Annotated in this window: 57 protein-coding genes, 2 pseudogenes and 1 riboswitch (1 of these 60 running past the window's edge); of the genes and pseudogenes, 45 read left to right on the top strand and 14 right to left on the bottom strand. The window is 42.2% G+C overall.

The genetic code is table 11. The features are described 5' to 3' along the window. Window positions 1-136: the 3' end of a sugar O-acetyltransferase gene (locus BLP57_RS08800; RefSeq protein ID WP_059086558.1), read on the top strand. Its footprint begins 482 nt before the window's first position; 136 of the gene's 618 nt are visible here — the last part of the coding sequence; its start codon lies beyond the left edge, outside the window; its stop codon occupies window positions 134-136. 129 nt (window positions 137-265) lie between these two features. On the opposite strand, the gene BLP57_RS08795 is transcribed toward BLP57_RS08800, so the two are convergent. Then, complete coding sequence (locus BLP57_RS08795) at window positions 266-1,102, bottom strand: AIM24 family protein (protein WP_059086559.1); 837 nt, start codon at window positions 1,100-1,102, stop codon at window positions 266-268. Window positions 1,103-1,329: 227 nt separating this feature from the next. Here BLP57_RS08795 and BLP57_RS18450 point away from each other — a divergent pair, with 227 nt between their 5' ends. From BLP57_RS18450 to BLP57_RS08785, 3 genes are read left to right on the top strand one after another with little or no spacing between them, the layout of a single operon-like run. Then, a complete protein-coding gene (locus BLP57_RS18450) occupies window positions 1,330-1,458 on the top strand; it encodes a hypothetical protein (protein WP_015526470.1) in 129 nt (42 codons plus the stop codon). 39 nt (window positions 1,459-1,497) lie between these two features. After that, entirely contained in the window at window positions 1,498-1,713 is a 216-nt protein-coding gene (locus BLP57_RS08790) for a hypothetical protein (protein WP_015526469.1), read from the top strand. 21 nt (window positions 1,714-1,734) lie between these two features. Beyond that, window positions 1,735-2,151, top strand: a complete 417-nt coding sequence (locus BLP57_RS08785; protein WP_092071042.1) for a hypothetical protein — start codon at window positions 1,735-1,737, stop codon at window positions 2,149-2,151. 78 nt (window positions 2,152-2,229) lie between these two features. On the opposite strand, the gene BLP57_RS18015 is transcribed toward BLP57_RS08785, so the two are convergent. Further along, entirely contained in the window at window positions 2,230-2,394 is a 165-nt protein-coding gene (locus BLP57_RS18015; RefSeq protein WP_021650101.1) for a hypothetical protein, read from the bottom strand. 724 nt (window positions 2,395-3,118) lie between these two features. On the opposite strand from BLP57_RS18015, the gene BLP57_RS08780 reads away from it, so the two are divergent. From BLP57_RS08780 to BLP57_RS08750, 7 genes are all read left to right on the top strand, one after another. Further along, on the top strand, window positions 3,119-3,529 hold the full coding sequence (locus BLP57_RS08780) for a peptide deformylase (RefSeq protein WP_015526465.1): 411 nt from the start codon (window positions 3,119-3,121) through the stop codon (window positions 3,527-3,529). Between the two features lie 56 nt (window positions 3,530-3,585). Continuing rightward, window positions 3,586-3,954: a VOC family protein gene (locus BLP57_RS08775; RefSeq protein WP_092071039.1), complete on the top strand. Its 369-nt coding sequence runs from the start codon at window positions 3,586-3,588 to the stop codon at window positions 3,952-3,954. Window positions 3,955-3,964: 10 nt separating this feature from the next. Then, entirely contained in the window at window positions 3,965-4,420 is a 456-nt protein-coding gene (locus tag BLP57_RS08770; RefSeq protein ID WP_092071036.1) for a YaiI/YqxD family protein, read from the top strand. A 1-nt stretch (window position 4,421) separates the two neighbouring features. Further along, window positions 4,422-4,763, top strand: coding sequence for an arsenate reductase family protein (locus BLP57_RS08765; protein ID WP_092071033.1), 342 nt, complete (start codon window positions 4,422-4,424; stop codon window positions 4,761-4,763). 18 nt (window positions 4,764-4,781) lie between these two features. Further along, window positions 4,782-4,937, top strand: coding sequence for a DHHA1 domain-containing protein (locus tag BLP57_RS08760; protein ID WP_092071030.1), 156 nt, complete (start codon window positions 4,782-4,784; stop codon window positions 4,935-4,937). Window positions 4,938-5,033: 96 nt separating this feature from the next. Further along, window positions 5,034-6,560 (top strand): Y-family DNA polymerase, encoded by a 1,527-nt coding sequence (locus BLP57_RS08755; RefSeq protein ID WP_092071133.1) that lies wholly within the window; start codon window positions 5,034-5,036, stop codon window positions 6,558-6,560. A gap of 15 nt (window positions 6,561-6,575) precedes the next feature. Then, window positions 6,576-6,989, top strand: coding sequence for a hypothetical protein (locus tag BLP57_RS08750; RefSeq protein ID WP_059086564.1), 414 nt, complete (start codon window positions 6,576-6,578; stop codon window positions 6,987-6,989). Between the two features lie 28 nt (window positions 6,990-7,017). Here the strand turns inward: BLP57_RS08750 and BLP57_RS08745 are convergent, their stop codons facing one another. From BLP57_RS08745 to BLP57_RS08735, 3 genes are all read right to left on the bottom strand, one after another. Then, the gene (locus BLP57_RS08745) at window positions 7,018-7,422 is read right to left on the bottom strand and encodes an HI0074 family nucleotidyltransferase substrate-binding subunit (RefSeq protein WP_092071027.1); all 405 of its coding nucleotides are present in this window, start codon (window positions 7,420-7,422) and stop codon (window positions 7,018-7,020) included. Continuing rightward, the gene (locus BLP57_RS08740) at window positions 7,403-7,684 is read right to left on the bottom strand and encodes a nucleotidyltransferase family protein (RefSeq protein WP_092071024.1); all 282 of its coding nucleotides are present in this window, start codon (window positions 7,682-7,684) and stop codon (window positions 7,403-7,405) included. Before BLP57_RS08740 ends, BLP57_RS08745 begins: the two co-directional genes overlap by 20 nt. Before the next feature lie 137 nt (window positions 7,685-7,821). Continuing rightward, window positions 7,822-8,337, bottom strand: coding sequence for a helix-turn-helix domain-containing protein (locus BLP57_RS08735; protein ID WP_092071021.1), 516 nt, complete (start codon window positions 8,335-8,337; stop codon window positions 7,822-7,824). A gap of 421 nt (window positions 8,338-8,758) precedes the next feature. Between BLP57_RS08735 and BLP57_RS08730 the strand changes: the two genes are divergently transcribed. From BLP57_RS08730 to recD2, 8 genes are all read left to right on the top strand, one after another. Beyond that, window positions 8,759-11,731, top strand: coding sequence for a DUF3427 domain-containing protein (locus BLP57_RS08730; protein ID WP_092071018.1), 2,973 nt, complete (start codon window positions 8,759-8,761; stop codon window positions 11,729-11,731). A gap of 21 nt (window positions 11,732-11,752) precedes the next feature. Beyond that, the gene (locus BLP57_RS08725) at window positions 11,753-12,154 is read left to right on the top strand and encodes a (deoxy)nucleoside triphosphate pyrophosphohydrolase (RefSeq protein WP_092071015.1); all 402 of its coding nucleotides are present in this window, start codon (window positions 11,753-11,755) and stop codon (window positions 12,152-12,154) included. Window positions 12,155-12,387: 233 nt separating this feature from the next. Continuing rightward, window positions 12,388-12,813: a GNAT family N-acetyltransferase gene (locus BLP57_RS08720; RefSeq protein ID WP_092071130.1), complete on the top strand. Its 426-nt coding sequence runs from the start codon at window positions 12,388-12,390 to the stop codon at window positions 12,811-12,813. 160 nt (window positions 12,814-12,973) lie between these two features. Then, a complete protein-coding gene (locus BLP57_RS08715; RefSeq protein WP_022427082.1) occupies window positions 12,974-13,786 on the top strand; it encodes a purine-nucleoside phosphorylase in 813 nt (270 codons plus the stop codon). 37 nt (window positions 13,787-13,823) lie between these two features. Continuing rightward, a complete protein-coding gene (locus tag BLP57_RS08710; RefSeq protein ID WP_092071012.1) occupies window positions 13,824-15,014 on the top strand; it encodes a phosphopentomutase in 1,191 nt (396 codons plus the stop codon). Between the two features lie 12 nt (window positions 15,015-15,026). Beyond that, a complete protein-coding gene (gene deoC / locus BLP57_RS08705; RefSeq protein ID WP_092071010.1) occupies window positions 15,027-15,695 on the top strand; it encodes a deoxyribose-phosphate aldolase in 669 nt (222 codons plus the stop codon). 258 nt (window positions 15,696-15,953) lie between these two features. Beyond that, on the top strand, window positions 15,954-16,646 hold the full coding sequence (locus tag BLP57_RS08700) for an MBL fold metallo-hydrolase (protein WP_092071007.1): 693 nt from the start codon (window positions 15,954-15,956) through the stop codon (window positions 16,644-16,646). Between the two features lie 121 nt (window positions 16,647-16,767). Further along, window positions 16,768-19,398, top strand: a complete 2,631-nt coding sequence (gene recD2, locus BLP57_RS08695; RefSeq protein ID WP_092071004.1) for an SF1B family DNA helicase RecD2 — start codon at window positions 16,768-16,770, stop codon at window positions 19,396-19,398. 29 nt (window positions 19,399-19,427) lie between these two features. Here the strand turns inward: recD2 and BLP57_RS18870 are convergent. Further along, window positions 19,428-19,505, bottom strand: a pseudogene (locus tag BLP57_RS18870) (AsnC family transcriptional regulator); the annotation flags it as partial. A gap of 35 nt (window positions 19,506-19,540) precedes the next feature. On the opposite strand from BLP57_RS18870, the gene BLP57_RS08690 reads away from it, so the two are divergent. Together BLP57_RS08690 and BLP57_RS18010 are read left to right on the top strand one after the other, a co-directional pair. Further along, window positions 19,541-20,896 carry an MATE family efflux transporter gene (locus BLP57_RS08690; protein WP_092071000.1) on the top strand — a complete coding sequence of 452 codons (1,356 nt, stop codon included), beginning with the start codon at window positions 19,541-19,543 and terminating at the stop codon, window positions 20,894-20,896. Window positions 20,897-20,921: 25 nt separating this feature from the next. Further along, window positions 20,922-21,059, top strand: a complete 138-nt coding sequence (locus tag BLP57_RS18010) for a hypothetical protein (protein WP_330389396.1) — start codon at window positions 20,922-20,924, stop codon at window positions 21,057-21,059. A 70-nt stretch (window positions 21,060-21,129) separates the two neighbouring features. Here BLP57_RS18010 and BLP57_RS08680 read toward each other — a convergent pair whose 3' ends face one another. Together BLP57_RS08680 and BLP57_RS17615 are read right to left on the bottom strand one after the other, a co-directional pair. Next, entirely contained in the window at window positions 21,130-22,326 is a 1,197-nt protein-coding gene (locus BLP57_RS08680; protein ID WP_092070997.1) for an MFS transporter, read from the bottom strand. Window positions 22,327-22,329: 3 nt separating this feature from the next. Beyond that, window positions 22,330-22,482 (bottom strand): hypothetical protein, encoded by a 153-nt coding sequence (locus BLP57_RS17615; RefSeq protein WP_015526448.1) that lies wholly within the window; start codon window positions 22,480-22,482, stop codon window positions 22,330-22,332. 150 nt (window positions 22,483-22,632) lie between these two features. Here BLP57_RS17615 and BLP57_RS08675 point away from each other — a divergent pair, with 150 nt between their 5' ends. Beyond that, the gene (locus BLP57_RS08675; RefSeq protein ID WP_242872583.1) at window positions 22,633-23,520 is read left to right on the top strand and encodes an AraC family transcriptional regulator; all 888 of its coding nucleotides are present in this window, start codon (window positions 22,633-22,635) and stop codon (window positions 23,518-23,520) included. 69 nt (window positions 23,521-23,589) lie between these two features. Here the strand turns inward: BLP57_RS08675 and hcp are convergent, their stop codons facing one another. Then, window positions 23,590-25,164, bottom strand: a complete 1,575-nt coding sequence (hcp, locus tag BLP57_RS08670) for a hydroxylamine reductase (protein ID WP_092070991.1) — start codon at window positions 25,162-25,164, stop codon at window positions 23,590-23,592. Window positions 25,165-25,313: 149 nt separating this feature from the next. Here hcp and BLP57_RS08665 point away from each other — a divergent pair, with 149 nt between their 5' ends. Both BLP57_RS08665 and BLP57_RS08660 read left to right on the top strand, forming a co-directional pair. Further along, window positions 25,314-26,006 carry a Crp/Fnr family transcriptional regulator gene (locus BLP57_RS08665; protein WP_092070988.1) on the top strand — a complete coding sequence of 231 codons (693 nt, stop codon included), beginning with the start codon at window positions 25,314-25,316 and terminating at the stop codon, window positions 26,004-26,006. Window positions 26,007-26,163: 157 nt separating this feature from the next. Beyond that, window positions 26,164-26,634: a GNAT family N-acetyltransferase gene (locus BLP57_RS08660; RefSeq protein WP_022427007.1), complete on the top strand. Its 471-nt coding sequence runs from the start codon at window positions 26,164-26,166 to the stop codon at window positions 26,632-26,634. 60 nt (window positions 26,635-26,694) lie between these two features. On the opposite strand, the gene BLP57_RS08655 is transcribed toward BLP57_RS08660, so the two are convergent. Further along, window positions 26,695-28,455, bottom strand: a complete 1,761-nt coding sequence (locus BLP57_RS08655) for a diguanylate cyclase domain-containing protein (protein ID WP_092070984.1) — start codon at window positions 28,453-28,455, stop codon at window positions 26,695-26,697. Window positions 28,456-28,708: 253 nt separating this feature from the next. Here BLP57_RS08655 and BLP57_RS08650 point away from each other — a divergent pair, with 253 nt between their 5' ends. Beyond that, the gene (locus BLP57_RS08650; protein ID WP_015526443.1) at window positions 28,709-30,064 is read left to right on the top strand and encodes an MATE family efflux transporter; all 1,356 of its coding nucleotides are present in this window, start codon (window positions 28,709-28,711) and stop codon (window positions 30,062-30,064) included. Window positions 30,065-30,095: 31 nt separating this feature from the next. Next, window positions 30,096-31,433 (top strand): MATE family efflux transporter, encoded by a 1,338-nt coding sequence (locus tag BLP57_RS08645; RefSeq protein ID WP_158526439.1) that lies wholly within the window; start codon window positions 30,096-30,098, stop codon window positions 31,431-31,433. Between the two features lie 84 nt (window positions 31,434-31,517). On the opposite strand, the gene BLP57_RS08640 is transcribed toward BLP57_RS08645, so the two are convergent. Next, window positions 31,518-34,337, bottom strand: coding sequence for a bifunctional diguanylate cyclase/phosphohydrolase (locus tag BLP57_RS08640; protein WP_092070979.1), 2,820 nt, complete (start codon window positions 34,335-34,337; stop codon window positions 31,518-31,520). Window positions 34,338-34,643: 306 nt separating this feature from the next. Here BLP57_RS08640 and BLP57_RS08635 point away from each other — a divergent pair, with 306 nt between their 5' ends. From BLP57_RS08635 to BLP57_RS08615, 5 genes and pseudogenes are all read left to right on the top strand, one after another. Beyond that, the gene (locus BLP57_RS08635) at window positions 34,644-34,865 is read left to right on the top strand and encodes a hypothetical protein (protein WP_015526439.1); all 222 of its coding nucleotides are present in this window, start codon (window positions 34,644-34,646) and stop codon (window positions 34,863-34,865) included. 2 nt (window positions 34,866-34,867) lie between these two features. Then, window positions 34,868-35,080 carry a hypothetical protein gene (locus BLP57_RS08630; RefSeq protein WP_015526438.1) on the top strand — a complete coding sequence of 71 codons (213 nt, stop codon included), beginning with the start codon at window positions 34,868-34,870 and terminating at the stop codon, window positions 35,078-35,080. After that, entirely contained in the window at window positions 35,068-35,343 is a 276-nt protein-coding gene (locus tag BLP57_RS08625) for a hypothetical protein (protein WP_092070976.1), read from the top strand. Before BLP57_RS08630 ends, BLP57_RS08625 begins: the two co-directional genes overlap by 13 nt. A 26-nt stretch (window positions 35,344-35,369) precedes the next feature. Then, window positions 35,370-35,501: pseudogene (locus BLP57_RS18675) on the top strand (AzlD domain-containing protein); the annotation flags it as partial. Window positions 35,502-36,164: 663 nt separating this feature from the next. Then, a complete protein-coding gene (locus BLP57_RS08615) occupies window positions 36,165-37,682 on the top strand; it encodes a CoA-acylating methylmalonate-semialdehyde dehydrogenase (protein ID WP_092070973.1) in 1,518 nt (505 codons plus the stop codon). Between the two features lie 152 nt (window positions 37,683-37,834). Here BLP57_RS08615 and BLP57_RS08610 read toward each other — a convergent pair whose 3' ends face one another. Beyond that, window positions 37,835-38,599 carry a DeoR/GlpR family DNA-binding transcription regulator gene (locus BLP57_RS08610; protein WP_015526435.1) on the bottom strand — a complete coding sequence of 255 codons (765 nt, stop codon included), beginning with the start codon at window positions 38,597-38,599 and terminating at the stop codon, window positions 37,835-37,837. Window positions 38,600-38,809: 210 nt separating this feature from the next. Here BLP57_RS08610 and BLP57_RS08605 point away from each other — a divergent pair, with 210 nt between their 5' ends. From BLP57_RS08605 to BLP57_RS08570, 8 genes are all read left to right on the top strand, one after another. Beyond that, window positions 38,810-39,226 carry a Fur family transcriptional regulator gene (locus tag BLP57_RS08605; RefSeq protein WP_015526434.1) on the top strand — a complete coding sequence of 139 codons (417 nt, stop codon included), beginning with the start codon at window positions 38,810-38,812 and terminating at the stop codon, window positions 39,224-39,226. A gap of 17 nt (window positions 39,227-39,243) precedes the next feature. Next, window positions 39,244-40,173 (top strand): metal ABC transporter substrate-binding protein, encoded by a 930-nt coding sequence (locus tag BLP57_RS08600; protein ID WP_412187328.1) that lies wholly within the window; start codon window positions 39,244-39,246, stop codon window positions 40,171-40,173. Window positions 40,174-40,211: 38 nt separating this feature from the next. Continuing rightward, window positions 40,212-40,874 carry a metal ABC transporter ATP-binding protein gene (locus BLP57_RS08595; RefSeq protein WP_015526432.1) on the top strand — a complete coding sequence of 221 codons (663 nt, stop codon included), beginning with the start codon at window positions 40,212-40,214 and terminating at the stop codon, window positions 40,872-40,874. Continuing rightward, complete coding sequence (locus BLP57_RS08590; protein ID WP_015526431.1) at window positions 40,871-41,668, top strand: metal ABC transporter permease; 798 nt, start codon at window positions 40,871-40,873, stop codon at window positions 41,666-41,668. The genes BLP57_RS08595 and BLP57_RS08590 overlap by 4 nt, the downstream gene beginning before the upstream one ends. A gap of 96 nt (window positions 41,669-41,764) precedes the next feature. After that, window positions 41,765-43,234, top strand: a complete 1,470-nt coding sequence (locus BLP57_RS08585; RefSeq protein WP_092070968.1) for a S1C family serine protease — start codon at window positions 41,765-41,767, stop codon at window positions 43,232-43,234. A 269-nt stretch (window positions 43,235-43,503) separates the two neighbouring features. Then, window positions 43,504-43,710, top strand: coding sequence for a hypothetical protein (locus BLP57_RS18005; protein WP_015526429.1), 207 nt, complete (start codon window positions 43,504-43,506; stop codon window positions 43,708-43,710). Next, the gene (locus BLP57_RS08575; RefSeq protein WP_015526428.1) at window positions 43,707-44,264 is read left to right on the top strand and encodes an LOG family protein; all 558 of its coding nucleotides are present in this window, start codon (window positions 43,707-43,709) and stop codon (window positions 44,262-44,264) included. The genes BLP57_RS18005 and BLP57_RS08575 overlap by 4 nt, the downstream gene beginning before the upstream one ends. Window positions 44,265-44,344: 80 nt before the next feature. After that, window positions 44,345-46,864, top strand: a complete 2,520-nt coding sequence (locus tag BLP57_RS08570) for a beta-mannosidase (RefSeq protein WP_092070965.1) — start codon at window positions 44,345-44,347, stop codon at window positions 46,862-46,864. A 126-nt stretch (window positions 46,865-46,990) separates the two neighbouring features. On the opposite strand, the gene BLP57_RS08565 is transcribed toward BLP57_RS08570, so the two are convergent. Beyond that, complete coding sequence (locus BLP57_RS08565) at window positions 46,991-48,403, bottom strand: alanine/glycine:cation symporter family protein (RefSeq protein ID WP_173733168.1); 1,413 nt, start codon at window positions 48,401-48,403, stop codon at window positions 46,991-46,993. A 1-nt stretch (window position 48,404) separates the two neighbouring features. Beyond that, window positions 48,405-48,512: riboswitch (glycine riboswitch) on the bottom strand. 170 nt (window positions 48,513-48,682) lie between these two features. Next, entirely contained in the window at window positions 48,683-49,582 is a 900-nt protein-coding gene (locus BLP57_RS08560; protein ID WP_022427019.1) for a LysR family transcriptional regulator, read from the bottom strand. A 331-nt stretch (window positions 49,583-49,913) separates the two neighbouring features. Here BLP57_RS08560 and BLP57_RS08555 point away from each other — a divergent pair, with 331 nt between their 5' ends. The 6 genes from BLP57_RS08555 (at window position 49,914) to BLP57_RS08525 (ending at window position 57,545) form a co-directional block, all read left to right on the top strand. After that, the gene (locus BLP57_RS08555) at window positions 49,914-51,179 is read left to right on the top strand and encodes an SLC13 family permease (protein ID WP_015526424.1); all 1,266 of its coding nucleotides are present in this window, start codon (window positions 49,914-49,916) and stop codon (window positions 51,177-51,179) included. Between the two features lie 217 nt (window positions 51,180-51,396). Continuing rightward, complete coding sequence (gene ttdA, locus BLP57_RS08550) at window positions 51,397-52,302, top strand: L(+)-tartrate dehydratase subunit alpha (protein ID WP_021651209.1); 906 nt, start codon at window positions 51,397-51,399, stop codon at window positions 52,300-52,302. Window positions 52,303-52,322: 20 nt separating this feature from the next. Beyond that, the gene (gene ttdB / locus BLP57_RS08545) at window positions 52,323-52,955 is read left to right on the top strand and encodes a L(+)-tartrate dehydratase subunit beta (protein WP_015526421.1); all 633 of its coding nucleotides are present in this window, start codon (window positions 52,323-52,325) and stop codon (window positions 52,953-52,955) included. A gap of 354 nt (window positions 52,956-53,309) precedes the next feature. Further along, window positions 53,310-53,939 (top strand): YczE/YyaS/YitT family protein, encoded by a 630-nt coding sequence (locus tag BLP57_RS08540; protein ID WP_306557266.1) that lies wholly within the window; start codon window positions 53,310-53,312, stop codon window positions 53,937-53,939. Between the two features lie 334 nt (window positions 53,940-54,273). Next, window positions 54,274-56,274: a CHAP domain-containing protein gene (locus BLP57_RS17830; RefSeq protein WP_158526440.1), complete on the top strand. Its 2,001-nt coding sequence runs from the start codon at window positions 54,274-54,276 to the stop codon at window positions 56,272-56,274. A 302-nt stretch (window positions 56,275-56,576) separates the two neighbouring features. Then, window positions 56,577-57,545, top strand: coding sequence for a PD-(D/E)XK nuclease family transposase (locus BLP57_RS08525; protein ID WP_022427030.1), 969 nt, complete (start codon window positions 56,577-56,579; stop codon window positions 57,543-57,545). Window positions 57,546-57,671: the final 126 nt, after the last annotated feature.

The following is a 57,671-nucleotide window of genomic DNA, read 5'->3' as shown; positions in this document are numbered from 1 at the left end:
AGGGTGTGTAATTGGTGCAGGGAGTGTTGTAACAAAAGATATTCCGCCGTATAGTTTGGCAGTTGGAAATCCATGCCGGGTCATTCGAAAAATAACTGAGAAAGATCATATGCCGGATGGAATTGAAAAGAATTAAAAATTTGCATTGATGATAAGCAGTTCATCTGAATAAAGAAAATAAAATGATCACAATTAATAACGCCGATGCAGGATTTTTATAATCCTATATCGGCGTTTGTTGGTTACAAGAGAATGTATTTTACACTTATTTTCCAAATGTATTGCTGGATTTAGCAGCAGCTTTAGCTGCCATGGTGTTAGTGGACTCAAACAAGGAAGTTGTCGGTGCGACCGGACACATCAGTACCCGTCCTGTTCCACGATAAACATTTACCAGACCCTCTCCGCTAACTGCAGATCCGACAAGTGTTTTTGTAGATCTTTCTACGGTAAATTCAAGATTTGATGACCAGCATACAGCAAGGTTTCCATCAATTTTCAGTTCATCATTTTCCAATATGACTTCAATCAATTCATCTTCGGGAACATTAGACTCCAGTGCAGCTACACCATTTCCCTGCAAACTCAGATTAAACAGACCTTCGCTACCTAATACTGCTGATGAAAGGTTCTTTCTGGCTACAACTTTACTTTTTACATTTGCATCACAAGCCAGGAACATGCCATCTTCAATTGTCATTCCGGCTGGTCCCCATTTGCCAATGTCTGCAAGGATAATATATTTGTATGTCGGTTCTAATACCAGACAGCCTTCACCAACATATTCCGGTTTAACTGCGGTTTCTTTTGTAACCGCACCCTTGAGTGCCTTTCCAAGGAAATCTCCGATACCTTTTACACCAGATGTGGCTTGTACATTACCACCCATCCATTGCATGGCACCAGCCTGGATAACAGCTGAATGGTCTTTATCAATATCAATAACAACCTGTCTTCTTCTGACATTCATTTTACTCATGAAATACTCATTCATTGCATTCATAGGTGAAACGCTGGCATCCTGCACATATTCAAGCACATGGAAGTTTTCGATACTTTTCGCATATTTTCTGTTTTCATTTTGCAAGTTTTCAATTCGCATAGCATAATCTCCCTTTTAATAATAATTTATGATGTTGCTCGGATATGCTTATTATAAAAGAGGCAGCATAGATAGGAAACAATTCGTGCAGAGAAATATAAAGACAGAATTCTCAAAATTCGAGAAATATAAAGATGCAATTCCTCATGGTGGATGTGTATTATGAAAAATAAATTTGTTATAGTGACAATATCAACAAAAAAACAGAATATAAATGGGGTGATCAGATGGAAGCGGCACAGAGAATTCGATTAATCCGGATAATAGAAAAGATGGAGAAAAATCCGGCATTCAGTAATAAGCTTGGCATAAAGAACACATCTGAATATTTAGCAGAAAAAGAACAGAAAAAATGAAAGACACATATCAGAATGAGTTTCAGAAGGAGTAAAAAAATGTTATCGTTATTATTTGCAATTTGTATGATTTGGTTTGTTGGAAAATTTTTTGTTTTTGGGTTAAGAGCATCCTGGGGAATTATGAAATTACTTTGCACAGTTATTTTCTTCCCGGTGATATTGATTGGTATGGTTGTAGGTGGACTGATGTACATTGCTTTTCCATTGTTGATTGTCGGTGGCATTATAGCATTGGTGACGTCACATTCATAATCGATCAGGAGGAGAAAACGAATGGGATATGATATTGAAAAAGAAAAAAGAGAAGCAATTGAAGCTGGACGTAGAGCTTTGAACAGTCTTCAGGCAGCAAAAGAAAATTTAAACAGTGCAAAGAACTGGGGACTGGTAGATATGTTTGGCGGTGGTTTTTTCACTACGATGCTAAAACATTCTAGAATTGATCAGGCTAAACGGAATATGGAACAGGCAAAGTATGATCTTCGTAATTTCAGTAGAGAATTAAATGATGTAAATATGGTATGTAACTTGAATATCGATACTGGAGATTTTCTTTCTTTTGCGGATTATTTCTTTGATGGTTTTGTTGTGGACTGGGTGGTCCAGGATCGAATCAATAATGCACAAAGACAGGTAGAAGAAGCTATTCGAAGAACAGAAAGTATCGTCAATCAATTACAGCGTATGTAAAGGAAAAGGTAATGAGTCAGAAATGGTTCATTGCCTTTCGTCGCGTTATGGCTTATTTTAATTTTTCTTTTTTGGCATTTAAGAGCTCAAGATTCTTGGTGAAGGCGCTTTCTCCGGAACCTTGATACCAGCTTTGCGGATCATAGCATCAAAATTTTTTTCAATTATATGCAGGGTATTCTGTTGCTTCTGGAGATCCTGCTTTTCTTTTTTTGCTGAGGACAGTTCTTCTTCTAGTTCCATCTGTTGTCGCTGCAGTTTTTCAGTCGACGGAAGTTTGTGAATACCAAATTCTGAGCACGTATGATGTCACGACAGGCCCGATAGACTTCAAAGTGTTTCTGAATTACTTGTTGATTTTGAATTGCCAGCCTCGTTTGCTGAATCTTATTATCGGTAGCGTGAATGGAAGCCTCCAAATCTGCAACATGATTTTTGAATTCTTCGTAGTTTAGTTGGCAATTAAAGGCCTTTAATCAGCGTTTAATCTGTCATAGGACCCAATTATCTCCGCCATAGAACCAGTTGGTTGTCGGGATTTTCGCACAGCCATTTATTGTAAGATGATAACATCAAAAAAGAAGAAAAATCCAAGGAGGACTGGCAGATGAAAGGTTATAACACAAGGTCAGTATGGATAATATCAGCAGAAATAAGGTATCTGCTGTCGGAACAGAAAAAGTTTCAAAATAAATCAAAAAATATTGATGAAGTCTACCAATCAGTGTTTTTTCGTTGTATAATGTTTTTGTCGTACAAGGTCACTTTCCTTTGTAATGTTTTGGGTCAAATTCATTATACATCAGAAAGTCCTGTACGATATTTTTTTATGAAAAAGTTGTAAAGTGGTGTTAGATAATAAAATATTGGAACAATGAAAGAGGAACAGGAAATATTTGAGCGAATTGTTATGACGAGAAAGATTTCTGGTCAAGATAGATAAGAATTAGAGTACAGGAGAAAGTAAATGGTAAAACAAATAGTAAGAGATGTTTTCTTCTTAGGCCAGCCATCTGAACCGGCCACGAAAGCTGACATCCAGGTTGGAAAGGATCTGCAGGATACGCTGCAGGCGAACAGAGAACGTTGTGTTGGTATGGCGGCGAACATGATTGGTGTAAAGAAGAATATCATCATTGTGAATATGGGATTCATAAATGTTGTGATGTTCAATCCGGTGATTGTTTCAAAACGTGACATGTATGAGACAGAAGAAGGCTGTCTGTCGCTGGATGGTGTTCGTAAGACGACCAGATACCAGGAAATAGAAGTAGAGTATTATGACTTCAAATGGAAAAAACAGCGCCAGAAATTGTCAGGATGGACAGCACAGATTTGCCAGCATGAAATTGATCATTTGTCTGGAAAGATTATTTAACCGCATGCGGATTGCGAATATTCGCTTGACTCAAAGCGGATTGTGAGGTGACGGATATGCTGAAAAACGTACTGATCGTGGTGGATGATATAGAAAAATCCATAGAGTTTTATAAAGACTTATTTGGACTGCAAGTGATTCTTAAGAATGAAGGTAATGTGATCTTATCGGAGGGACTTGTTTTGCAGGATGCCGACATATGGAGGAGAACATTGAATGAAACTTCTACACCATTCAATAACAGGATGGAATTGTATTTCGAGGATTTTGATATAGATGGATTGCTTGCAAAATATGAATCTGGTAAGTATTTCGTCCGATATGCCACTGAACTAACAGAACTTGCAGGTGGGCAGAAGCTTGTAAGGCTGTATGATCCGAGTGGTAATCTCATCGAGGTTCGTACGCCATTTATGTGTAATTAAAGGAGAAGATATGCAGATTTTTGTTGATGCAGATGCCTGTCCGGTAGTCGGTATTGTTGAAAAAGTTGCAAAAGAGAACAGTATTCCGGTAACGTTGTTGTGTGATACCAATCATGTGTTATCTTCTGATTACAGTGAAGTGATCGTAGTTGGAGCCGGAGCAGATGCCGTGGATTATAAACTGATCAGCATTTGCCATAAAGGTGATATTGTTGTATCACAGGACTACGGTGTGGCTGCAATGGCATTAGGAAAAAATGCGTATGCGATTCATCAATCTGGGAAATGGTATACGAATGAGAATATTGACCAGATGCTTATGGAACGGCATCTGAATAAGAAAGCACGAAGGGCATCCGGAAAGAAGCACTTAAGAGGCCCAAGAAAACGAACATCGGAGGATGATGAGCATTTTAGAGAATCCTTTGAGAAAATGATACATATGGCAATGGATAAGGAGAATTGATTTGAACGTACAGATTTTTGGAACAAAGAAGTGCAATGATACAAAGAAAGCAGAACGTTTCTTTAAGGAACGTGGGATCAAGTTTCAGTTTATTGATATGAAAGAAAAGGGCATGAGTAAGGGTGAATTCAATTCGGTTGCCCAGGTAAATGGTGGACTGGAAAATATGATCAACTGGGAGGGCAAGGACAAGGATCTGCTTGCGCTCATTAAGTACATTGCAGAGGAAGATAAACTTAAGAAGGTGCTGGAAAACCCGCAGGTGATTAAGACACCGGTGGTTCGTAATGGAAAACAATCCACTCTTGGATATCAGCCGGATATCTGGAAGGCGTGGAAGTAAGAAACAGGATGTTTTACCATGTATGAGGAAGAAGAAAATCGCTGGCGTTGTTCCTTCCGGTCTGATGGAAAATGGATCAATGTAAACGAACTTCTGCAGACGTTTGGCGGAGGTGGACATGCTGCAGCAGCTGGTGTGCGCAAACGGACGAATGATGTTGAAAAATTCAGGTAGGAAATCCTTGAGCGGATTGTTATGATGAGAAAGTTTTCCGGGCAGGATAAATAAGAATTAGAAACAGAACACAGGAGAATCGGGAGGTGTAGAATGATGGAAAAGGAAAGAACCTATATTGCAATCGATCTTAAGTCATTCTATGCGTCTGTGGAATGTAAAGAACGAAATCGGGATCCTTTGACGACCAATCTTGTGGTTGCAGATAAAAGCAGAACAGAAAAGACAATCTGTCTTGCGGTATCGCCAGCATTAAAGTGTTATGGGATACCAGGAAGGGCTCGTTTATTTGAGGTTGTTCAAAAAGTAAAAGAAGCCAACAGCGCCCGCAGATGGAAAGTGCCGAACAGAATTTTTATCGGAGCCTCTGATGACAGCACAGAATTAGATACCAATCCGGAACTGGAGATTGATTATATTGTTGCTCCTCCCCGGATGGCTCTCTATCTGGAATACAGCACCAGAATTTACAGTATTTATCTGAAATATATTGCGCCGGAAGATATTTTCCCGTATTCGATCGACGAAGTATTTATGGATGTAACGGATTATCTGCATACTTATAATATGACAGCAAGAGAACTTGCAATGACCATGATACAGGATGTGCTGAAAACGACAGGTATAACGGCAACTGCTGGAATCGGAACGAATATGTATCTGTGTAAGATTGCGATGGATATCGTGGCGAAGCACATTAAAGCAGATAAAGATGGTGTACGAATTGCAGAACTGGATGAAATGTCATACCGAAGGAAACTCTGGGGTCACAGACCACTTACTGATTTTTGGAGAGTAGGAAAAGGATATGCAAAGAAGCTGGAAGAATACGGGCTTTATACAATGGGAGATATTGCCAGATGTTCCATCGGAAAAGAAAATGAGTTATATAATGAAGACCTGTTATATAGGTTGTTTGGTGTTAATGCAGAGCTGCTGATCGACCATGCCTGGGGATATGAGCCCTGTACCATGGAAATGGTCAAGGCTTATAAGCCGGAAACGAACAGTGTTTGTTCCGGGCAGGTACTTCATTGCCCTTATGATTTTGAAAAAGCAAAATTAGTCGTCAAAGAGATGACGGACCAGATGGTTTTGGATTTGGTGGATAAGAAGCTTGTAACGGATCAGATCGTGTTGACGGTTGGTTATGATATTGAGAATCTGAACAATGCCGACAGGAGAAAGCAGTATCATGGAGAGGTTACGATCGACCGTTATGGAAGAAGAATTCCGAAACATGCACATGGAACGACCAATCTGAAACGACAGACTGCCTCAACCAAGATGATAACGGATGCAGTAATAGAGTTATATGACAGGATCGTTGACAGAAACCTGCTTGTCAGAAGAATCAATATCACAGCGAACAGGCTTGTGGATGAAAGTTCTGTCAAGAAAGAAGAAGTATATGAGCAGCTGGATCTTTTTACGGATTATGAGGCGCAAAGGAAAAAGCAGGAAGAGGAGGAGGCTGCGCTGGATCGCGAAAAACGTATGCAGGAAGCAATGCTCAGTATCAAAAAGAAATTTGGAAAAAACGCTGTACTGAAGGGGATGAATCTTCAGGAAGGTGCAACCGCCAGGGACAGAAATGAACAGATTGGCGGTCATAAGGCGTAAAGGAGTTGAAAGAGGATGAAAAATAATTCTTATGACGATATCATTAATTTACCGCATCCGGTCTCTAAGAATCATCCGCAAATGCCACTTCGGGATCGGGCAGCGCAATTTGCTCCTTTTGCAGCCCTGACCGGACATGATGCTGCGATAAAGGAAACGGCAAGATTGACCGATGAAAGATTGGAACTGAGCGAGGAAGCGATTGCTCAGCTGAATGAAAGAATCAATATAATCAGAAATAATATCGGTATAGAACAGAAAGTATCGATAACTTATTTTATTCCCGATGCAAAAAAAGCAGGCGGCTCCTATGTTACGTGCTCTGGTATTGTAAAAAAGATAGACGAATACGAGCATACCATCATTATGACGGATCAAACGGTTATTCCAATCGAGCAGATAAGTGATATTAAATGTGAAGAGTGGTAAATGTGAAAAATGTTTCACTGGTGTTGATTTACTGTTTATAGTATTTCGCAACATCGTTTTTGAATTTTTCAAAAAGAGGATAATAAATATTTATAATGTCCTGAAATTTCTCTGCGGCGAAAGTACCATCGTAATCATGAGACAAATGATTTCTGGATTTCAGCATTTGTAGCCAGGTGTCATCATCAATAATACCATTGGTAAATGCCTGCTGCAGAGTTTCGCGTGGAGAGCCAACTGCAAAATCAAGAATTCCCATTTTTTTGATCAGAATATCTTTCATAACTTTCCAGGAGATGTCGAAAGTAAGACTGAAATTGAGAATAGTTCCTTCGAGAACAAAATCGGTCTTGGGGTCGGCTGTTTTGCTTTTTGCAAGATTGGAGAGACTTTTACAGAAAGTGTTATAGCGGTTAATAAATTTGTTTTCCATATTTTTTTATATCCTCCAATAAATACTCATTTTTTATACTGTCAAAGTCAAAAATATCAATTTTCCTTAGCGTTTCAATCTGCTGAAGATCATCTTCTAACTGCATTAGATTATCACAGCCGTATACTACAAAATCAATATCACTGGTAGGGGTCGCAGTGCCTGTGGCGAAGGAACCGAATAAATCAAGGCGCTTTACGTTATTTTTTTTGCAAATCATGGTTACTTTTTCGATGATTTCGGAAATTGGCATTACGTTCATGATTCACTCATGTCCTCCTTTACTTGGAAAATTCTGATAAAAATATGATAGCAGTTTCTATAGATTAATTCAACTTTAAAGACACTGATTGCGGTTGGTGTTATTCTATAGTCGTAATCCTTTCGTGGTGTTATGGATTATTTTAATTTTTCTTTTTCGGCATTTAAGAGTTCAAGATTGAGCCCTTGTTCTCCAGCTGTTTTATCTACCCAAAGATTCAAAGAGTCTATGGCTAAAGAAATTTCATCAAGTTTTTTACTGATATAAGCAAAATCTTTCATTTCATCATCGCTGATCTTACCGTCACGGGCAATCTGGATCAGACGACCGGTAAGAGGATTGATTTCATTTAAACTGGCAATTGTCTCCAAAATGATATTTGACAGATCGGTCATTTCTATTTCTGGAACATAACGATAGCCGATTTCGCATTTGTGAGAGCAATAATAATTGCAAAGATCTGGTCTTTTATAGGCATCTGCCATCTGGAGGATATCATAAGGCGTAGGTTCTTGTGTTTCATATTCAAATTTTTCAATTTTTGAATCAGAGACAGCATCCATTCTTTCACTGGCTTCTGCTCTTGTAAGTCCTGCCGCTTCGCGGCAAAGCTGGTAAATTGTTTTGTTTTCCCTGGTGGATTGTTTACCCATGAGAATTTCCTCCTCGTATATCGCTAAACTTGCGGATTATTTATGTTCCAGGCCGCATGCTGAGCGTGTATTTCTTATATTAATTTTATTATACATAAATTATGAATTAACAACAAGTAATAGACTTTGTAAAATTACCTATTTTATAAATCATTTCACGGGAATTTTTTACAATTAAATAATCCATTCCAAGGAAAAGCCAGCGCAGTTATTCATTGGAAAGACCATAGAAAAGCCAGGTTCAGATACACTGATTAACCTCAGTATGTCCGGAACTGTTTTTTTGTTGCTATCGTTACTTTCGGGTGTCTTTGCCACGCTTGCTTCCTGGAGATTTCAATGACAAACCCTCTCCCATAAGGTATAATAAAGCAGAGTATTTTGTTTTGCTCACCACGAAACGAGAGGGAGATCTACATTAATGGATGCGAATGTGATCAATGAATTGAAAAGAGGCTTAAATGCCGCTTATATAAATGGTTCTGTGGCAGCAAATCTGGCGTATAAGCCAGCATTTGTGTCGAATAATCCGGAAGATGGGAAGAAAGTTATTTCATCTGTGGAGGATGAATTGCTGCGCTGTGATCAGTTTCAGATTAGTGTTGCATTTATCACGATGGGTGGTGTGACACCGCTCCTGCAGACGTTAAAAGGGCTTGAGGAAAAGGGCATTAAAGGACAGATTCTTACGACCAATTATCTGAATTTCAGCGAACCGAGAGCACTTGAGAAACTCAATGGATTGAAAAACATTACGTTGAAAATGTACGATGTGGAAGCTGCTGGAAATGGTTTCCACACGAAGGGATACATTTTTAAGAAGAAAGAGATTTATCGAATCATCATCGGAAGTTCCAATATGACAAGTGCGGCGCTTACGGTTAATAAAGAGTGGAATACGAAACTGATATCCACAGAAAACGGAGAAGTCGCAGAAGAAATTGTAGAAGAATTTCATAATCTCTGGAACAGTGAGTATGCATTGCCGTACGATGATTTTTATGAAGTCTACAAAAAACGCTACAATATCATAAAACATCAGCGGGAAATCGCGAAAAGTGAAAAAATCCCGTCGCTGGAAAAATATAGATTAAAGCCAAACTCTATGCAGGAGAGATTTATTGCGAATTTGCGAAAGATTCTGGAGCAGGGAGAAGAGCGGGCATTGCTGATCTCCGCGACTGGAACTGGAAAGACATATGCATCCGCATTTGCTATGCGTGAGCTTGGTTTCAAAAGAGTGTTATTTTTGGTTCACCGTGTAACACTTGCGAAGCAGGCTAAAAAATCTTTTGAAAAAGTTTTTGATAAGAAGGTGACAATGGGATTGGTGGGAGCAGGGTCTTATGAATATGAGAAAGATTATGTTTTTGCCACAGTAGAAACCTTGAATAGGGATACTCATTTGTTTCAGTACCAGCCGGATGCTTTTGACTGCATCATTTTGGATGAGGCTCACCATAGTTCCAACAATATTTATACAAAGGTCATTGATTATTTCAACCCGAAGTTGTTTCTAGGGATGACTGCGACACCGGATAAAAGAGATGATAATCAGGAAGGTAAAAATATATATGAGATTTTCCATTATCAGATCGCTCATGAAATCCGTTTGCAGCAGGCAATGGAAGACAATCTGCTTTGTCCATTTCATTATTTTGGCATCAGTGAGGTTGTTTCTCTGGATGACAAAACATTGCAGGCTACGAAGCTGACAGATGATGAGTTCAATCAGCTTACCAGTGATGAGAGAGTGAGGCATGTGATTGAACAGTCGGAATATTATGGCTATAGCGGTGATCGTGTAAGAGGACTTATTTTCTGTAGTCGTGTTAAGGAGTGTGAAGAATTATCGAGAAAGTTTAATGCTCTGGGATATCGTACAATTGCTCTTAGTGGTTCTGATAGCGAAGAAAAACGACAGAAGGCATTTGAGAGACTGGCAATGGATGAAGCGGATACAACGGAAGAGATGCAGCCTTTGGATTATATTTTTTTACGAGATATATTAAATGAAGGTGTGGATATTGTTGAGGTAAATCAGGTCATTATGCTTAGACCGACGCAGTCTCCGATTGTATTTATTCAGCAGTTGGGACGAGGTCTTAGAAAGGCGCCCGGAAAAGAATATGTTGTTATTTTGGATTTTATTGGAAACTATAATAATAACTTTATGATTCCGGTAGCTTTATCAGGAGATCGTTCTTATAACGCTGATGTGATCCGCAAATATGTAATCAGTGGAAATAGTACAATACCAGGTGCTTCAACGGTTCATTTTGATGAGATTTCCAAGGATAAGATATTTAAGTCTATTGACAAAATCAAGGGGATGAAAACGCTGATCAAAGAAAGCTATGTCTCTTTGAAAAATCGGTTAGGACGGGTTCCACTTCTGTATGATTTTTATGAAAATCAGGAAATTGATCCACTGGTAATTATTAGAGAATATAAAACATATTATGCCTTTATGCAGGCAATGGAAAAGGATAAATACAAGAATGATTTAAACGAACAGGAGAAATTAACACTGGAGTATTTATCCAAAACGGTTCTCTCAGGAGTGCGTCCTGATGAACTTGCAATATTGAATCAATTGCTTTATAGAGATTATATCGGGACTGCAGATTTTATAAAAGAATATCAAAAGACCTATGGAATTGAGATCAGCATATCACAGGTTAATGAAGCAATTCAGGTGCTGCAGGGACATTTCGTGAGTAAAGAAGCAGAATATCAGAAATTTTGTCAGATTGATATTCTGGAAAATGATCAATCAGGAATGATCCGAAGATTGCAAAGTTACACAGAAAGACTTGCACATATTCATTTCTACACACAGGTGGAAGATATTATAAAAGTCGGTATTGCCAGATATAAGGATAAATATTTTTCGGGACGAATTGTGGATAGTCCGTTTGTATTATATGAAAAGTATTCCAGAAGAGATGTAAGCTTTCTTATGAATTGTGGCAAGGATTTATCTTCTATTATGTATGGTATGAAACGAATTGAAGATGATGTTTTCATCTTTATTACATATCACAAAGAAGAAAGTCAGGATGAAAAAAACTATGTAGAAGGAAAACCTGATTATGCGGATACTTTTGAGGATGATCTGATTTTCAAATGGGATTCTCAAATTGGGAAAGGCCTGGATAGTTCTTATATGAAGGATGTACTTGAAGCACAAAGAAAGCATTTATTTGTAAAAAAATCAGATGCGGAGACAAGCTTCTACTATATGGGGCAATTTGATGTATTAGAAGCCAGAAATGCGCATAAAGAAGACAATCGTGGTCGTATGCAGCCAATTACGAAGGTCACTATGAAAATGCATCATGCAGTGCGGGAGGATTTATTAAGATATTTACAGTCAAATATTACGGCATAAATGGTTGGAGGTATGAAATACATGAAGACAATAAAAGTAGTTGCAGCGATTATCTGCGACAATATAAAAGAGAAGAATAAAATATTTGCAACAGCACGAGGCTATGGTGAATTAAAAGGAGGATGGGAATTTCCAGGCGGAAAAGTAGAACCAGGAGAAACACCACAGCAGGCGCTTGTAAGAGAAATTATGGAAGAACTGGATACGGAAATTAAGGTGGGTGAGTTGATTGATACGATAGAGTTTGATTATCCAACCTTTCACCTTTCGATGGATTGTTTTTGGGCGGAGGTTACAAAAGGCCATCTTGAACTAAAGGAAGCAGAAGCGGCAAAATGGCTTACAAAGGATCAGTTAAATAGTGTTGCCTGGTTACCGGCAGACGTCACTTTGATAGATAAAATCCGAAGGTACATGAAATAAGCTAAGATCGAGGAGAAACTTCCTGGACAAAACAATAGAATATTATAATCAAAATGCGGATATGTTTGTCCAGGGGACTCGTTTGGTAGATTTTACGGTTGTACAGGAGCGGTTCACTAAAATGCTTCCGGTAGGTTCAAGGATATTAGATTTTGGTTGTGGTTCTGGTTGAGATTCACGATATAGCTGATTGGTTGTTACAGAGAAATCAAAGTTGGTGGAGAATATTTGTTATGATCAGAAAGATGCAGAACATAGATATTGATAGAGTCGCTGACATATGGTTAAAGACTAATTTAAAAGCACATTATTTTATTCCTGAGCAATATTGGACAAGTAATTATGAATTAGTGAAAGAAATGATGTCACAAGCGGAAGTCTATGTGTATGAAGATGATAAAATGATTCAAGGATTTGTCGGATTAAGTAACGAATACATGGAAGGTATTTTTGTTTCTGATGAAATGCAGTCATGTGGTATAGGTAAACTTTTATTAGAGTATATCAAGAATAAAAAAGTTAGATTGCGATTAAACGTATACCAGAAGAATGCCAGAGCCATCTCTTTTTACCAAAGAGAAGGGTTCGATATTCAATGCGAAGGATTCGATGATGCTACTGGTGAAAAAGAATACACAATGTTGTGGCAACAGAAATAGAAAGCGGATTTTTGGGGAGGATTTTATATGGAGTTTAACAATAAAGTAGTGATTGTGACGGGAGGCGTGCAGGGCCTTGGAAAGACCATTGCAGAGGAATTGCCTTTATGAAAAAAGCATAAATATAATGACAACACCCAAAAGAAAGGAAGAAGTAATCATGTATAAAAAATTAATGACATGCCTGGAAAGCGTAAGAAAGAAAATTGATTTCAAACCAGAAGTTGCACTGATCCTTGGATCCGGACTTGGAGATTTTGCAGATGGAATTCAGATTGAACAGACCATCGACTATACGGACATCGAGGGATTTCCGGTTTCTACTGTAAAAGGACATAAGGGACGTTTTGTGTTTGGGTATGTGGAGAAAACACCGGTTGTAATCATGCAGGGACGTGTTCATTATTATGAAGGATACGCAATGTCAGATGTTGTTCTTCCAACGCGTCTTATGGGAATGCTCGGTGCGAAAAAAATCCTTCTCACTAATGCTGCAGGAGGAGCTAATCCTTCCTATAAACCGGGAGATTTCATGATGATCACAGATCACATTACAACGGGAGTTCCAAGCCCTCTGATAGGACCGAACATGGATGAGCTGGGAACCAGATTTCCGGATATGAGTGAGGTATACAGCCGCCGTCTTCAGGATGTGATCCGCAAATGTGCAAAAGAATGTGACATCAAACTTCAGGAAGGTGTTTATGTACAGTTTACAGGACCGAATTATGAGACTCCTGCAGAAGTAAGACTTGCACAGAGATGGGGTGGAGATGCAGTTGGAATGAGCACCGCATGCGAAGCTATGGCTGCCCGACACATGGGAATGGAAATCTGTGGAATTTCCTGTATCACAAATATGGCAGCAGGAATTTCCCAAAAAGAGCTTAACCATAAAGAAGTGCAGGAAACAGCAGACCGCGTAGCGAAATCCTTCAAGGAATTAGTAACAAAAGTTGTTGTAAATATGTAAGATCCATAAGTAAGACAGCAGAAAGGAGACAAAAATTATGAAGAAATATAAGAGAATATTTACTATTGTAATAGACTCCTTTGGGGCAGGAGAAATGCCGGACGCAGCCCAGTACGGGGATGAAGGAACAGATACTATGGGACATATTTCCCAGAATGTAGATGAATTTACGATTCCAAACCTTCAGAAGCTTGGAATTGCAAATCTTCATCCGTTGAAACAGGTTGCAGCAGTGGAGCGACCAATGGGTTATTATACATTTTTAAAAGAAGCCAGTACCGGAAAAGATACTATGACAGGACACTGGGAAATGATGGGGCTTCACATCACAAAACCGTTTAAGACTTTTACAGAGACCGGATTTCCAAAAGAGCTGATCGATGAGCTTGAGAAGAGAACGGGACATAAAGTAATTGGAAACAAGAGCTCCAGCGGAACAGAGATCCTGGATGAACTGGCTGAGGAAGAAATCGCTACCGGTCATATGATCGTTTACACATCTGCTGATTCTGTATTGCAGATCTGCGGAAACGAGGAGACTTTCGGACTGGATGAACTGTATCGCTGCTGTGAGATCGCCCGTGATATCACCATGAGGGATGAGTGGAAAGTCGGACGTGTTATTGCAAGACCTTACCTTGGCAAGAAAAAAGGTGAGTTCAAACGTACCAGCAACCGCCATGATTATGCACTGAAGCCTTACGGAAAAACTGCGCTTAATGCATTGAAGGATGCAGGTTATGATGTGATCTCCGTTGGAAAGATTTTTGATATTTTTGACGGCGAGGGACTGACAGAGTCTAATAAGTCAAAAAGCTCTGTTCATGGAATGGAGCAGACAATTGACATTGCGAAAAGAGAGTTTGAGGGGCTTTGTTTTGTAAATCTTGTAGATTTCGATGCTCTTTGGGGACATCGACGCAATGTAAAGGGATACGCAGAGGAACTTGAAAGATTTGATGTAAAACTTGGTGAACTTCTTGATGAGCTTCGTGAGGATGACCTTCTGATCATTACAGCTGACCACGGAAATGATCCGACACATACAGGAACTGATCACACAAGAGAAAAAGTACCATTTTTTGCTTATTCTCCATCTATGGGGGGATACGGAAAACTGGAAGATCAGAATACTTTTGCAGTAATCGGTGCAACGATCGCAGATAATTTTGAAGTTAAGATGCCGGAGGGAACAATTGGAAGTTCTCTTCTGGATGAACTGAAGTAAAAGGAACGTAAAATGGATAAAAAAGATATATTAAAAAAGGTGGATCACACATTACTTGGACAGACTGCAACATGGGATGATATTCGAGGAATCCTGGATGATGCCATGAAATATGAGGCTGCATCTGCATGTATTCCGGCTGCTTATGTAAAACAGGCAGCGGAATATGTAGCGGGAAAACTTCCGATTTGTACAGTGATCGGTTTCCCGAACGGATATAATACAACTGCTGTAAAGGTATTTGAGACGAAAGACGCCATTGCAAATGGTGCTTCAGAAATCGATATGGTTATTAACATCGGATTTTTAAAGGATGGAAAATATGAGGAAGTAGAGAATGAGATTCGTGCGATCCATGAAGCTTGTGATGGAAGAATCCTCAAAGTCATCATTGAGACATGCCTTCTTACAGAAGAAGAGAAAATTAAAATGTGTGAGATCGTTACAAATGCAGGAGCAGAATTTATCAAAACTTCTACCGGATTTTCTACAGCGGGAGCAACTTTTGCAGATGTAGAGCTGATGAAGAAATATATTGGAAAAAATGTAAAAGTTAAGGCAGCAGGTGGAATTTCATCCTTCGATGATGCAGAAAAATTTATCAGTCTTGGCGCAGAGCGTCTTGGAACAAGCCGTCTTATTAAGATTCTGAAAAATACGGACACTGGTGCAGGATATTAACACTGTGAAAGAGGACTGTCAAAGACAGGATTATACATAAATTATGAACTAACAACAAGTAATAGAATTTGTAAAAGTATCATTTCACATTTTTCTACCAGCTGTGGATAAAGGATGGACGGAATCTAAAAAATACGATAAAATCTGCATTAGAAATGCTGCTGTCGTGAAATTTACAAACGCTCGAAAAAGGAAAAATAAACATGGCAAAGAAAGATTTGCTATCCGGTACCGGCGTTAATTTATACAGGTGATATTATGAAAATTACTTACATTAACCATAGTGGATTTTTGGTTGAGACCAGAGACTGCTACTATATTTTTGATTATTACAAGGGTGAATTACCGAATCTTGACAAGGAGAAAGACGTGATCGTTTTTTGCAGTCACTTCCATAAGGATCATTTTAACCCACAAATTTTTGGGATCCTTGATGATATGGGAATGACTTATCAGGCAATCCTGGCGAATGATATACGAAAAAGGAATCATTTGTCGGATATGAAGATCACATATGTTTATCATGATCAAGCTTATAGTTTGGATAATGAAACCAAAGTTGATACATTGCTATCTAACGATAGTGGTGTCGCATTTATTGTCAAAACAAAGGAAGGTACCATTTATCATGCCGGTGATTTAAACGACTGGTATTGGGATGGTGGGTCGAAAGCTGATAACCAGAGACTTACTTCAGCATATCGCGCGGCGATCAGGAAAATCAAGGGTATGCATTTTGACGCTGCATTTGTTCCCTTGGATCCGAGACAGGGAGATCACTATGCTGACGGGATCCTGTATTTCCTTAAAAATGTAGATTGCAATGTCATTTTTCCAATGCATTACTGGAATGATGCCAATGTAATTAAGCGGTTTATTACTGAATATCCGCAATATAAGTCACGCATTAGAAACACAGAATGTACAAAAGGAGAAGAAATTTCATCGTAGACCCAGATGGCTACTGGCTTGAGATTCTGCCGTAAAGCGGATGTATGTTGGTGATCTTTTATGGATCAGAGCATTTTACTCTGTGGTCATTTATGATGAATTATGAGAGAAGGAGACGGGCATGGAGCACTTACGTTGTGTAGTTGAGAGAATTACATATCAGAATGCCGACAATGGCTACACGGTTCTGAAATGTGCGGTGAAGAATTACAGTGATCTTGTCACAGTAGTTGGCACGATGCCGGATACCCATGTTGGTTCTGTGCTGTCTCTGGAAGGTATGTGGAAGATGGATGCCAAATATGGGCGGCAGTTTTTGGTGGAGAAATTTGAGGAGACACTTCCTGCTACAGTATATGGAATCGAAAAATATCTTGGTTCTGGTCTGGTGAAGGGCGTTGGTCCAAAGTTTGCAAAAAGAATTGTGGAAAAATTTGGGAAGGATACACTGGATGTTATTGAAGAGACACCAGATGAACTGCTCAAAGTATCAGGTATAGGAAAAGTACGTGTAGACCGGATCAAAACAAGCTGGCAGGAGCAGAAAGAGATCAAGAATATCATGCTTTTTCTGCAGAGTCATGAGGTCAGCACCTCTCATGCGACAAAGATTTTCAAGACGTATGGAAGTGAGAGCATTGCGATCGTAAAGGAGAACCCATACCGGCTTGCAGATGACATCTGGGGAATTGGATTTAAGACAGCGGATTCCATTGCACAGAAGATGGGGATTGACAAAGGTAAATTTGTCCGTCTGCGCAGTGGTATTTTTTATACATTGAATAAGCTGGCAGAAGCAGGTCATTGTTATACAACAAGAGAACAGCTGACTGGAAGGGCAAAGGAACTTCTGGAAGTGGAAGAACCGGAGCTGGAGATCACCTTGGATGAGATGATCCGCACGAATGATGTGATCAGAGATGAAGCAGAAGATCGGGAAGCAATCTATCTGCCCCCATATTATTTTTCAGAAAGTGGCTGTGCAAAACGGCTGCTTCGGTTGATGTCCTGTGGAAAGAAGAAATCTGAGGATACGGAAGAAATATTGAAGAAAGTAGCAGCTTCATCAGAAATTACTTATGACGAGATTCAGTGGCAGGCGGTAAAGACAGCGGTTTCTTCTAAGGTCATGGTGCTGACCGGTGGACCTGGAACCGGAAAGACTACAACAACTCTGGGAATTATTTCTGCATATAAGCAGGCTGGATGTCAGATCATTCTTGCTGCACCGACTGGAAGAGCAGCAAAGAGAATGTCAGAAGCAACTGGAATGGAAGCAAAAACGATTCACCGGTTATTGGAATATAAACCTCCGGAAGGCTATCAGAAAAATGAAGAACATCCGCTGGAAGGAGATGTGCTGATACTGGATGAATGTTCCATGATCGATATCATGCTGATGTATAATCTTTTAAAAGCATTGCCGCAGCAGATGTCTCTGATTCTGGTAGGCGACATTGATCAGCTGCCAAGTGTCGGAGCGGGCAATGTTCTCAGAGATATCATTGATTCCGGATGTGTTCCTGTAGTTCGTCTGACCAGGATTTTCCGTCAGGCACAGGGAAGCCGGATCATCATGAATGCACACCGGATTAATAGAGGGGAAGGCATTGATATGAGAGGCGGGAAAGATGCCGACTTTTTCTTTGCTAGCAAAGAGAGTAATCAGGAAGTGGTGGATACTATCGTCCAATATTGTAAGACGAACCTGCCGAGATACTATCATGTAGATCCACTGCAGGATATTCAGGTGCTGACTCCGATGCAGAGAGGCGAATGTGGGGCAGTAAATCTGAACCAGGTGCTGCAGGAAGCCATGAATCCGTCAAAGATCTTTCTGCGGAGAGGCGGCACACAGTACCGGCTGAAGGATAAGGTGATGCAGATCCGGAATGATTACGATAAGGAAGTATTCAACGGAGATATTGGGACTATCACAAAAGTTGACGTGGAAGAACGGGAACTGACAGTTCTGTTTGATGAACGGGAAGTAGTCTATGATGTGACAGAGCTGGACGAACTGGCGCTTGCCTATGCAGTAACGATTCACAAATCCCAGGGAAGCGAATATCCAATCGTTGTCATGCCATTTACTATGAGTCATTTTGTCATGCTGCAGAGAAATCTCCTTTATACAGGTGTGACCAGGGCGAAAAAGATCCTGGTACTTGTCGGAGAGAAGAAAGCTGTGTATTATGCGATAAAAAATGAAACGACAACTGGCAGAAATACATGTCTGGCAAGACGTCTGCAGCCGGACAGCAAAGAAGCACAGGAAGTGAAGGCACAGCTTTTGAAAGAAGCAGTAGACGAGACCGCAAATGAGAACGGAAGCGACAGTAAGAAGATGATCGTCTATAAGGGCAGCATCCAGCCTTCTATGGTATGTGAGACACCGGCAGTTTATAAGGGAAATCTCTGGAAACGCCTGTCGCAGTCAAAGTTCAGAAGCAGTTTTTCCCTGAAGGCAAACGATCGGAGTTATGTATCAGAAAAGGGAATGGAGAAAGTACGTGAGCATGCCTGTGATTTTATCAGAAAGCGTCTTGCACCGGCAGAAATACCAAATGATGGAAAACAGACACCGATGAGAGGGCATCCGGTTTTTGTAGCCCAGCATGCCACAGCTACCTGTTGCAGGGGATGTCTGGAAAAATGGCATCGTATTCCGAAAGGACGGGAATTGACAGAAGCGGAGCAGGAATATATTGTAAATGTGATCATGGAATGGATCGGTCGGGAAATTCATTGAGAGAACGTTTCGGCTTTGGGGTCTGATTTCTATAGCCGTAATCCTTTAATATCTTTAATACGTGATAAGATCGTATTGCAGCTGATAACGCCGGGCAGTGTAGCAATAAGTGAAATTATGAAACCTGTGGAGGAATATGATAATGTCAAAAGATGAATATTTGATCACAGATGCGCCTCTTAAAGCGCTGACGGTTTTTGCAATGCCAATGATTTTGGGCAGCTTTTTTCAGCAAATATACAATATGGCTGACTCTATCATCGTCGGCCAATTTGTTGGTTCCTCCGCACTTGCAGCTGTCGGGGCCTGTGCAGCGCTGACCAATGTTTTTATTTGTGTGGCACTGGGAGCAGGTGTCGGTGCCGGTGTGCTGGTGAGCCGTTATTTCGGTGCCAGGAAGTATGGAAAAATGAAGACCATCGTGTCAACATCCTTGTTTAGCTTTTTAATTCTAAGTATAGTCCTTGGGGTTTTTGGATTTTGCTTTTCCCACTGGATGATGAGTGTGTTACAAACCCCTGGCGATATACTGGATGATGCAGTGTTATATCTGCGGGTCTATTTCGTGGGATTTCCTTTTCTGTTTATGTATAACATTCTTTCCAATATGTTTACCTCCATAGGCGAATCAAAAATCCCGCTGGGGCTCCTGATATTTTCGTCAATCTTAAATATTTTTATGGATCTCTGGATGGTGGCCGGACTTGGTCTCGGTGTGTTTGGTGCAGCCCTTGCGACTCTTATAGCACAGGGAATTTCTGCGGTGTTTTCACTTTTGCTTTTCCTTAGCCGGATGCGTCGATATAAAAGTCGCTTTGACTGGTTTGACAGGCAGGAGTTACATTCCATGCTTCAAATTGCTGTACCTTCGGTTCTTCAGCAGTCTACAGTGTCCATCGGTATGATGATCGTACAGGCTGTTGTAAATCCCTTCGGTACACAGGCACTTGCGGGGTATGCGGCGACGATGCGGGTAGAGAATGTTTTTTCATTGATTTTTGTATCCATTGGCAATGCGGTTTCCCCATATGTTTCCCAGAATCTTGGCGCAAAGAAAATTGAACGGATCAAAAAAGGATATCACGCTGCACTGGTGTTAGATGTATGTTTTGCAGTTCTTGCTTTTATAGTCATTGAAACACTGCACACGCAGATTTCCTCGCTATTCCTTGGTAAAGATGGAACTGCCCTGGCCTATCAGGTATCCGAGGGCTATATGAGATGGCTTGGTTACTTTTTCATCTTTATGGGAATCAAAATGGCAACCGATGGGGTTCTTCGTGGTCTTGGGATCATGCGCCCGTTCCTCATTGCAAATATGGTGAACCTGGCGATCCGCCTGTCTGTTGCTTTGATCTGTGCACCGCGTTTTGGCATTGTATTTGTCTGGCTTGCTGTACCAGCTGGTTGGTTTGCGAACTTTTTAATATCCTATGTGGCTCTTCGGAGATCATGGCCGACTGATAGCAGCACGGAAGAAGGGGATTACAGTTTGTAATATCCTGGCATACAGCACAGAACGTGTGGCACGTACTGCGATCATGATGATATTAAATCTGAGTTCTGCAATGCGGGTACAGATGAAGATGCTGGCATGCGGAAATCATGACAATTTTACCAGAAATCTTCAGGTTCCGCTCAATGCTGTATCAGGTCTATAGTATCTGGCAGCAAAGTGATGATACAGCTTCCGGGTTTGCAGAGTGAAAAAATATAATTACAATCAATAAGTCAGTGCTTTGATATCTTCTTCCGATACAGCAGGAATAACATAAACAATAGAATTACTGGAAAAATAAGTCCGAATCCCATGCCGATCTTAATATTATTTCCAGCATTCTGAGTGATACGACCAACAATTCCAGGTCCAATGCTGCCACCTAAATCTCCTGCCATGGCAAGAAGAGAGAACATAGCCGTTCCACCTGTTGGAAAAGTTTTTGAGGAAATACTGATGGTTCCAGGCCACATGATTCCAACTGAAAATCCACATGCAATACAACCGATCAGTCCGATGATCGGGTTGGATGACAAAGCAGTAAGCAGATAACAGACAACGCATAATATGCCTGAACCACTCATAAACTTCATTAAATCTAACTGCTCTCCATATTTACCAAAAATTATACGGCTGATTCCCATTGTTACTGCAAACATGCAGGGACCTGTTAGATCTCCCAGAGCTTTTGATAATCCCAGTGCTGATTCTGCATAAGCAGATGCCCATTGAGCCATTGCAAGTTCAGAAGCTCCGGAACAGATCATCAGACATATTGCAACCCAGAAAAATGGCTTGGAAAACAGATCCTTAATTCCCATTCCAGAACCATTGTCAACCAGAGATTCAATGGGACAGGTCATGAAGTTATAAGTATTAATTGCAGGAATGATTGCCCATATTACGGCGAGCCACTTCCAACTGTCTATTCCAAATATCAGGAAAAATAAGCTGGAAATCAAAATTGTCCCAACAGCTCCCCAACAGTAAAACGAATGGAGCAGACTCATAGTTGCTTCTTTGTTTTCAAACGGACAGGCCTCGATAATAGGACTGCAAAGTACTTCTATTAAACCGCTTCCGATGGCATAAACAATAACACTACATATAATTCCAATAAAAGGATCAGGTAAAAAATCAGGTAAAAATGCCAGTCCAAGCAGACCCAATGCAGCAAATATTTCTGATGCAACAATGCACACACGATATCCGATATGATCTACGAATTTGGCACAGAACAGATCAACCAGAAGCTGTGTGAAAAAGAAGAAAGTGGATATCAGAGCAATGTTACCGAGAGAAATATGGTAGTCACTGTGAAATTTCAAAAAAAGAAGCGGTGCGAAGTTTGCCGCAATAGCCTGTGTGATAAATCCCATATAACAGGCTATTTTTGTCTTATGGTAGTTAGTTTTTTTTACAGCATTCATTTTTTATTTTCCTCTCCGAATGTTTTTAACAGTTTTATGTTCAATCTTCACATTCATCAATACTTCCACAAAAAAGTCTGTTCTGGGTGGTGCGGTTATTTCAATTTTGTCGCCCTCAATGTTGATCTCACTTTCATTCATCCATTTAAAAATCATAAGAATACCTCTTTTCTTTTTTACTTGATTATATAGCAAATATCAGATATATACATTGAATTAAATTGTAGAAATACTGTATAATATCGTAAAAAAGAAAGAACGTGATATGGGATGGATTATAATAAAATACTTACAGACGAGGAGTTCATGGAAATTAAACAGCATGGAAGCAGTGATTATCCATTCCAGTATTATTATGATAATCTGGAATTGTTTGATTTTCATTGTATTGAGTGGCACTGGCACAGAGAATTTGAGTTTTTATATGTCGAGTCCGGACAAGTTACATGCGGAATAGGAGAAAAACAGATTATATTGTCAGAAGGAGAAGCAATTTTTATTAATTCTAAAATATTGCACCGCTTTTACGCATCATCAGGTGGTATCATTCCTAACTTTGTATGTATGCCGGAATTTATTGCGCCGGAGAACAGCCTGATCTATAAGAAATATATCTTGCCAATCATTTCATCGAATATATATTTCCAGCGTTTTCAGCCTGATGAACTATGGCAAACAAAGATCATACAAACTATGATAAAAATAATGGAAATACAGAGGAATGAGAAAATAAGAGAACTTGCTACTTTGGCATTGCTGCAGGATTTATGGCTGACTTTTTATGAAAATGTAAAGTTATCTGATAAAGGAGATGTACAGACAGTGGATGAAGTTGCACAGAAAAGAGTGCAGTTGATCATGCAATATATACATGAAAACTATAATCGCAATTTGTCTCTGGATGAAATTGCTTCGTATATAGGAATCAGCAAAAGTACTGCACTTAATTTGTTCCACCGTTTTTTACATACTACACCGGTTAATTATCTGATAGGATATCGACTTCAGGCAGCTTCCTGGTTATTGAAAAATACGAATAAAAAAGTAAAAACGATCGCTTATGAAAGCGGATTTCATAACGTTGATTATTTTTGCAGATTGTTTAAAAAACGTTATCATTTAACTCCATCAGAATATCGCTGCACATGTTTAAAAGTGTTGGCGGCTGATCCGAGTCTTCAGACCTGTAAATAAAGCCGATGCAGGACTTTTGGAATCCTGTATCGGCTTTGTTGATTTTGTAAAGGCTTTGAAAAATTTATTTTACTGGTTCATCAGTGCTTTGATATCTTCTTCCGGTGTGGTGATAGGTGCAATACCATAATTTTCAACCAGGAAGTTCAGAATATTAGGAGAAAGGAACGCCGGAAGAGAAGGACCAAGACGGATATTTTTGATACCCAGATGCAGGAGGGTTAACAGGATACAGACTGCTTTCTGTTCATACCAGGAGAGTACGAAGGAAAGCGGAAGCTCATTTACAGAACATCCAAATGCATCTGCAAGTGCCACAGCAACCTGGATCGCACCATAAGCATCATTACACTGACCCATATCCATCAGTCGTGGAAGACCACCGATCTCTCCCAGATCGAGATCATTGAAACGGAATTTTCCACATGCCAGGGTGAGAACGATACTGTCAGAAGGTGTCTGCTTTACAAATTCCGTATAATAGTTTCGACCTGGTTTGGCACCATCACAGCCGGCAACCAGGAAGAAATGGCGGATCGCACCTGATTTTACAGCCTCTACTACAGTACCTGCATGGGACAGGATGGCTGCATGACCAAAACCGGTTGTTACTTTTTTTCCGCCGTTGATACCGGAGAACATACGATCTTCTTTGTAACCGCCCAGCTCCAGTGCTTTTTCAATAAGCGGTGTGAAATCTTTCTTCTCGTCAATATGGACAGCTCCCGGGAATGCAACCACTTCTGTTGTAAATACTCTGTCAGCGTAGCTGCTTTTTGGAGGCATCAGACAGTTGGTAGTGTAGAGGATCGGGGCCGGAAGATGGTCAAACTCTTTCTGCTGATTCTGCCATGCAGTTCCGAAATTGCCTTTCAGGTGAGCGTATTTCTTTAAGCATGGATAGGCATGGGCAGGGAGCATTTCACCATGTGTATAGATATTGATTCCTTTTCCCTCAGTCTGTTCAAGTAAAAGCTGCAGATCTTTCAGATCATGTCCGGTTACGACAATAAAAGGCCCTTTTTCTACCGTAAGTGTAACATCAGTTGGCTCTGGTGTTCCATAGGTTTCTGTATTTGCCTTATCAAGAAGTGCCATGCACTTCAGATTGATCTCTCCTGTTTTGAGTACTGTGGAAAGCAGTGCTTCTGTGCTTTCTTCATAACCGATCTTAGATAATGCCTCGCAGAAGAACTGATTCACTTCGGCATCTTCATAATTCAGAACATTTGCATGATAGGCATAGGCAGCCATTCCACGGATACCAAAGAGAATAAGAGATTTCAAGGAGCGGATATCTTCGTTGGCATTCCACAGCTGCTGAAGATCATATTCCTCTGTTCTGCAGTCAGGAGCCAGTCTTTCTTTTTCAGCTCTGACTTTTTGTATCATGTTTTCGATTGCTGCATTGTCAAAACTTACATTTGTAACTGTAGTAAACAGTCCTTCGATTATGATCTGTCCGGTTCTTTTTGAAATAGTTTCCGTGCTGTCGGCAGCTTTAGCCAGACTGATCAACGCACCTGTCAGTTCATCCTGTAATTTCGCTGTATCTGCTTTTTTTCCACAGACACCGGCATTTCCGGTGCAGCCGGTACACCCGACAGTCTGTTCACACTGAAAACAAAACATTTTTTTATCCATTATTGTATTCTCCTTTTATTCTGTGATTTTTTCGAAGGATCTTTCTTATTATTTTATCCTCGACTAGTAGTATTTATCCTTGGTTTCTGTTAGGAGTATAGTATAATAATTACAACGTGTATGTTTGATTTCCAACAGGAGGATTAATTTTGAAAAAATATTTACCCATTCTAAGAACGAGCCCTTTCTTTAAAGGTCTTACTGATAATGAGATATTATCCATACTGCATTGTGTAAATGCAGCAACGATCTCCAGAAAACGGGATTCTTATATTTTCAGAGCCGGAGACTCTACTGAAGTAATGGGACTTGTGGTGTCAGGCTGTGTTCTTGTTATTCAGGAAGACCTGTGGGGACATCGGAATATTCTGTCAAAATGTCATGCAGGAGATTTTTTTGGTGAACCATATGCAGCAAGTCCGGGAGCTGTTCTGAATGTCAGTGTGGTAGCAGACGAAGATTGTGAGATTATTTTATTAAATGTTCAAAGGCTTCTGGTTTCCTGCCCAACAGTATGTGACCATCATCAGAAGCTGATCCGTAACCTGGTCGGGGTCCTGGCAAATAAGATCCTGATCCTCAACGATAAGATCACACATGTTGGCAAGCGAACGACAAGGGATAAGCTGTTGTCCTATCTGTCGTCGGTATCTATCAGACAGGCATCGTTATCCTTTGATATTCCTTTTGACCGGCAGCAGCTGGCAGATTATCTTTGCATTGACCGTGCGGCAATGTCTTCGGAGATATCAAAGCTGCAAAAAGAAGGGCTTATAAAAACAAACAGAAACCATTTTGAGCTGACTGTCTGTAATGATACGGATCCAGGAATAAAAATGTGATATACATCACGGAAAACGATAAACTTTTTCATTATAATGCAAAAGGAAAGTGAGACTGCTTAAAGAGATTTTATTGTTATAAGCGTTCATACGATGGTATTATGGTGTATGTATAAAGAATCTATGAAATCAGTTATTGAAAAACAGGAGGAAAAAAATGTTCATCAGAAAAGCAGAAGAAAAAGATATTCCGAGGATCCTGGAATTGTTAGGACAGGTGCTGCAGATCCATGCAGATATAAGGCCTGATATTTTTATTCCGGGCACAACAAAATATACGACAGACGAATTGACAGAGCTTTTGAAAAATGAAGAAAAGCCAGTATATGTTGCAGCGGATGAGGCTGATGTTTGTGTGGGGTATGCATTTTGTCAATTAAAGGAGCAGCCTTTTTCAAACAATATGGTACCGTTTAAATCTCTTTTTATAGATGACCTGTGTGTCGATCAGGAGACACGAGGACAGCATATTGGGGAAAGCCTGTTTGAATATGTAAAAAAAGAAGCAAAGCAGCTGGGATGCTATGAAGTGACATTGAATGTGTGGGCAGGAAATACTTCAGCAGAAAAATTTTATGAAAAAATGGGAATGCGGACAAAAGAAAGGCAGATGGAATACATATTATAAGATGTTGAATTGTTCAGGAAAAAAACAGCCGGCTAAGATACAGACTGAGATGTCTGTACCTTAGCCGGAAAATTTATCACTGTAATGAACATGCATAGCTTCCCAGTCCATAAACAATACATAAAATACTCTTCCGTATTGCTGGCTGTCCACAATCCTTCCGTGATCAAGAACAGAAAGGTAAGTGCCGTCTGCTTTTCGAAGATGAAAGTGGATATAGTCATTGTTATTGCCGGCATCGATCTGTTTCCAGATGCTTGTTTCTATCTGCTGTTGTTCATCTTCCCTGATCAGGTTGTGGAAGCTTTTCCTTGTAAGGCTGAAGAGTTCATCTATATTTTTATATCCGGTCATTTGAAGGAACTCATGGTTTGCATACAGGAGTTCATCATCATCTTTGTCCGCTCTGTATATGATAAATGCACCCGGAAGGTGTTCAGAGATATCCTTGAATGCAAATCCGAGCTGTTTGCGGACTCCTGACCGGAGCCCCTCCCTGTAAGCCATACATCCGTTTTTTCCGTGAAGCTTTATTTCATAAAGTGCTGCATCTGCACAGCGCATAAGCTGTGAACGGCCGGATGCAAAGGTTGGATATTCTGCATATCCGAGAGAAATAAAAAACGGATATTCTTTTCCCTTGCATGAAAATGTCTTTGGAAGCTTGGTAAATTGCAGCAGCAGTTCTCCCGCTTCTTTATAGGTATGATCCGGCAGAAGAATGCAGAACTCATCGCCACCGTTTCTTCCCAGTAATGTGTTTTTTGGGAAAAAAGCCTTCATGCTATCTGTAAGACTCTTTAGTGCCCTGTCTCCATAGACATGTCCGTAAATATCATTAATAAACTTAAAGTCATCAATATCAAGGAGTGCGGCCACAAAATGCGCTTTTGGATTTTTAGTGATCATCTTTTCGGCTAATTCATCAAATCCATAGCGGTTGTAAATATCGGTGAGAGAATCTGTGTGTGCCAGTATTTGAAATTTGTTTTTATTTTCTTTCGATACTAACCATACCCGGGTAAGACCTGAGAAAAGTAAAACGACAGCAGTAAACATTCCGCCGACGATTACCAGTAATCTAAGGTCTCTCCATCCGCTTTCAGGAGCTACTTCTAATGTCCAGTGCTCTTCCCCTATCGTAAAACCATAAGAGACAGTATGAGTTAATTGGTCGTCTGACTGATAAACAACTTTATAAGTATCGCTCCAGGGAGCGTCGGTTTTTGAGAGCCTGTATTCATATCCGAAATCCGAAAGTGCACTGATCGCATCTGAAAAAATGTCAGGAACACGCAGGATAACAATGGTAAATCCCCAGAAATATTCCTGGTTGTTTTCATCTTTCAGGTAGATTGGATTGCGGACAGCAATTCCACAGCCGCCCCGTTTTAAATCGAAAGGACCTTGTGTAATGATCACGTGATTGTCTCTTGCGTAACAGGAAATTTTGCTGCAATCTTTATCCTGGAGCAGATCGATCTTACTCGCTTCCGTTCCCTCAGAAGGATAAATATCTGTTACATTACCATCCGGAGCAAGCTGTATGCTTTCAATAACGTCAGACATAATATTTTCCGCAATTGTGTCAAACTGACTGATCTTTCCGTTTTCACTGATCAGGACCTGCTTTAGCGTATCTGTGATCGCAATTCCATTTGTAATTTCATTTTTTATACGTTCGCCGTAGGTTGTTGCATTTAATTGTGCTTTTATGTGTTGTTGTTCAGTTTCATGTGAGTCTATTTTGTATACAATTAAACCAACAAGGCATATGCCCAGTAAAAAAACGATAAGAGGTACAATTGTTTTTTTCTTCACCTGGTTCACCTCGTTTTATTAGTTTCACAATAAAATATTATATCATAGAAGTGAAAAAATAGAATGATTTTTTGCGTTAAAGTGATATTGTTTTTTTATGTACAATGGAAATATGACCAGAGGGTAAAATATAGTATACAATTGAGAATTATATTGGAAAGAATACTGAAAAAACCTCGCGGTTTTGTAGGGTATATGATATACTGTTCTTTATAAGTAAATATCTTATCGGAATTCACGGAGGATCTGACCGATGCTGAATAAAAAAGATTTTTTAAAATATGCATCAAAATTAGCATTTCCGATCATGATCCAAAATCTGATCGGAACATTGGTAAATGTTGCGGATACTGTAATGCTGGGATATGTAAGCCAGACTGCCATGTCAGCTTCATCTCTTGCCAACCAGTACACATTTATTCTTTTCTGTTTGTATTATGGCATGGCTACAGGTACTTCGGTTTTATGTGCCCAGTACTGGGGAAAGGGTGATAAAAAGACAGTAGAAAAGATTCTCGGCCTGGCGGAGCGGATCTCACTGATCGTTTCTCTTGTATTTTTCGTTATCTCCTTTTCCATGCCGACTACGATCATGAAGATTTTTACAAACAGTCCGGATACGATTGCTGCCGGCAGCGAGTATTTGAAGGTGGTCTCATTTTCCTTTATGTTTATGGGCTTCTCTCAGGTTTTCATGAGTGCCCTTCGAAGTGTCGGAAAAATAATGCTGCCTTCTGTTACATACATTGTATCGCTTTGCGTCAATGTATTTTGTAATGCCACCTTTATCTTTGGCCTGTTTGGACTTCCAAAGCTTGGTGTTACCGGTGTTGCCCTTGGTACTGTTATTGCCAGGATCGCAGAGGTATTGATCTGTCTCATCTATTCATTAAACAGCTCCGATGTCAGATTTCGGATAAAATATTTCTGTGCGAAATCCGGTATTCTGTTCAGGGACTTTATGAAAATTGCTTCTCCGGCTGTGATAAATGATGTTGTCTGGAGCTTTGCCAGTTCAGCGTTCGCAGCGATCCTTGGCCACATTGGCGATGATATGGTTGCCGCAAATGCCGTTGCTGTTATGGTGGTAAACATTGGTGCCATCGCCTGTCGCGGTTTTGCCAATGCTACTACCATCATTATCAGCCAGGAGCTTGGTAAAGATCACAAGGACACAGCCAGAGAATATGGGAAACGTATGCTGAGAATAACAATTATCGTAAGTCTCATCGGATGTGCCATTATTCTGGCAGTCCGCCCTATGATACTGGACTTCTACCGGGATAAACTGACAGAGACAGCCATTTATTATCTTGGTATTTTTATAATCATGACAACCTGGCGTCTTGTAGGAGAGGGTATCAATACCTGTCTTATATGCGGATGCTTCAGAGGAGGTGGCGATTCCAGGTTCGGAATGATCGTAGATTCCATATTTATGTGGCTTGTTGCAGTTCCTCTCACCTTCCTTGCAGCATATGTTTTAAAACTGCCGCCTGTCTGGGTATATTTTATAATGACCCTGGATGAGTTCGAAAAAATGCCTGTGGTGTTCATCCACTATTTCAGAAATAAATGGCTTACGAACATTACCAGAGATTTTGACTGATTATGTAACTAAGCAGGAGGTTTTTATAGAAATGAAATACTTTGAGGCAAAAATGTCTTATCCTCAATTTTTAAAATATCTGGTTCCATCAGTGCTGACCATGATCTTTTTATCATTTTATACAACGATAGATGGATTTTTTGTATCACGGTATGCAGGCTCTGACGCGCTTGCAGGAATTAATATTGTTATTCCGATCACCTGTGTTATTTTCGGAACATCTGTCATGCTTGCAACGGGATCAGGTGCCATCATAGGAGAGCGGATGGGACAAAAAAGAGAACAGGAAGCAAATGAGATATTTACTTTTATCACGATCGTGCTGTTCGTACTTTCAGTTGCTTTTACAGCTGTGGGAATCCTTTTTCTGAAACCGATCTGTATTTTTTTAGGAAGCAGTGAGCGCCTGATGGAGCATGTGGTGCCATACGCATTTGTCATATTTTTAGGATCAGTTTCGATGTCATTCAAGCTGTTTTTTGAATATCTTGTGAGGACGGATGGGAGATCGTACATCGGAATGATCATGTCTCTGACAGGTCTGGCTTTTAATATTGTTTTCGACTATATTTTTGTGGCTGTATTCAGACTGGGAACGCTTGGAGCTGCATGGGGAACATTTCTCTCCATTACAGTAAGCATGTTGATTGGCTTTATCTATTTTCTGAAATACAGCCATATAAGGTTTTGCAGACCGAAGACCGACATGAGTGTTCTTCTGAAATCCTGCACCAATGGAAGCAGTGAAATGCTGACGGAGATGTCTACCGGGATCACTACATTTTTATTTAATCTTATTATCATGCAATATTTTGGTGAAGATGGAGTTGCGGCTGTGACGATCATTATGTATATTTACTATTTCTTCATCGCTTTTTATATGGGAATTGCCGTTGCAGCAGCTCCGATCATAAGCTATAATTATGGCTCTGAAAATCATGATAAGATCAGAGAAATAACACGATATAGTTTTATTACGATTGCCATCAGTTCAGTATTGATCCTTACAGTATCTCTTGTATTTGGAAAACAGATCATCCATTTATTCGTCGGGAACGGAAATGTATTTACATTGACATGGGATGGCCTGAAGCTGTTTAGTCCGGTTTTCCTGTTTATTGGTTTAAATGTATTTCTTTCCGGATATTTTACTGCCCTGGGAAAAGGTTTTATTTCGGCATTGATCTCATCAATGCGTTCTTTGATCCTGGTGGCTGTGTTCATATTGATCCTGCCAAAGCTTATAGGGGTTGCAGGCATCTGGATGACGATGCCGCTGGCAGAAGCCGTGACTATTTTCATGGCGGTTTATCTGTATCGAACATACGGAAAAAGTTTCATGCAGGAAAATTCCAGAGCCACGTCTTAATGATATTTTGCAAAACTTTAACAAAAAAGAGGCCGTCAAGTACGACCTCTTTTTTGTTATGGCTTTATCATGTCATGGGAGTATTTATAACTCCTGTGGAGATATTTCCAGGTATTCATAGGATGGCTGGAAATCATTGCTGTCACACTGACGGTAATATTGGGTAAAAATACGTTCTATGATGTCCGGGATATGCGTTTCGTCAGGCTCAAACAGTATGATGAGATACTGCAGGGAGCTGTAGCGTGTACAGATATCCACACGGCGGATATTCTGCCGAATGGCCTGTTCCATATACTCCAGAGCCTGCTCAATGGATTCGATATCAGGAACTGTATCCACAAGTGTCTCGATGGTGATCATCGCCAGATAACATCTGCACTGGCTGCGTGTGACAAGCTGGCTCATGTATTCATACTGGCGTGCGAAATCCCGGTAATTCAGATCAAGAGCACCTACATAGATGCCGCTTTTCTGAAGGGACTCTGCCACAAGCTCCAGATCCTTTCCGGAACCGGATGCCGCAAGAGTGCTGCGGTCGATCTGCTGGTAGAAAAAGAACTGGTTTTTGCCGTTTTGTTTTACGTAATACAGAGCTTTATCTGCTTTGGAATAGCAGTCTTCAAAGGAATCATCGGTGCTGCACAGACACAGGCCTGCGGACAGTGTGGCAAACCGGAGCTCCGGATCATCGGTAGTGATGGTATGAAATTTCTGGAACAGATCGTCCATCTGCAGAGACAGGGAATCAGGATCTGTGTCCGGAAGGAACATCAGGAATTCATCTCCGCCAAGTCTGCAGGAAATTCCCTGATCTGCCCGTTTCTGAAGCAGCTTTCCAAGACATTTCAGTGCACGGTCGCCGGCTTTGTGGCCATAGATGTCGTTGATCTTTTTCAGGTTGTCCATATCAAGGAATACCAGACATCCATCATGTGTCTGCATAAATTCCGCGGTAAGACGTTCGCCCAGGTTACGCATGGGAAGACCAGTAAGGAAATCATAGCTTTTTGCGTCTTCCTGGCTTTTTATGGTAGCCATTATGTCCGAGATGAATTTGCTGACGGTAAGCTGCATATCCGGAAGGTTATAGGCGTCCGGTTCTTCCTGGGAAGGATCCCACTGAGGCAGCCGTTTTTCATTGAGCAGTTTCAGAAAAATGTCTGTGATCTCCGGGTCGAACTGTGTACCACGGTTTTTGCGGAATTCTTCGTAAACAACCTCCGGTGGAAGCGCATTACGGTAGATTCGGCGGGAGTTCATGGCATCGTAGCAGTCGGCAACAGCCACGATCCGGGCATGGATGGGGATTTCTGTTCCGGCCAGCCCGTCCGGATAGCCTTTTCCGTCATAACGCTCATGGTGACTTCTTGCGATTTCTGCCGCATGCGGGATCAAGGTTATATCCTTCAGGATCTCGGCGCCGATGACGGTGTGTTTTTTTATAAGGTTGTATTCATCATCGGTCAGCTGTGCAGGTTTGTTCAGGAACGGATCCGGGATACCGATCTTACCGATGTCGTGAAGGTGAGTAGCACGTTTCAGATTCAGGATCTCCTCCGGTGTCCAGCCCAGCTCCTCTGCAATCAAGGCTGCATATTGTGCAACCCGGTAGGAATGACCGCGGGTGTACGCATCCTTTGCCTCAATGGTGGTGGAAAGGGTCTGTATCATCTGCAGAGACATTTTTTCATTCTGTTCCTGGTTTTTGCGGATTTCGCTCTGCTGGCGTTTCAGTTCTATATCCTGGACATTTTTGATGGCTCTTACAATATTGACAAAGAGCAGGATCAGCATGCCGGCGCCCACAAACAGTCCGGACATTAATGTGACAAAGTATACGGAGGTTGCCTCAACGGCAATACACAGGATCGCTGCCAGCAGACCAATGAGCAAAAGCCGGTCGGCCTTGTTTTTTTCGGTGCGTATATATTGGAAAAGGTGTACAAATATTGTGGCAACGGTAATCGCCAGGATTCCGTGACTTACAGGCATGGTTTCGATATAATCTGCGATACCTGCAGCAGTGAGGATCGTACAGACTGCAAAGTTTATCATTGCGATGCTTCCAAGACAGACATAAAATCTGTGATGCAGCCCTTTCTGGAGACTGTCCGCAAAAAACAGGATCGGGAGCGGACACAAAAGGATCATAACGAAGCACAGAGATCCGAGAGCGGAAGCGTTGGGGACCAGGAACTGACGGAGCTTGGATTCACCCAGCATCCAGACGGCGCCCATAACCATGCACCATCCAAGATATTCCATGTCAAATCGTGTATGATAGACCAATCCCAGAGCGAAACTGAACAGGATCGTGACGATTCCGGCAAACAGGATAAAAAAAGCAATGTAGGTTTCCAGTCCGTATCTGCTGAAAATATATATCCAGATATCTGCCTTGTTTCCGCAGTAAACAGGATTGACAACTCCGGTGTAATTGGAGGTGTAGGTGGTCAGTTCAATACGGAGCTCTTTGCCGGCATCGGAAGCATAAACCGGGCAGAAAACATAACGGCTGGCGGAGTTTTTGCCCACAAGCCTTGTTTTATGCGTGGAGTAGCTGGTCCTGAGGTCGTCCCCTACATAAAAATCCACATCCTGCAGGGAAGAACGGATGGCAAAGCAGGTATCTGTAAGATCATCGGGAAGCTGGATGGTGAGGACCATCGTGTCACCGACGGGAACCTTGTAGGTGCCCGGAACGGAGATTTCCTGGGGGGTTCCATCCGGTTTCTGCCAGGTAACGGTACCGGAATAGATCACAGAGGCTGCTGAGGTGTCGGAAGAACGTTCATCCGCACCAAAGATCTGCATAAAAATGAACCAGCCAAGGATGGCGAACATCAGAATATAAAAGAAATATCTTTTTCCCTGGTTAAAGGTTTCGGTTTTTTCTTTCATGGCAATATGCCTCCTTGTAATGGGAAAGGAGTGGTTTGTAAATTGAAAAACTCCTTTAGATCGATTATACCAGACCGGAGTGGAAAAATCAGTATAAACAGACTAAGACGGGTAATTTGGTAAGATTTTACCAATTTTTTTATGATTTCGATGGTATTATATAAAGCAGATAGAAAACATATCCGATGCATCTGCGTGCAGGATATGGTACAATGGGTAAATGTGGAGTATGACATGCAAAGCATGATATATGCAGGATAAAGGATCAGAATAAAGAATGAGAGTAAAGTGACAGGAGGAAGGATCATGAGTAAGATCGTAAATATCACATCAAAAGAGGACAAAGATCAGAAGCTGCAGGATATAGCAAATTCACTGGAGGAGCTGAAGGATGTAATGGCTGAAGTGATAGAAGCCTATGAGGAAGAAAATGCGGACAGCCGGAAGATGGACACGCTGACAGAGGCACTGGATGCGCTTGAGGACGCTTATGAGGCTGTTAACGATGTGCTGCTTGAGGAAATCTGATCATGCAGTATAAGGTTCTGAAGATAGAAGAAGACATGGATTTCGGCTGTGAAGAGCGGCAGCCGGGTGAAGCACTTATGTCAGTAGTGCTGATGGAAGATGAAAATGGAAATGAAACAAGTCTGCGACATGATGACGGTCTCCTTTATGAAAGAGATATCAATGAGGGAGATCTTGTTACCATGGACGGGCAGCATCAGCTGTGGAAATTGTAAAACAGAAGGGACGTACATCATTGGATTTTGTCATGACCGCACTGTTTGTGGTTATGTTCATTGATCAGTGGGAAGATGCACAAGATCATAAGCCGGCGCTGGTCGGAATTGTATGCTCTGTGATCTGCCTGGTGATCTTTGGAAGAGGGAAGTTTATCCTTCCGTCAATGGCATCGATCGTTTTATGCTTCCTGGGAATGAAGAAGCATGAGGAGAAGAGAAAAAAAGAACGTATACAGAAGTCAGGAGAATATCAGGCATGACAGTTGGGATATAGCCGGAAAGTACGCATTACGGACTGCCGGAGATGATCGCAATACTGTTCATTGTGGTATTACATAAATGGAAGAAGAGTACATTGCTCAGCATAGGAGGGGGAACGGTGTTTTATATGGTGCTGGTGCAGACCATATTTGGTTAGGCAGAAATATGCGAAAAACAGAAAATGAAAAGCTAAGGCAGGATACGATAACCGTATCCTGTTTTTTTGATTGCTGCAGTAATTTATGAAAATGCTGTAGATCAGATAAGCAGGCACAGGATTGTATGTAAAGGTGCAATAAGCCGTGAAAAGAAGCGAGCGGTCGCGAAAATGAGCGCGTCCGCGAAGAACGCACAGATGTATTTCCTTGTTCCTGGAAAATACAGAGGAAATATGCCGGGATCAGAGGAATCTGTAATTGTAACAGAACAACGATACCCCTTACTTGTCTGTGAATCCGATTGCACAGGTCTAAAAGCCTCAGCGTAGCTGGAGGCAATAAATAGTGTGTGTGGAATGGTGTGTTATGAAAATAACAAAAATGAGTAACTTTTGCTCTCACAATGGAATAAAAAACGACAAGACACTATGCGGCTTTATGGCTGTAAATGCATACGTTTCAAAAGTTTATACAGGGAACATGGAATACCATGAAATGTGAATAAATTAACACATAATTTTGGAAAATATACTCAAAATATAACCATACTATATTGACAAAATTAAAAATAAATGATAATCTGTGACCAGAACAAAACGAGAATGACTAAAATTTTTATAAAGTTAAGAATAAAAAGGTAAGCACGAAAGGAGTATCTTAAAATGGCCGAGATCAAAAAAATGGGTTACTGTGTAAACGGTGAGTGGAAAGAGTCAAAGGCAGAGAAATACATGGATGTTACAGATTCCAGTACAGGTGAGGTGATCGCGCAGGTTCCCTGCTGTACACCGGATGAGGTAGAAGAGGCGATCGCTTCCGCACAGGCTGCATTCCCGGAATGGTCCTCACTTTCTCTTGCAAAGAGACAGCAGTATATGTTCAGATGGAGAGATGTTCTTTATGCTCATAAGGAAGAGCTTTCCGTACTTTGTGCAAAAGAACTCGGAAAGAACATCAAAGAGGCAAGAGGAGATGTTCAGAAAGCAATTGAGCCTACAGAAGAGGCATGTGCACTTCCGACAATGATCCAGGGCGATGCTGCAATGCAGGTAACTACAGGATATGATACAGCTACATATCGCAAACCACTTGGAGTAACTGCTGGTATTGTTCCGATGAACTTCCCGGCAATGATCCCATGGGGCTGGATGGTTCCGCTTTCCATTGCATGTGGAAATACAGTAGTACTGAAAGCAAGCTCCCAGACACCACTTACAGCTATGAGGATCATGGAGCTCTTCTATACAGAGGTCGGATTCCCGAAGGGTGTTGTAAACCTTGTGACCTGCAGCCGTGTAGAGGCTGATATCCTTCTTACAGATGAGAGAGTAAAGGCTGTTACATTCGTAGGAACAACAGGTGTTGGTAAACAGGTATATTCCAAGGCAGCAGCTCATGGCAAACGAGTTCAGGCACAGTGTGAGGCAAAGAACCATGCACTTGTACTTGAGGACTGCAACCTTGAGGCTACTGTTAATGCGATCATCAACTCTACATACGGATGCGCAGGTATGAGATGTATGGCTCTTCCGGTTGTATGCGTACAGGATAGTATTGCAGACGAATTTGTTTCACTTCTTAAGAAAAAAGCAGAGGCTATGAAGCTTGGCTGTGCATATGATGAAGATACCGATCTCGGCCCGGTTGTAAATGCAGGCCATAAGGAGAAGATCTGCAACTGGATCCAGAAGGGTATCGATGAGGGTGCGGAGCTTGTACTTGACGGACGTAATGTAGTAGTTCCGGGATATGAGAACGGATTCTTCGTAGGACCGACAATTCTTGATCATGTAACACCGGAGATGACAGTTGGAAACCGTGAGATCTTCGGACCGGTAACCTGTATCAAACGAGTAAAGGATTACGAGGAAGGCATCGCAGTCATGAATGCCAATCCATTTGCAAATGGTTCCTGTATCTTTACACAGAGCGGATATTACAGCCGTAAATTCGCAATGGAGACAGACGGCGGTATGGTAGGAATCAACGTCGGTATCCCGGTTCCGACAGCATACTTCCCATTCTCCGGAAACAAGGATTCCTTCTTCGGTGATCTGCACGTTCTCGGAAAAGATGGCTATCGTTTCTTCACAAGAGCAAAAACAGTTACAACACACTGGTTCGATGAAGCTGCCGGAAAGAGAAAGGTCGGCACATGGGAAGGAAGTACTGAGGCTTAAGAAAGCTTCATAAATAAATTTATGACACTGAAAGGCAGATCGGGTAAGATCTGCCTTTCAGATAAAATCCTCTAATGAAATGAGCATATTCAAAAACGGTGCATCTGCTGGATTTCCGGCAGATGCACCGTTTTTTAGGATCAATATCCGATTTAATCGATCGTCATAACACGGATGCCGTGCTCCTGGCAGAAGCTGTCGTATTCTTCAGGAAGTGGCTGGTCGGTTACGATGGCGTCCAGTTTTTCCATGGAAGAATAGGTCATAAGCGAGATCCGGCCGAATTTGGAATGGTCTGCAAGAAGAATCATGCTGTTGGCATTCTCTGCGATGGCTTTTTTGGTGATGTATTCCTCGGCGCTGGCATTGGTAAGTCCGCTCTTCATGGTTACACCTGTGCAGGCCATAAAAGCCATGGAAATGTTGTAGGTCTGCAGATAATCATTGATATCCGGTCCTGTGAAGGATAGGGTCTTGCGGTTCAGCTTTCCGGGAACGGAAATGATATCCAGGTTCGGATAGGATGCTGCCTTGTTGAAGATAAGCAGGCTGTTGGTCAGGATCGTACAGTGCTTATCTGCAATAAAATCAACCAGGTTCAGGCAGGTTGTACCTGTATCGATATAGATGGTATCGTCTTCTGCCACAAGCTCTGCGGCACGGCGGCAGATTTCTTTCTTTTCGTCAGGAAAACGTCCGCCACGCTCTTCGTAAGACAGAAGGGGAAGAGTCTGTGGAGTTTCGAGTGCTGCGACACCGCCATATACTTTCATGATACTGCCACGTTTCAGAAGGATATCGACATCTCTTCTGATGGTGTTTTTGGATACGTTGAATTTCTCACATAATGTATCGAGAGAAGCGTTCTTATGCTCCAGCACATATTCTTCGATCATGTCCAGTCGCTGTGATTTCATAGAGGTCTACCTTCTTTCTATTGGTTAAGTCTTGGTTATATTTTATCATAAAAGAAGGTAGAGATAAAGTGCTTTTATAAGAACATACCAAAAATTATTTCCCTTCAAAAATATCTTGACGAAATTCTTATTTGAATGTAATATGAAAACGGTTTTCAAATTCAAATCTGCCATGTAAGGTGCAGTTGATAGAAGAGAGTAGGAAATATAATGGAAGAAAAAATGAAATACAGCACCAGGCAGCAGAAAATAATTCTGGAATGCCTGCAGGAATATGGAGATACATTTTATACCATAGATCAGTTTATGGAGCTCCTTCGTGGAAAAGAGATCCAGATCGGAAGGACAACGGTATACAGAGGACTGGAGCGGCTGCAGAAGGAGGGAGCGGTGCTGAAGGTTCCGTCTGTGGAGGGAGCGCCTGCCCAGTATCGTTTTATACGTGATGAGGAGCGGAAGAATTACGGTAAACTTGTGTGCCTGGAATGTGGGCATACGATTCCTCTGCAGTGTGGATGTATCGATCATTTTGTGGGACATGTGCTGGATGAACACGGATTTGAGATCGATCAGAGCCGGACGATCTTTTATGGATATTGTGACAGCTGCAGGAGGCTTAAAAAATGAATGTTAACAGAGGGAAGATGACAGCGGCAGCAGTTCTGGCGGTGACGCTTCTTGTTGTGGGCGGTGTGACCGGATATGGTTTGCACAGGGCCGGAACGGTGGGACAGCCATTTGTGGAGGATGGCCGACTGAAGGTGATGGCCAGCTTTTATCCCATGTATGATTTTGCCCGGAAGGTAGGAGGCGACAGGATCCAGGTAAAGGATATGGTTCCGGCGGGAACGGAGCCTCATGACTGGGAGCCGGCGGCAACGGATATCCGGAATCTTGAGGATGCAGATGTGTTTGTCTATAATGGTGCGGATCTGGAGCACTGGGCGGAGGATGTACTGGATACTCTGGAGAATCAGGATCTGGTTGTGTCTGAGGCATCGGATGGTGTGGAGCTTCTGGATGGAGGACATGATCATGCTCATGGTGATGAAGGAAAAGATCCTCATGTCTGGCTTGATCCTATGCGTGCAAAGCAGGAAATGAAGAATATCAGGGATGCTTTGGTAAAGGCTGATCCTGGGAACGGTGATTATTATGAAGCAAATTATGAGAAATATGCCGGTGAATTTGATGAGCTGGATCAGGAGTTCAGAGATGGTCTGAAAGGTACGAAGAGCCGGGATATTATAGTGGCGCATGAGGCTTTTGGATATCTGTGCAATGCCTATGATCTGAAGCAGCTGGCTATCGAAGGGCTGACACCGGATTCAGAGCCTGATCCTGCCAAGATGCAGGAAGTGATCGAGTATGCGAAAAAATACGACATTCATACCATATTTTTTGAGGAGCTGGCAAGTCCCAAGGTGGCGAAGACAGTGGCGAAGGAAGTGGATGCGGTGACTGCTGTGTTGAATCCGATCGAGGGATTAAGTGAGGAGGATATCAAGGCCGGAGAGGATTATTTTTCTGTGATGAGGAAGAATCTGGAGGCACTCAGGAAGGCATTGAACTGAAGGTGCAGGACAGCAGCTGTAACAAAAAAGGAGAAATTATGGGAATTTTGATAGAAAATCTTTCGTTTCACTATACAGGGACACCTGTGCTGGATCAGGTGAACCTGGAGGTGAAGGATGGCGATTATGCCATCCTTACCGGTGAAAACGGAAGTGGAAAAAGTACATTTCTGAAGCTTCTTCTGGGCGAACTGAAGGCGCAGGAGGGAAGTATCACTGTAAATGGAAAAGATATTTCTGCCACATTCGGAAAGGGAGATCTGGGATATGTTCCACAGAACAGTATCAGCAGAAACCAGAATTTTCCGGCGACTGTGGAAGAGATCATGATGACAGGTGTGTATTCCTCTTCCTGGAAGGCACGTTTCCGGGCAAAAAAAGAGATCCCGCGTTTGAAAGCCGCACTTGCGGAAATGGAAATGGAAGAGTTCTGGAAAAGAAGGATCGGAGATCTTTCGGGAGGACAGCAGCAGAGGGTTATGCTGGCACGTGCACTGGCGGGAAAACCGAAGATCCTGATCCTGGATGAGCCTACCACAGGAATGGATATGGTTTCTGTGAAAACACTTGCAGAAGTTCTGAGGAAGCGGAATGAGGAACAGGGGCTGACGATCCTTATGGTTACTCATGGAAATTCCGGTGAGTTTAAAGGAGCAAACCGGTTCTTTAAAGCGGAAGAGGGGAGGATCGACGAAGTATGAGTATTTTACAGTATGGATTTATGCAGAGGGCTTTTCTGGTGGGAATCCTTCTGGCTGTGATCACGCCCTGCATCGGGATCACCATTGTTCTGAAACGGATGTCCATGATCGGAGATGCGCTTTCCCATTCTTCACTGGCCGGTGTTGTGCTGGGACTGATACTTGGAGTGAATCCGGTAGCCGGTGCAGTAGTGATGTGCATCGTAGCTGCTCTTGGAATTGAGGCTATCCGCAAAAAAATCCCGCGTTATTCGGAGGTGGCGATCTCCATCGTCATGTCTGCCGGGATCGGACTGGCCGGTGTGCTGTCCGGCTTTGTGGAAAACGGTGCCAGTCTGAACAGCTTTTTGTTCGGAAGTATTGTGTCCATCAGTGAAGGAGAGCTGGCGCTGGTAGTTGTGATCAGTGTGCTGGTACTGGCAGCAGTGCTGTTTTTTTACAGGGAACTGTTTTATATCGGCTTTGATGAAAATGCGGCAAGGATCTCCGGTGTTTCCGTGCGGAATATTAATTTTCTTTTTACTATTCTGACGGCTCTGACAGTTTCCATTGCGTCCCGTACAGTAGGAACCCTGATCGTTTCCTCCATGCTGGTAGTTCCGGTGGCGTGTGGGATGCAGATGGCAAAAAGCTATAAGGGTACACTGATCTGTGCCATTATCGTGGCGGTATGTACCACCATTGCCGGACTGTTTCTTTCCTATTATGCCGGACTGAAACCAGGTGGAATGATCGTTCTTCTTGAGGTTGCGTGGTTTGTAGTTGTGATGACAGTGAAAAGTTTTAACAAATAAAACACATTTTTCCCACAAAGTAAACACAATTAACCCATATACTTTGAAGCATCAAAAGGAAACAGAGAAGAATTTTTTCCTAGGGAGGACTTAACCATGAACAATAACAGAAAATTAAAAATAAAGAAAATGATGAAAAAGGGTGCAACCATCAGCCTGTGTGCAGTACTTGCCGGCGGCATTGGAGTTGGTGCATATGAAGGTATAAATTATTTCTCCGGTGCACAGTCCGTACAGGCGGCAACCGACAGCTCCGAGAATCTGACTCTTATGAAGTCTGATAAAAAATCAAATAAAGACAGCGAAGATACAGAGGATACAAAATCCTCCGATACAAAGGGCAGTCTGGATGTATCAGATGTTGCTGAGAAGGCAATGCCTTCTGTAGTTGCCATCACAACCAAGTCCGTTCAGGAGGTTCAGGATTATTACAGCATGTTTGGTTCCCAGTATGCGCCGAGCCAGGAGCAGGAAGTTGAAGGAAGCGGTTCCGGTATTATCATCGGAAAAACAGATTCTGAGCTGCTGATCGCCACAAACTATCATGTTGTGGATGGTGCCGATACCTTGTCCGTTGCCTTTGCAGATGGTAATGCTTATGAGGCTACGGTAAAGGGCTTTGATGAAAGCGAGGATCTTGCAGTTGTTTCTGTTGCAACGAAGGATGTTTCGGATGATACAATGGATGCAATTTCTGTTGCAAAGATCGGAAGCTCTGATGATCTGAAGATCGGTGAGCAGGTTGTTGCCATCGGTAATGCACTTGGCTATGGCCAGTCCGTTACTACTGGTATTGTCAGTGCTAAGAACCGTAAGACAGATGCATCAGGACAGATCGAGGGTGATTCTACAGATAACAGCAGCAGTATCAACAAGGGCGTGAACCTGATCCAGACAGATGCGGCTATCAATCCCGGTAACAGTGGCGGTGCGCTTCTGAATATGGATGGTGAGGTTGTTGGTATTAACTCTTCCAAGCTTGCTTCTACTGAGGTTGAAGGTATGGGGTATGCCATTGCAATTTCTGATGTTGCGGATTCTCTTGAGAACATGATGAATGCCAAGGCAAGAGATAAAGTGGATAATCATGGTATCCTTGGTATCACAGGCAGTACAGTAAGTACGGAGGCAGTACAGATTTATGGTATCCCGCAGGGTGTATTTGTTTCGAAGGTAACCGAGGGCGGCCCTGCCGATGATGCAGGTATTACCAAGAATATGGTCATTACAGAGTTTGATGGTAAAACGATCACCAGTATCGATCAGCTGATTGAGCTGCTTCAGTATTATGAGCCGAAGGAAAAGATCGATGTGACGGTTGCAGTTCTGGATGGTAATGAATATAAGGAGAAGACACTCTCTGTAAAACTTGGTAAAGATGACAGTTCCAGCAAGGATAGCAAGGACAGCTCTGAGGATAGCACGTCCCAGGATTCCCAGGATGCAGATATCCCAGATATCCAGGGAGGACAGGATGACTCCGATCAGGGGGATGCAGATGCATTTGCTGATGATGGAGAAGCCAGCCTGTTTAGAGATTTTGAGCAGAATGGCTTGTATGACTGATCAGTCCTAAATTATAGATGGAGAGCATTTTCGAGGTGAAGAACCGCAATCAGTTCATCCCCTCCATGAATCCGCAGGAAAGAAACCAGAAATACAGCGGATGGAAAGACGCAGTAGAAAAAGTTCTTGTATAAGCATAAAAATTTCTCAATATAAAAAAGGTGTTGCTGATCACAGAGTGAGCAGCAACAAAACGGGAGCTTTAGGCAGCGGCAATTGCTTGACCCCATGTGTATGTCAGATTATAATAAAATAACAGGCATTTCCGGATGCATTCCAGATGTATCGGAAATGACGGAAAGCCGGTCTTTGCCAGTATCATGTGCAGAGGCCGGCAAAAGTTATATTCAGAGATAAACGATCATCCATTTGCAGTAGCTGTGCAGTGGCATCCGGAGATGATGTATGATTCTTCAGAACAGCTGAAGCTTCTCCGGGCATTTGTGGAGGCAGCAGGGAAGGAGACGGAAGCATGAATATTTGTATCTATGGAGCGTCCAGCGCAGAGCTGAAAAAGATCTATTATGAGAAAACGGAAGAGCTGGGACAGCTGATGGGAAAGCGAGGACACGGCCTTGTTTTCGGAGGTGGAAAAGAGGGGCTGATGGGGGCGGCAGCCCGGGGTGTTGACAGAGAAAAAGGCTATATCCTGGGTATCGCACCGAGATTTTTTGACCAGCCGGGAGTGTTGTATGAGCATTGTACAGAGTTTATTTTTACTGAAAATATGCGTGAGAGGAAGCACCTGCTGGAAAGCCGCTCGGATGCGACTATCGTGGTACCTGGGGGAATTGGTACTTATGAGGAGTTTTTTGAGATTCTGACATTGAAGAGTCTGGGACGGATCGACAGGCCGATCGTTCTTTATAATATTCAGGGATATTACGACAGCATGCAGGCACTCCTGGAATACACAGCCGGGGAAAAATTTATGTCCAGAGATGTTGTGGGTATGTGCCGGTTCATGAAAGACCCGGAGGAGATCCTGGATTATATTGAGAATTACCGGAATTATGGGGGAAGGCTATAAATAAAATACAGTACGGCTGATACAACAGCCCTGTATATAAGATCGTGCGAAGGGGATTTTTACAGGAGAAGATATATTTTATGAGGAAAATAATGTTAAATGGCCAGTGGGAGCTGGCAGAAGCAGGAAATGACAGATTATGTGAGGTACAGGTTCCGGGATCTGTGCTTTCCGGGCTCTATGGTGCCGGGAAGATCGAAGATCCTTTTTATCGGACAAATGAGGATGTGACAAGGGAACTGTTCCGGAAGGATTATGAATTCAGCAGAACATTTGTGGCTGCAGAGGATATCCTGAAAGAAGAAAAAATAATTCTGGTCTGTGAGGGGCTGGATACTCTTGCAGATATTTATATCAATGGGCAAAAAGCCGGATCTGCAGATAACATGCATCGTACCTGGAAGCTGGATGTGAAAGAATTTCTTCATTCCGGGGAGAATCAGATCCGGATCGTATTCCGGTCGGTATTCAAGTATATCGAAGCTTATGAGTATGAAGATAATAAAGAGATCCACTATGTTCCCTGCGGTGGAATGAAAGGAAACCAGCTGATCCGGAAGGCTCATTGTATGTTTGGATGGGACTGGGGCCCCCAGACCATTGATGCCGGGATTTTTCGGGATATTTATCTGGAAGCATACAGTCATCCGAGAATTGAGGATGTGAAGATCACACAGGTGCATGGGGATAATGCTGTGGATGTGTGTACAACTGTGGCTGTAAGCGGAGATGCTGTGGATAAGTGTCAGGTGAGAGTGACGATCCAGGAGGATGCAGAGAGCGTCTGTGGACATAGAACAGGTGCTAACGACCGAAAAACGGAAGCCCATGTATGCAAAGTGGGGGAGACTGTATCAGCGAATAATAATCCAGCAGTGCTGACATCCTCGATCCACAACCCGAAGCTCTGGTGGCCAAACGGCTACGGCGATCAGCCGTTATATAAAGTTCAGGTGGAACTTCTGGACGAGTATGGCACAGTTCTGGAAACCATAACGAAGCGCATCGGTCTCCGTACCCTTACCATCAGCCAGGAAAAAGATCTCTGGGGAAAAGAGTTCGCGTTCTGTGTCAATGGCGTGAAAATTTTTGCCATGGGGGGAAATTATATTCCGGAGGACTGCATCTATTCCAGGATCACACCGGAGGTCCAGAAGTATCTTCTGGAATCCTGCAAACGTGCCAATTTTAACTGTGTCCGTGTGTGGGGCGGCGGTTATTATCCTTCGGATCATTTCTATGATCTTTGTGATGAGATGGGACTGATCGTATGGCAGGATCTGATGTTCGCATGTAATGTTTATGATCTTACAGAAGAATTTGAAGATAATATCACGAAGGAGATCACGGAAAATGTAAAACGTCTCCGTCATCATGCATCCCTTGGCCTGTGGTGCGGAAACAATGAGATGGAGTCTGCCTGGGATCACTGGCCGGAGGTACAGAGTGAGTCGAAATATCTCCGTGCGGACTACATAAAAATGTTTGAGTATGTGATTCCGAAAGCAGTGAGGGCGGCAGACAGCGAGACCTTTTTCTGGCAGTCTTCCCCAAGCTCCGGAGGCTGCTTTGATGATCCGGACGATGAGAACAGAGGAGACTGTCACTACTGGGATGTATGGCATGGTCAGAAGCCTTTTACAGATTATCAGAAGCATTATTTTCGTTTTTGCTCGGAGTTTGGCTTCCAGTCTTTTCCGTGCCTGAAAACTGTGGAGAGCTTTACGGAAGAGAAAGATAGGAATATTTTTTCCAGGGTGATGGAGAACCACCAGAAAAATCCTGCAGCTAACGGAAAGATCCTGTATTATCTTTCCGAGAATTTCCGTTATCCGGAGAATTTCCGCAAGCTTCTCTATGTGAGCCAGATCCTTCAGGGAATGGCCATGAAGTATGGAGTAGACCACTGGAGACGTCACAGAGGCCGCTGTATGGGTACCCTTTACTGGCAGATCAATGACAACTGGCCGGTGGCATCCTGGGCAAGTATCGACTACTTTGGCCGTTGGAAGGCACTTCATTATATGGCAAAAAAATTCTATGGGCCACAGGCGGTGAGTATGTGCATGGATGGGGATATCATGCAGGTGTATCTGGCAAATGAAAGTATGGACGCACAGTCATATCAGGTTGCCTTTTATGTGAAAAATATGGAATGTGAGATTCTTGAGAAGCTTACCGGAACGGGCACTGTGGGTGTGCAGGAGTCCGCTCCGATCCTGGCGGTGGATGTTTCCGGATGGGAAGACAAGAAGTATGAGATCTTTCTTGAGGCGGAAGTGACACTTGCTGACGGAGATGTGCTCTGTGATGTGGAGACCCTTGTTCCGTATAAATATCTGGAGCTGGATAAACCGGAGATCACTGCCGAGGTGGAGGAGCAAGGTGATGCATTTGTGATCCATTTAAAAAGCAGCTGCTTCAGTCCGTTTACAGCTATTGGATTTACTGATGCGGATGTTACTCTGGAGGATAATTTTTTCCATATGACAGATGGAGAGGAAATGTGTGTCCGGCTTGATAAGAAAGATATCCGAAATGGAGAGATTCTGGATGCAGCGGATCTGACACAGCAGATGGAGATCCTGACGCTGGCATAGAAAGCTTTTAAATAAAAAAGACGCGGCCTTTTATCGGAGGATAAAAAGGTTCGTGTCTTTTTTTATATGATATTAGGGGATCATCATGGGTTTGCGTGTGTTTACATTTGATTACGATATTTGGGATCAGAATTCGTAATTTTTATGTCTTTTGAAGAAATCCTTAGTTTCCTTTACAACCACACCGCTCAGGGCAAGAAGAGCGATCAGGTTCGGGAATGCCATCAGGGCATTGAAGATATCTGCGATGTTCCATACAGCTGCTACAGTCATATATGGTCCGATGAATACGCAGATGATGTACAGCCAGCGGTATGTTGTAACTGCGGCTTTGTTTCTGTTGAACAGGTATTCCAGACATCTTTCACCGTAGTAATCCCATCCAAGGATTGTTGTGAATGCAAAGAATACCAGGCACAGCATCAGTGAGAAGGATGCTACAACCGGCGGGAAAGGAAGTCCTTTCTGGAATGCGGCTGTTGTGATGGCAACACCCTCAAGACCTGTGTTCCATGTTTCTGTAATGACGATGGAAAGACCTGTCATTGTACAGATAACGATAGTATCAATGAATGTACCTGTCATGGATACAAGACCCTGACGTACCGGCTCCTTTGTCTGAGCTGCAGCGGCTGCGATCGGGGCACTACCAAGACCGGACTCATTGGAGAAGATACCGCGGGCGATACCCTTCTGCATAGCTACGACCATGGTTCCCATTGCGCCACCTGCAAGTGCACTTCCTGTGAAAGCAGATTTTACGATAGTTACGATCGCTGTAGGTACTGCAGTGATGTTTGTGATCACGATGATCAGTGCCAGTGCAACATAGAGAACTGCCATAAACGGTACAACGACCTGGGATACCTTTGCGATTCTCTGGATTCCGCCGAGAACGACAAGTCCTACACATACGGTAAGTATCAGACATGCAACTACAGTTGCCCAGGAATATGTATTTCCGAAAAGTGCTACTGTGTGTGCTTTATCCGGGTCAAAGAAATTGGTAACTGCAGATGAGATACCGTTTACCTGTGTAAAGGTTCCGATACCGAAAAGTCCCACACCTGCTCCGAAAAATGCGAAGATCTTGGCAAGCCATCTCCACTGTTTTCCCATACCGTTTTCGATGTAGTAGAAAGGTCCGCCGAGAACGTGGCCTTCTTTGTCAATGGTACGGTACTTGATCGCCAGAAGTCCTTCTGCGTATTTGGTTGCCATTCCGAAGAATGCGGCTACGATCATCCAGAAAAGTGCTCCTGGTCCGCCGGCTGCGATAGCAGTTGCGACACCTACGATATTTCCGGTTCCGATGGTTGCTGAAAGCGCAGTACACAGAGCTCCGAAGCTTGTGACCTCACCATCGCCGCCTTCTTCATTTTTTACCATGAATTTCAGTGCCTTTCCGAGGTGCCTTACCTGTAAAAGACCTAACCGAGTGGTTAACAGAATTCCTGTGAACAGGATCAGAATGATCAGCGGAAGTCCCCAAACGACTCCGTCAAACCATGTGATAAAGTTGTTGATTTGTGTAAACATTACTCTTTCCTCCATCCTTTTGCCTGAGAGATTTACAGCATTTTGTGTGCTGCGTACACCTTCGGCGCTCTTCCCTTTTGATTTGAAGAGACTCTCCTGAGTTTTTTTATTTTTGAATGATGCCAGGATCTTTTGTGTGCGGTGGTGGCGGTCATTCGTTTCGTGTAGAAAAACACTGTAACACAGAGTATCACATGAATTGATGGATTTCAATGGTTTTTTAAAAAAAATTGCATTTATTAGAAAAATTAATCGACATATAATTGGAAGTTTTGGGATTTACTTTTCTATCAGCGGATGTTCTTTGTAATACATGCGGGTGAAATGCAGAAATGTCAGCATATCGCCGCTGATATATTTGCTTTTTTTCCATACCATGCCGATTTTTATGCGGACAGGTGGATTGAGCGGGATACCGGTAACATTGGAAGTGGAAAAGTTATCGGTCATGCTGGAGTAGAGAAAGCAGCCATATTTTCCGGTTTTTACAAATTGCAGGGTGGTGTAGATCTGGCTGCTCCGCATAACGATATTGGGTGTGTGGCCATCCATCTCAAAACGCATTTTCAGGATCTGATTCTGGACGGAGTCAGCATTGAAAAAGATCAGCTGCTCTTTCGCCATATCTTTTGTTGTGACTGATTTTTTTTCTGCCAGCCTGTGGTCGTTGCTCACACAGAAAACCACCTGGTCGTTGGCCAGGACGGTGTTGTGAAATTTATCTATATTATACTGTTCCATATTGACCAAAGCTACATCCAGGGTGTCATCCTGTACCAGATTGCAGGCACGGACAGATCCGTATTCTTCCAGTACTACGGCAATTTCCGGGTGCTTTTCGTGAAACGCCGTAAGCAGCTCCGGAAAAAATACGGTACTCAGCATGGGAGGGATCCCGATGCGAAGAGGCGGTTTTATCCTGGACATGCTGGAGTAATCGGCCTGAAGCTCATTACAATATTGAAGGATATAGGTAGCTTTTTTGTAGAAGGACTCTCCCTCCTGGGTCAGACTCAGCTGATTTCCTTTTCTGGAAAAAAGGCTGATCCCGAATTCAATCTCCAGATCGCGGATAGCCATGGAAATGGTGGGCTGGGTCACATATAATTCTTCGGCTGCCTTTGTGATGCTGTGGCAGCGGCTGGCTGTGCAGAAATAGCGTAGTTGATTCAGTGTCATGATAAACCTTCTCTCGATGAATTGTCAGATTAAATTTTTTAGTAAAGTTTTTCATTTCTGTCCGGAAAAGATGTGACAGAGTATTTTGGTGTCTACATAAAAATAGCATAGAAATATAATTTTTGCCAGATTCATTTGCTGATACGCTGATTTTATGTTAGTAATGTACAAAAAATATCATTAAAAACTGATACTATAAATATTTTTTATGCGGATATATGTTTCATTAATTTGTTTTTTTATATGTACACCGGTTATAATGGAACCATCAAAAGAAACGTGTACGGCCTATACTTTTCAGGAAAAAACCAAATGGAAGGAGAGTACAGAAATGTCTCAGACAACTATCACATTGCTGTTTCTTGTGTTCACCATTATCAGTTTCATCCTTGAAAAAATTCCTCTTGGTCTGACGGCTTCGATCTGTGCGATCGGTCTGACCCTTACAGGAGTTGTGGATGCAACAACAACATTTTCACAGTATGTAAACAGTAACGTAATCCTTTGCGTTGGCATGTTTGTAGTAGGCCAGGCATTGTTCGAAACAGGAATGGCAAATAAGATCGGAGGACTGGTCACGAAATTTGCCAGAACAGAAAAAACACTGATCATTGCGATCATGGTGATCGTAGGTGTAATGTCCGGATTCTTATCCAATACAGGTACTGCAGCAGTGCTGATCCCGGTAGTCTGTGGAATCGCCGATGAGTCCGGTTATTCCAGAAGCCGTCTTCTGATGCCGCTGGTATTTGCCGCAGCACTTGGCGGAAACCTTTCTATTATCGGTGCACCCGGAAACCTGATGGGTGTGAATGCACTTCAGGAGATGGGGCTTTCCACAAGCTTCTTTATGTATGCGCCGGTTGGAGTTCCGATGCTTCTGATCGGAATCCTTTACTTTGTCCTTATCGGATATAAATTCCTTCCGGATGGAAAGAATGCATCCGGTGCAGCTCTTGAAGATCAGCAGGATTTCAGTCATGTACCGAAGTGGAAACAGACTGTTTCCCTGGTAGTACTGATCCTTGTGATCCTTGCAATGATCTTTGAGAAAGAGATCGGCATCAGCATTGAGGTTTCCGCATGTATCGGAGCGATCCTCCTGGTTCTGACAGGAGTTATTTCCGAGAAAGACGCACTGAATTCCATTGACCTGAAGGTTGTATTTCTTTTCGGCGGTTCTCTGACACTTGCAAAAGCATTGGATACAACCGGAGCCGGAGAACTGATCGCAGATAAGATCGTAGGACTTCTTGGAGCAGATCCGAGTCCGATCCTTCTTCTTCTGGTGATTTTTATTGTAACCTGTGTGCTGACAAATTTCATGTCAAATACAGCAACCACAGCACTGATGATTCCAATTGCGGTATCTCTTGCAAACAACCTCGGAGCAGATCCGAGAGCCGTTGTTATCGCAACTGTTATCGCAGGTTCCTGTGCATATGCAACACCGATCGGTATGCCGGCAAACACCATGGTAGTCGGTCTTGGAGGATACAAATTCAAGGACTATGTGAAATCCGGTCTGCCGCTGATCCTGGTATCCTTTGTGATCTGTATGATTCTGTTACCGATCCTGTTTCCGTTCTATCCGTAAGGAGAGAAACTTTTGAGTTACTGTTCACTTTGTGACCAGCAACACTTTTAATTAAGTTCATTCCCTTCTGCACTGACCATACAGTGAAGGAGAAATGATAAATAAGCCAAAAAAGCCATCTTAACCATTAATCAGCCAAAATTAATGATGAAACAACCAACAAAAACCTATGTAACTAAAAAACATTAAACCATCGAACCATATCAGGAGGTAAATCATGACTAAGGAAAATGGAGTTAAAGTATTAACAGACATGGTAGCAGATTTTGTTGCCCATATTGGAAAAAAATTACCGGATGACGTAGTTAATAAACTTGAAGAGCTTGGTTCACAGGAAACAGCTGCACTTCCAAAGGTTCTTTATGAGACAATGACAAAGAACCAGGGTCTTGCTGTAGAGCTGAACCGTCCAAGCTGTCAGGATACAGGTGTTCTTCAGTTCTGGCTGAAATGCGGAACAAATTTCCCGTATATCAATGAGCTGGAAGCACTTCTGAAAGATGCTGTTGTTCAGGCTACTTTTGCAGCACCGTTAAGACATAATTCCGTTGAGACTTTTGATGAGTACAACACAAAGAAAAACGTTGGTAAAGGAACCCCGACTGTATGGTGGGATATTGTTCCTAACAGCGATAAATGTGAGATCTACGCATATATGGCAGGCGGCGGATGTACCCTTCCGGGAAAAGCAATGGTTCTGATGCCGGGGGCAGGATATGAAGGTATTACAGATTTCGTTCTTGATCAGATGACAACTTACGGACTGAATGCGTGTCCTCCACTTCTTGTTGGTGTTGGTGTAGGAACATCTGTAGAGACAGCTGCTCTGAACTCCAAGAAAGCGCTGATGCGTCCGATCGGTTCTCACAACGATAACGCAAACGCAGCAAAAATGGAGAAGCTTCTCGAGGATGGTATCAATGCCATCGGCCTTGGACCGCAGGGTATGGGCGGAAAGTATTCTGTAATGGGTGTTAACATTGAGAATACTGCACGACATCCATCTACCATCGGTGTTGCAGTAAATGTTGGATGCTGGTCCCACCGTCGTGGACATCTGGTTGTAAATCCGGATCTTACAGTAACCTGTGATACTCATTCCACATGGAAATTTAATGCATAATATAAACGGAGGGAAAAATCATGATCGAAATCAGAGGAGATAAAAAAGTTCTTATTACACCTGTAAGCGCAGAAGACCTGGCTGATATCAAAATCGGTGATATTGTATGGCTGGACGGAGATCTGATGACCTGTCGTGACGTTGCTCACCGTCGTCTGGTTGAGTATGGAAGAGAGCTTCCGTATGATATCCGCAACAAAGCTATTTTCCATGCCGGCCCGATCGTTCGCAAGATCGAGGGTACAGAGGATGATTATGAAATGGTTTCTGTAGGACCGACAACCTCTATGCGTATGGAGAAATTCGAGTATGAGTTTACCAAGCTTACTGGTGTCAGAGTGATCGTTGGTAAGGGTGGTATGGGTCCGAACACGGAGCGTGCCTGCAAAGAGTTCGGTGCGATCCACTGTGTTTTCCCGGCCGGCTGTGCAGTTGTAGCTGCTACAGAGGTTGAGAAGATTGCTGAGCATCACTGGGATGAGCTTGGAATGCCTGAGACTTTATGGTGCAACAAGGTTAAAGAATTTGGGCCGCTGATCGTATCTATCGATGCACAGGGACGTAACCTGTTTGAGGAGAACAAGGTTGTATTTAATGAGCGTAAAGAGGCTGCCAAGCAGGCAATTTATCCTGAGGTTAAGTTCATTAAATAATATTGGATATTGGAAAAAATTTTTCGGGATATCTGAAATAACGAGGCTCTGCCATGAGAGCTTCGGGATTGACTGGTGATTGTGAAATTGAATTAACAGCGTGATATAAAAAAGAGAGATGTCCTGCAGATCATATAATGTGGTCTGCAGGATGTCTTTTTTTGTTGCTTTTTGTTGTTTCTTGGGGTTTTTGTGTTTTACAGGGGTGAGGGGGTGTGATAGAATATAAGCGTTGCAGCAGGCTGGTTATTAAGGTATTATCTGGTATGGATCTTGCGCAGTGAAGGTGGATCGTGGATATCTGCCTGACAATATTTTCAGAGAGGATGAGGTATGAGGTTTATGGGGGATTTTTTGAAGAATATTAACTGGAAGCATGTTCTGATCATGTGTATCGGAAATGTTTTTGCAGGTATGGGGATTGGAATTTTCAAGCTTGCCGGGCTTGGAACGGATCCGTTCAGTGGAATGAATATGGCGGTTGCGGATATGATTGGTATGGCGTATGGTAATTTCCAGCTGATTGTAAATATTGTGCTGCTGATCATTGAGATTGCTTTTGGCAGAAGGTTCCTTGGGATCGGTACGGTTGTGAATGCGGTTTGTCTGGCTTATATTACTACTTTCTTTTATAATATTTATACTGGTGTTTTTGGATTGGAGCTTGTGGCGCTGCCGGTACGTTTGGTGGCACTGTGTGTGGGTGTTGTGATCTGCTGTCTGGGACTGTCGATGTATCAGATGCCGGATGAGGGGGTTGCGCCTTATGATAGTCTTTCGCTGATCATGACAGAGAGATGGCCGAAGATTCCTTATTTCTGGCACAGGATGTCTAATGATGTGCTTTGTGCGCTGATCTGTTATCTGACTGGTGGTGTTGTGGGTATTGGTACGCTGGTGACGGCTTTTGGGCTGGGACCGGTGATCCATTTCTTTAATAGGGTTTTTACCGGGAAGCTGCTTGCCTGGGTTGATGGTGAGTGAGTTTGTAGTTGTATGGGGTGAGCTGAACTGGCTGCGGGATGTGGCTGCTCGGGAGTTGGATGGGCTATCAGCGCTACGCTGGATAGCTGGGAGGAAAGGCTAAGTTTGCAGTAAGTGGCCGAAAAAAATTACCGATGCGAATATCCACTTGACTGGATCTCTTTACCTTGACATCTTCCGTGAGAGTATGCACAATAAAGGTATCATAAATTTGCCGGACAGAGATAAAATATGAAACAAGAGTAATAAACATGCAGAACATTTTCATCGTAGCAGACATGCCAGACCAGACTTGTCTGTTAAGAAGGATGAAACCGCAGGAAAGGAGAAAGCTATGAAAAAGAAGCTTCTGAAAAAATTGATGGTCCTTGCGCTGTCCGCAGTAACTGCCTTCAGTGCGGTACCGGCGGCAACGGTAACAGCAGCAGGTAATCCTTATCCTACAACACAGGATGTGGATCGAGATGGCTTATACGAGATCCCCTGCACACGCTTTGCATGGCAGTGCGTGTATGACAGACAGGGAATCGCATTGCCTTCGTGGGGAAATGCGGTAAGCTGGTGGCAAAATGCTATCAATCAGGGCTATGCAGTAGGAAATGAGCCTGTTCCCGGTTCTATTGCTGTATGGAGCGGAGATTATTACGGACATGTTGCTTATGTAACAGCTAATCTTGGAAACAACAGATTTACGGTAGATGAGGGAGGAAGAACGGACAAAGATCAGACATCCTCTCATGGAGTTGCATATGGATATACACTGACCAATGCAGTCGGAGGAAGGCGCCCTTATGATTCTAACAAGGTGCTGCTTGGCTTTATCTATCCGGGCGTTCGTGTACCGGGCAAGCCATATGTGAGCGTGAATCCGGGAAAAGCGAATCAGACCACAACGTTTTCCTGGAATGCAACAAGCTATGCCAGATATTATGATGTATATGTGTATAAAGCAGGAGAATCCAATCCGACGCAATTTCAGTATGGAGTGAATGGAACAAGCTGGTCCTGCACATTGCCGGCGGGGAATTACAGGGTAGCGGTGGCATCTGTGAATCATGCACAGTATGCATATACATTTTCGGATTCTGTGAATTTCACTGTCCAGGCAGCTCCGGTCACACATACACATAACTATCAGAGAGTAACAGTAAAGGCAACCACCACTGCCAACGGATATACACAGGAGCAGTGCAGCTGCGGAAGTATACAGAATAAACAGATCATCTATTATCCGAAAAAAATACAGCTTTCCAGAACAAGCTATACTTATAATGGAAAAGTAAAAAAGCCAACAGTAAAGGTTACAGACAGCAATAATAAGGTGATCAGTGCAGACAATTATACAGTTACCTATTCTGCCGGAAGAAAATATGTTGGAACTTATCGGGTAACAGTTCGGTTTAAAGGCAATTACTCGGGAACCGTTACAAAAACCTTTAAGATCACCGGAAAAGCTCATAAACACAGCTACAAAAAACAGGTGAAGAAAGCAACTACATCCAGGAACGGATATGTCCAGTATCTTTGCTCCTGCGGTGCGGTGACCGGAAAGAAAACAATCTATTATCCGAAGACAATAAAGCTTTCTGCAACAAGCTATACATACGACGGAAAAGTAAAAACACCGAAGGTAAAAGTGACTGGTGCGAATAATAAAACCATCAGTTCCGGCAATTATAAGGTGTCATATTCCCGTGGAAGAAAAAATGTTGGTACTTATAAGGTAACGGTGAAGTTTAAGGGGAATTACAGCGGAACCGTAACAAAGACCTTTAAGATCAAGGCGAAACCTAAAAACTGGGTTTATGTGGATACGCTTCCCAAGAATATTACTTCCGATAAATATACGATCCAGTATAAACACACCTATCAGAAAACAACCTCCAGCTATGTCAACGATGGTGGTGTTTATGAGTCTGTAAGACCACTGGAGACATCTGCTTCCAGACAGCTGGTGGGCTATTATTACTATCATTTCTGCGGACCGAATACCGGAAAGAATGTAAACTTCGCACAGACGGGATCTTATGTACATTTTGACAGTGTGGCAGCCAGTCAGGTAACCGTAGCTGCTTCCGGCGCAGATGGAGATGACCCGAGTATTACCTATTATCTGCTGAACTGGAACGGGAACGGCAGCCGGGTATGGTGCTCCAGCGGAACTACCTGTAACGGCGCCTACGGAAGCCACGGAGCCAGAGGCCAGGCCTGGTACCGCATGAACCAGTACCAGAACAAAAAACTCCAGACTCAGACCACAACCTCCGAAAGTGATTGGACAACCGGTAAAGACAGCACAGCAGTAAAAACCGTTTACCGTTATAAAGCAAAATAGATCATAGATCAGTCATAAATCACAGTCATAAATCAGAAACTCCCTCATGTATCAGAAAAAACTGATATGTGAGGGAGTTTTTTTGCAGAAGGATATTTGTAGTCTGCGCCGTATCTGGTTGATTGCCATAAAATATTGTGTCGAAATACAGAGAAACAACAGGAAGGAAAAATCTTGGATGAAAGATAAAAATATGATATTCTATAAGTATCTTATAAGACTTATTCTAGCCGTATGGCATTCACAGATGTTTCAGATCTGAAACGGAATTTCCATTTTTTATCAGACAAGGAGAAGATTAATTGAATACGAAATTAAAGGCTTATTTTCCAATGATAAGAACCCGCGAGGAGATTTTGCGGGACATTCAGCAGAACATAAATCTGACAGAGAGATTTTATAGCTGGAAAGAAGAACAGAGAGAGGAATTTATGGATTTCTGTACGGGAGTGAAGGGGGTGAAAATGCTGTATGATGCATTTTTTAAGGAAATTATGAATCCGGAAACAGTACCGGAAAGATTAGAGGATTTTCTTGAAGTATTGCTTCAGAGAAAGGTGAAAATTATCGAAGTTTTACCAGGAGATTCTACAAGACTGGCAGATGAGCAGTCTCTTTTGATCATGGATATTCTGGTACGATTTGATGATGGTTCATATTGTAACGTGGAAGTGCAAAAAATAGGTTACGCTTTTCCTGGGGAAAGATGCGCATGTTATTCTTCTGATCTATTATTAAGGCAATATAAAAATGCCCGAAGTACCAGAAAAGAGAATTTTTCCTATAAGGATATAAAAAGTGTATATACAATTGTACTGATTGATAAAAGTACAGGAGATTTTCATAAATATAAAGATAGATACTGCCATATTTTTCAACAGAGATCAGATACAGGATTGGAACTTAATCTGCTTCAGAAATATGTATTTCTTCCGCTTGACATCTTTCGTGAGAATATGCACAATAAAGGTATCACAGATAAACTGGATGCATGGCTGGCATTTTTGAGTATGGATTCTCCGGAAGTAATCGTGAAATTAATAAAAAAATATCCGGAGTTTACGGTCATGTACGAGCACATATATAATATATGCCGGAATGTGGAAGGGATGATGGAAATGTATTCAGAGGAATTAAAGATTCTTGACAGAAACACAGTGAAGTATATGGTTGATCAGATGCAGGAGCAGATTGATAATCAAAAGGAGAAAATTGCAGCTCAGGAAAAAGAAATTCAGATGTTAAAAAGAAAGCTTGAAGAACAGAAATAAAATATAAGATCAGAAACTCCCTCATATATCAGAAAAAAACTGATATGTGAGGGAGTTTTTTTGCTTAAAAAACGGCTTATTTATTTAGATTATAGTTAGTAAATTTCACAGAGCACAATACTCTGT

Origin of the sequence: Blautia sp. SF-50 (genome assembly GCF_900101315.1) — a bacterium.
In the GTDB taxonomy this organism is placed as follows: domain Bacteria; phylum Bacillota; class Clostridia; order Lachnospirales; family Lachnospiraceae; genus Blautia_A; species Blautia_A fusiformis.
This window is presented reverse-complemented; position numbering and strand designations above follow the sequence as displayed.

Coding starts and splice junctions, on each gene's coding strand:
- BLP57_RS08795 (WP_059086559.1), bottom strand. CDS start 1,102: ATGCGAATTGAAAACTTGCAAAATGAAAACAGAAAATATGCGAAAAGT.
- BLP57_RS18450 (WP_015526470.1), top strand. CDS start 1,330: ATGGAAGCGGCACAGAGAATTCGATTAATCCGGATAATAGAAAAGATG.
- BLP57_RS08790 (WP_015526469.1), top strand. CDS start 1,498: ATGTTATCGTTATTATTTGCAATTTGTATGATTTGGTTTGTTGGAAAA.
- BLP57_RS08785 (WP_092071042.1), top strand. CDS start 1,735: ATGGGATATGATATTGAAAAAGAAAAAAGAGAAGCAATTGAAGCTGGA.
- BLP57_RS18015 (WP_021650101.1), bottom strand. CDS start 2,394: ATGGAACTAGAAGAAGAACTGTCCTCAGCAAAAAAAGAAAAGCAGGAT.
- BLP57_RS08780 (WP_015526465.1), top strand. CDS start 3,119: ATGGTAAAACAAATAGTAAGAGATGTTTTCTTCTTAGGCCAGCCATCT.
- BLP57_RS08775 (WP_092071039.1), top strand. CDS start 3,586: ATGCTGAAAAACGTACTGATCGTGGTGGATGATATAGAAAAATCCATA.
- BLP57_RS08770 (WP_092071036.1), top strand. CDS start 3,965: ATGCAGATTTTTGTTGATGCAGATGCCTGTCCGGTAGTCGGTATTGTT.
- BLP57_RS08760 (WP_092071030.1), top strand. CDS start 4,782: ATGTATGAGGAAGAAGAAAATCGCTGGCGTTGTTCCTTCCGGTCTGAT.
- BLP57_RS08755 (WP_092071133.1), top strand. CDS start 5,034: ATGGAAAAGGAAAGAACCTATATTGCAATCGATCTTAAGTCATTCTAT.
- BLP57_RS08750 (WP_059086564.1), top strand. CDS start 6,576: ATGAAAAATAATTCTTATGACGATATCATTAATTTACCGCATCCGGTC.
- BLP57_RS08745 (WP_092071027.1), bottom strand. CDS start 7,422: ATGGAAAACAAATTTATTAACCGCTATAACACTTTCTGTAAAAGTCTC.
- BLP57_RS08740 (WP_092071024.1), bottom strand. CDS start 7,684: ATGAACGTAATGCCAATTTCCGAAATCATCGAAAAAGTAACCATGATT.
- BLP57_RS08735 (WP_092071021.1), bottom strand. CDS start 8,337: ATGGGTAAACAATCCACCAGGGAAAACAAAACAATTTACCAGCTTTGC.
- BLP57_RS08730 (WP_092071018.1), top strand. CDS start 8,759: ATGGATGCGAATGTGATCAATGAATTGAAAAGAGGCTTAAATGCCGCT.
- BLP57_RS08725 (WP_092071015.1), top strand. CDS start 11,753: ATGAAGACAATAAAAGTAGTTGCAGCGATTATCTGCGACAATATAAAA.
- BLP57_RS08720 (WP_092071130.1), top strand. CDS start 12,388: ATGATCAGAAAGATGCAGAACATAGATATTGATAGAGTCGCTGACATA.
- BLP57_RS08715 (WP_022427082.1), top strand. CDS start 12,974: ATGTATAAAAAATTAATGACATGCCTGGAAAGCGTAAGAAAGAAAATT.
- BLP57_RS08710 (WP_092071012.1), top strand. CDS start 13,824: ATGAAGAAATATAAGAGAATATTTACTATTGTAATAGACTCCTTTGGG.
- deoC (WP_092071010.1), top strand. CDS start 15,027: ATGGATAAAAAAGATATATTAAAAAAGGTGGATCACACATTACTTGGA.
- BLP57_RS08700 (WP_092071007.1), top strand. CDS start 15,954: ATGAAAATTACTTACATTAACCATAGTGGATTTTTGGTTGAGACCAGA.
- recD2 (WP_092071004.1), top strand. CDS start 16,768: ATGGAGCACTTACGTTGTGTAGTTGAGAGAATTACATATCAGAATGCC.
- BLP57_RS08690 (WP_092071000.1), top strand. CDS start 19,541: ATGTCAAAAGATGAATATTTGATCACAGATGCGCCTCTTAAAGCGCTG.
- BLP57_RS08680 (WP_092070997.1), bottom strand. CDS start 22,326: ATGAATGCTGTAAAAAAAACTAACTACCATAAGACAAAAATAGCCTGT.
- BLP57_RS17615 (WP_015526448.1), bottom strand. CDS start 22,482: ATGATTTTTAAATGGATGAATGAAAGTGAGATCAACATTGAGGGCGAC.
- BLP57_RS08675 (WP_242872583.1), top strand. CDS start 22,633: ATGGAAATTAAACAGCATGGAAGCAGTGATTATCCATTCCAGTATTAT.
- hcp (WP_092070991.1), bottom strand. CDS start 25,164: ATGGATAAAAAAATGTTTTGTTTTCAGTGTGAACAGACTGTCGGGTGT.
- BLP57_RS08660 (WP_022427007.1), top strand. CDS start 26,164: ATGTTCATCAGAAAAGCAGAAGAAAAAGATATTCCGAGGATCCTGGAA.
- BLP57_RS08650 (WP_015526443.1), top strand. CDS start 28,709: ATGCTGAATAAAAAAGATTTTTTAAAATATGCATCAAAATTAGCATTT.
- BLP57_RS08645 (WP_158526439.1), top strand. CDS start 30,096: ATGAAATACTTTGAGGCAAAAATGTCTTATCCTCAATTTTTAAAATAT.
- BLP57_RS08640 (WP_092070979.1), bottom strand. CDS start 34,337: ATGAAAGAAAAAACCGAAACCTTTAACCAGGGAAAAAGATATTTCTTT.
- BLP57_RS08635 (WP_015526439.1), top strand. CDS start 34,644: ATGAGTAAGATCGTAAATATCACATCAAAAGAGGACAAAGATCAGAAG.
- BLP57_RS08630 (WP_015526438.1), top strand. CDS start 34,868: ATGCAGTATAAGGTTCTGAAGATAGAAGAAGACATGGATTTCGGCTGT.
- BLP57_RS08615 (WP_092070973.1), top strand. CDS start 36,165: ATGGCCGAGATCAAAAAAATGGGTTACTGTGTAAACGGTGAGTGGAAA.
- BLP57_RS08610 (WP_015526435.1), bottom strand. CDS start 38,599: ATGAAATCACAGCGACTGGACATGATCGAAGAATATGTGCTGGAGCAT.
- BLP57_RS08605 (WP_015526434.1), top strand. CDS start 38,810: ATGGAAGAAAAAATGAAATACAGCACCAGGCAGCAGAAAATAATTCTG.
- BLP57_RS08600 (WP_412187328.1), top strand. CDS start 39,244: ATGACAGCGGCAGCAGTTCTGGCGGTGACGCTTCTTGTTGTGGGCGGT.
- BLP57_RS08595 (WP_015526432.1), top strand. CDS start 40,212: ATGGGAATTTTGATAGAAAATCTTTCGTTTCACTATACAGGGACACCT.
- BLP57_RS08590 (WP_015526431.1), top strand. CDS start 40,871: ATGAGTATTTTACAGTATGGATTTATGCAGAGGGCTTTTCTGGTGGGA.
- BLP57_RS08585 (WP_092070968.1), top strand. CDS start 41,765: ATGAACAATAACAGAAAATTAAAAATAAAGAAAATGATGAAAAAGGGT.
- BLP57_RS18005 (WP_015526429.1), top strand. CDS start 43,504: ATGCATTCCAGATGTATCGGAAATGACGGAAAGCCGGTCTTTGCCAGT.
- BLP57_RS08575 (WP_015526428.1), top strand. CDS start 43,707: ATGAATATTTGTATCTATGGAGCGTCCAGCGCAGAGCTGAAAAAGATC.
- BLP57_RS08570 (WP_092070965.1), top strand. CDS start 44,345: ATGAGGAAAATAATGTTAAATGGCCAGTGGGAGCTGGCAGAAGCAGGA.
- BLP57_RS08565 (WP_173733168.1), bottom strand. CDS start 48,403: ATGTTTACACAAATCAACAACTTTATCACATGGTTTGACGGAGTCGTT.
- BLP57_RS08560 (WP_022427019.1), bottom strand. CDS start 49,582: ATGACACTGAATCAACTACGCTATTTCTGCACAGCCAGCCGCTGCCAC.
- BLP57_RS08555 (WP_015526424.1), top strand. CDS start 49,914: ATGTCTCAGACAACTATCACATTGCTGTTTCTTGTGTTCACCATTATC.
- ttdA (WP_021651209.1), top strand. CDS start 51,397: ATGACTAAGGAAAATGGAGTTAAAGTATTAACAGACATGGTAGCAGAT.
- ttdB (WP_015526421.1), top strand. CDS start 52,323: ATGATCGAAATCAGAGGAGATAAAAAAGTTCTTATTACACCTGTAAGC.
- BLP57_RS17830 (WP_158526440.1), top strand. CDS start 54,274: ATGAAAAAGAAGCTTCTGAAAAAATTGATGGTCCTTGCGCTGTCCGCA.